This is a genomic window from Mesotoga sp. B105.6.4 (assembly GCF_002896535.1).
Classification (GTDB): Bacteria; Thermotogota; Thermotogae; order Petrotogales; family Kosmotogaceae; genus Mesotoga.
Genome location: NZ_JWIM01000036.1, coordinates 1 through 57,671 on the forward strand (window position 1 = coordinate 1; position 57,671 = coordinate 57,671).

The 57,671-nt window shown below is 45.1% G+C and carries 46 protein-coding genes and 4 tRNA genes (1 of these 50 running past the window's edge); 30 read left to right on the plus strand and 20 right to left on the minus strand.

All coding sequences use genetic code 11. The features are described 5' to 3' along the window. Positions 1-92: 92 nt before the first annotated feature. From RJ60_RS08315 to RJ60_RS08325, 3 genes are read right to left on the minus strand one after another with little or no spacing between them, the layout of a single operon-like run. Positions 93-1,100 carry a M48 family metallopeptidase gene (locus RJ60_RS08315; RefSeq protein ID WP_103134451.1) on the minus strand — a complete coding sequence of 336 codons (1,008 nt, stop codon included), beginning with the start codon at positions 1,098-1,100 and terminating at the stop codon, positions 93-95. A gap of 5 nt (positions 1,101-1,105) precedes the next feature. Beyond that, on the minus strand, positions 1,106-1,669 hold the full coding sequence (locus RJ60_RS08320; RefSeq protein WP_180979928.1) for a LemA family protein: 564 nt from the start codon (positions 1,667-1,669) through the stop codon (positions 1,106-1,108). A gap of 24 nt (positions 1,670-1,693) precedes the next feature. Then, positions 1,694-2,482: an HAD-IIA family hydrolase gene (locus tag RJ60_RS08325; RefSeq protein WP_103134452.1), complete on the minus strand. Its 789-nt coding sequence runs from the start codon at positions 2,480-2,482 to the stop codon at positions 1,694-1,696. A gap of 61 nt (positions 2,483-2,543) precedes the next feature. Here RJ60_RS08325 and RJ60_RS08330 point away from each other — a divergent pair, with 61 nt between their 5' ends. The 6 genes from RJ60_RS08330 to RJ60_RS08355 all read left to right on the plus strand — a co-directional run bounded on the left by RJ60_RS08330 (position 2,544) and on the right by RJ60_RS08355 (position 9,919). Further along, entirely contained in the window at positions 2,544-4,145 is a 1,602-nt protein-coding gene (locus RJ60_RS08330) for a DUF2207 domain-containing protein (RefSeq protein WP_103134453.1), read from the plus strand. A 116-nt stretch (positions 4,146-4,261) separates the two neighbouring features. After that, the gene (locus RJ60_RS08335) at positions 4,262-4,501 is read left to right on the plus strand and encodes a glutaredoxin family protein (RefSeq protein WP_103134454.1); all 240 of its coding nucleotides are present in this window, start codon (positions 4,262-4,264) and stop codon (positions 4,499-4,501) included. Positions 4,502-4,614: 113 nt separating this feature from the next. Beyond that, positions 4,615-5,715 carry a galactokinase gene (gene galK, locus RJ60_RS08340; RefSeq protein WP_103134455.1) on the plus strand — a complete coding sequence of 367 codons (1,101 nt, stop codon included), beginning with the start codon at positions 4,615-4,617 and terminating at the stop codon, positions 5,713-5,715. A gap of 71 nt (positions 5,716-5,786) precedes the next feature. Further along, complete coding sequence (locus tag RJ60_RS08345; RefSeq protein WP_103134456.1) at positions 5,787-6,788, plus strand: Gfo/Idh/MocA family protein; 1,002 nt, start codon at positions 5,787-5,789, stop codon at positions 6,786-6,788. 7 nt (positions 6,789-6,795) lie between these two features. Continuing rightward, positions 6,796-7,938, plus strand: coding sequence for a PLP-dependent aspartate aminotransferase family protein (locus RJ60_RS08350; RefSeq protein ID WP_103134457.1), 1,143 nt, complete (start codon positions 6,796-6,798; stop codon positions 7,936-7,938). 202 nt (positions 7,939-8,140) lie between these two features. After that, positions 8,141-9,919: a glycoside hydrolase family 36 protein gene (locus RJ60_RS08355; RefSeq protein WP_103134458.1), complete on the plus strand. Its 1,779-nt coding sequence runs from the start codon at positions 8,141-8,143 to the stop codon at positions 9,917-9,919. A gap of 70 nt (positions 9,920-9,989) precedes the next feature. Here RJ60_RS08355 and RJ60_RS08360 read toward each other — a convergent pair whose 3' ends face one another. Together RJ60_RS08360 and RJ60_RS08365 are read right to left on the minus strand one after the other, a co-directional pair. Further along, positions 9,990-12,035 (minus strand): glycoside hydrolase family 13 protein, encoded by a 2,046-nt coding sequence (locus RJ60_RS08360; protein WP_099830915.1) that lies wholly within the window; start codon positions 12,033-12,035, stop codon positions 9,990-9,992. Beyond that, entirely contained in the window at positions 12,032-12,961 is a 930-nt protein-coding gene (locus RJ60_RS08365; RefSeq protein ID WP_099830916.1) for a DMT family transporter, read from the minus strand. The genes RJ60_RS08360 and RJ60_RS08365 overlap by 4 nt, the downstream gene beginning before the upstream one ends. A gap of 115 nt (positions 12,962-13,076) precedes the next feature. Between RJ60_RS08365 and RJ60_RS08370 the strand changes: the two genes are divergently transcribed. Then, positions 13,077-15,545, plus strand: a complete 2,469-nt coding sequence (locus tag RJ60_RS08370; protein WP_099830917.1) for a hypothetical protein — start codon at positions 13,077-13,079, stop codon at positions 15,543-15,545. Here RJ60_RS08370 and RJ60_RS08375 read toward each other — a convergent pair. Beyond that, positions 15,534-17,783 carry a TIM-barrel domain-containing protein gene (locus RJ60_RS08375; RefSeq protein WP_099830918.1) on the minus strand — a complete coding sequence of 750 codons (2,250 nt, stop codon included), beginning with the start codon at positions 17,781-17,783 and terminating at the stop codon, positions 15,534-15,536. The two genes, RJ60_RS08370 and RJ60_RS08375, sit on opposite strands and share 12 nt — an antisense overlap. Positions 17,784-17,873: 90 nt before the next feature. Between RJ60_RS08375 and RJ60_RS08380 the strand changes: the two genes are divergently transcribed. The 4 genes from RJ60_RS08380 to RJ60_RS08395 all read left to right on the plus strand — a co-directional run bounded on the left by RJ60_RS08380 (position 17,874) and on the right by RJ60_RS08395 (position 19,517). Continuing rightward, entirely contained in the window at positions 17,874-18,188 is a 315-nt protein-coding gene (locus tag RJ60_RS08380) for an SCP2 sterol-binding domain-containing protein (RefSeq protein WP_099830919.1), read from the plus strand. Next, on the plus strand, positions 18,189-18,539 hold the full coding sequence (locus RJ60_RS08385) for a hypothetical protein (protein ID WP_099830920.1): 351 nt from the start codon (positions 18,189-18,191) through the stop codon (positions 18,537-18,539). A gap of 68 nt (positions 18,540-18,607) precedes the next feature. Then, complete coding sequence (locus RJ60_RS08390; RefSeq protein WP_099830921.1) at positions 18,608-19,249, plus strand: lactate utilization protein; 642 nt, start codon at positions 18,608-18,610, stop codon at positions 19,247-19,249. Next, a complete protein-coding gene (locus RJ60_RS08395; protein ID WP_099830922.1) occupies positions 19,239-19,517 on the plus strand; it encodes an acylphosphatase in 279 nt (92 codons plus the stop codon). The genes RJ60_RS08390 and RJ60_RS08395 overlap by 11 nt, the downstream gene beginning before the upstream one ends. A gap of 3 nt (positions 19,518-19,520) precedes the next feature. Here the strand turns inward: RJ60_RS08395 and RJ60_RS08400 are convergent, their stop codons facing one another. Further along, the gene (locus RJ60_RS08400; protein WP_099830923.1) at positions 19,521-20,180 is read right to left on the minus strand and encodes an HD domain-containing protein; all 660 of its coding nucleotides are present in this window, start codon (positions 20,178-20,180) and stop codon (positions 19,521-19,523) included. A gap of 96 nt (positions 20,181-20,276) precedes the next feature. On the opposite strand from RJ60_RS08400, the gene surE reads away from it, so the two are divergent. The 7 genes from surE (at position 20,277) to RJ60_RS08435 (ending at position 26,062) form a co-directional block, all read left to right on the plus strand. Beyond that, entirely contained in the window at positions 20,277-21,041 is a 765-nt protein-coding gene (gene surE / locus RJ60_RS08405; RefSeq protein WP_099830924.1) for a 5'/3'-nucleotidase SurE, read from the plus strand. Then, complete coding sequence (gene def, locus RJ60_RS08410; protein WP_099830925.1) at positions 21,038-21,529, plus strand: peptide deformylase; 492 nt, start codon at positions 21,038-21,040, stop codon at positions 21,527-21,529. The genes surE and def overlap by 4 nt, the downstream gene beginning before the upstream one ends. A gap of 1 nt (position 21,530) precedes the next feature. Further along, the gene (gene fmt, locus RJ60_RS08415) at positions 21,531-22,463 is read left to right on the plus strand and encodes a methionyl-tRNA formyltransferase (RefSeq protein WP_099830926.1); all 933 of its coding nucleotides are present in this window, start codon (positions 21,531-21,533) and stop codon (positions 22,461-22,463) included. A 2-nt stretch (positions 22,464-22,465) separates the two neighbouring features. Next, positions 22,466-22,681 carry a heavy-metal-associated domain-containing protein gene (locus RJ60_RS08420; RefSeq protein WP_099830927.1) on the plus strand — a complete coding sequence of 72 codons (216 nt, stop codon included), beginning with the start codon at positions 22,466-22,468 and terminating at the stop codon, positions 22,679-22,681. 67 nt (positions 22,682-22,748) lie between these two features. Next, positions 22,749-22,837 (plus strand) — tRNA-Leu (locus RJ60_RS08425). Positions 22,838-22,880: 43 nt separating this feature from the next. Continuing rightward, positions 22,881-25,433 (plus strand): ATP-dependent DNA helicase, encoded by a 2,553-nt coding sequence (locus RJ60_RS08430; RefSeq protein ID WP_099830928.1) that lies wholly within the window; start codon positions 22,881-22,883, stop codon positions 25,431-25,433. A 116-nt stretch (positions 25,434-25,549) separates the two neighbouring features. Continuing rightward, entirely contained in the window at positions 25,550-26,062 is a 513-nt protein-coding gene (locus tag RJ60_RS08435) for a ComF family protein (protein WP_243392445.1), read from the plus strand. Positions 26,063-26,076: 14 nt separating this feature from the next. On the opposite strand, the gene RJ60_RS08440 is transcribed toward RJ60_RS08435, so the two are convergent. Continuing rightward, positions 26,077-26,151, minus strand: a tRNA-Gln gene (locus RJ60_RS08440). Positions 26,152-26,206: 55 nt separating this feature from the next. Here RJ60_RS08440 and RJ60_RS08445 point away from each other — a divergent pair. Continuing rightward, the gene (locus RJ60_RS08445; protein WP_258006237.1) at positions 26,207-27,367 is read left to right on the plus strand and encodes a glycosyltransferase family 4 protein; all 1,161 of its coding nucleotides are present in this window, start codon (positions 26,207-26,209) and stop codon (positions 27,365-27,367) included. Here RJ60_RS08445 and RJ60_RS08450 read toward each other — a convergent pair. Beyond that, positions 27,351-28,361: a lysylphosphatidylglycerol synthase transmembrane domain-containing protein gene (locus RJ60_RS08450; RefSeq protein WP_099830930.1), complete on the minus strand. Its 1,011-nt coding sequence runs from the start codon at positions 28,359-28,361 to the stop codon at positions 27,351-27,353. The two genes, RJ60_RS08445 and RJ60_RS08450, sit on opposite strands and share 17 nt — an antisense overlap. After that, positions 28,358-29,365, minus strand: coding sequence for a glycosyltransferase (locus RJ60_RS08455; protein WP_099830974.1), 1,008 nt, complete (start codon positions 29,363-29,365; stop codon positions 28,358-28,360). Before RJ60_RS08455 ends, RJ60_RS08450 begins: the two co-directional genes overlap by 4 nt. A 493-nt stretch (positions 29,366-29,858) precedes the next feature. On the opposite strand from RJ60_RS08455, the gene RJ60_RS08460 reads away from it, so the two are divergent. Then, positions 29,859-30,377 (plus strand): nucleoside-triphosphatase, encoded by a 519-nt coding sequence (locus tag RJ60_RS08460; protein ID WP_099830931.1) that lies wholly within the window; start codon positions 29,859-29,861, stop codon positions 30,375-30,377. Here RJ60_RS08460 and RJ60_RS08465 read toward each other — a convergent pair. From RJ60_RS08465 to RJ60_RS16155, 3 genes are all read right to left on the minus strand, one after another. Then, positions 30,356-30,432, minus strand: a tRNA-Cys gene (locus RJ60_RS08465). The genes RJ60_RS08460 and RJ60_RS08465 overlap by 22 nt on opposite strands. Positions 30,433-30,791: 359 nt before the next feature. Further along, positions 30,792-32,078 carry a peroxiredoxin gene (locus RJ60_RS08470; RefSeq protein WP_099830932.1) on the minus strand — a complete coding sequence of 429 codons (1,287 nt, stop codon included), beginning with the start codon at positions 32,076-32,078 and terminating at the stop codon, positions 30,792-30,794. 25 nt (positions 32,079-32,103) lie between these two features. Continuing rightward, positions 32,104-32,277 carry a hypothetical protein gene (locus RJ60_RS16155; protein ID WP_258001752.1) on the minus strand — a complete coding sequence of 58 codons (174 nt, stop codon included), beginning with the start codon at positions 32,275-32,277 and terminating at the stop codon, positions 32,104-32,106. Positions 32,278-32,990: 713 nt separating this feature from the next. On the opposite strand from RJ60_RS16155, the gene RJ60_RS08480 reads away from it, so the two are divergent. The 6 genes from RJ60_RS08480 to RJ60_RS08505 all read left to right on the plus strand — a co-directional run bounded on the left by RJ60_RS08480 (position 32,991) and on the right by RJ60_RS08505 (position 41,629). Beyond that, positions 32,991-33,068: transfer RNA gene (locus tag RJ60_RS08480), tRNA-Asp, on the plus strand. A gap of 338 nt (positions 33,069-33,406) precedes the next feature. Further along, positions 33,407-33,901 (plus strand): crossover junction endodeoxyribonuclease RuvC, encoded by a 495-nt coding sequence (gene ruvC, locus RJ60_RS08485; protein ID WP_180977914.1) that lies wholly within the window; start codon positions 33,407-33,409, stop codon positions 33,899-33,901. Beyond that, positions 33,898-38,136: a PolC-type DNA polymerase III gene (locus tag RJ60_RS08490; protein WP_099830934.1), complete on the plus strand. Its 4,239-nt coding sequence runs from the start codon at positions 33,898-33,900 to the stop codon at positions 38,134-38,136. Before ruvC ends, RJ60_RS08490 begins: the two co-directional genes overlap by 4 nt. An 8-nt stretch (positions 38,137-38,144) precedes the next feature. Further along, a complete protein-coding gene (locus RJ60_RS08495) occupies positions 38,145-39,191 on the plus strand; it encodes a hypothetical protein (RefSeq protein WP_099830935.1) in 1,047 nt (348 codons plus the stop codon). A gap of 99 nt (positions 39,192-39,290) precedes the next feature. Next, positions 39,291-40,637 (plus strand): ATP-binding cassette domain-containing protein, encoded by a 1,347-nt coding sequence (locus RJ60_RS08500; protein WP_099830936.1) that lies wholly within the window; start codon positions 39,291-39,293, stop codon positions 40,635-40,637. Next, a complete protein-coding gene (locus tag RJ60_RS08505) occupies positions 40,628-41,629 on the plus strand; it encodes an alpha/beta hydrolase (RefSeq protein ID WP_099830937.1) in 1,002 nt (333 codons plus the stop codon). The genes RJ60_RS08500 and RJ60_RS08505 overlap by 10 nt, the downstream gene beginning before the upstream one ends. Positions 41,630-41,919: 290 nt before the next feature. On the opposite strand, the gene RJ60_RS08510 is transcribed toward RJ60_RS08505, so the two are convergent. Beyond that, on the minus strand, positions 41,920-44,691 hold the full coding sequence (locus tag RJ60_RS08510) for an HD domain-containing phosphohydrolase (RefSeq protein WP_099830938.1): 2,772 nt from the start codon (positions 44,689-44,691) through the stop codon (positions 41,920-41,922). Between the two features lie 158 nt (positions 44,692-44,849). On the opposite strand from RJ60_RS08510, the gene RJ60_RS08515 reads away from it, so the two are divergent. Beyond that, on the plus strand, positions 44,850-46,046 hold the full coding sequence (locus RJ60_RS08515; protein ID WP_099830939.1) for a hypothetical protein: 1,197 nt from the start codon (positions 44,850-44,852) through the stop codon (positions 46,044-46,046). A gap of 166 nt (positions 46,047-46,212) precedes the next feature. Here RJ60_RS08515 and RJ60_RS08520 read toward each other — a convergent pair whose 3' ends face one another. From RJ60_RS08520 to RJ60_RS08545, 6 genes are all read right to left on the minus strand, one after another. After that, complete coding sequence (locus RJ60_RS08520) at positions 46,213-47,049, minus strand: MBL fold metallo-hydrolase (protein WP_099830940.1); 837 nt, start codon at positions 47,047-47,049, stop codon at positions 46,213-46,215. Positions 47,050-47,435: 386 nt separating this feature from the next. After that, on the minus strand, positions 47,436-49,001 hold the full coding sequence (locus RJ60_RS08525; RefSeq protein ID WP_099830975.1) for a GGDEF domain-containing protein: 1,566 nt from the start codon (positions 48,999-49,001) through the stop codon (positions 47,436-47,438). Between the two features lie 14 nt (positions 49,002-49,015). Then, positions 49,016-50,587, minus strand: a complete 1,572-nt coding sequence (locus tag RJ60_RS08530) for a tetratricopeptide repeat-containing diguanylate cyclase (RefSeq protein ID WP_099830941.1) — start codon at positions 50,585-50,587, stop codon at positions 49,016-49,018. Positions 50,588-50,681: 94 nt separating this feature from the next. After that, positions 50,682-51,023 (minus strand): DUF4258 domain-containing protein, encoded by a 342-nt coding sequence (locus RJ60_RS08535; protein ID WP_099830942.1) that lies wholly within the window; start codon positions 51,021-51,023, stop codon positions 50,682-50,684. Between the two features lie 41 nt (positions 51,024-51,064). Next, the gene (locus RJ60_RS08540) at positions 51,065-53,566 is read right to left on the minus strand and encodes an alpha-amylase family glycosyl hydrolase (protein ID WP_103134459.1); all 2,502 of its coding nucleotides are present in this window, start codon (positions 53,564-53,566) and stop codon (positions 51,065-51,067) included. 22 nt (positions 53,567-53,588) lie between these two features. Beyond that, on the minus strand, positions 53,589-54,149 hold the full coding sequence (locus RJ60_RS08545) for a hypothetical protein (RefSeq protein ID WP_258006238.1): 561 nt from the start codon (positions 54,147-54,149) through the stop codon (positions 53,589-53,591). 223 nt (positions 54,150-54,372) lie between these two features. Here RJ60_RS08545 and RJ60_RS08550 point away from each other — a divergent pair, with 223 nt between their 5' ends. The 3 genes in view from RJ60_RS08550 to RJ60_RS08560 are tightly spaced (at most 8 nt apart) and all read left to right on the plus strand, a layout consistent with a single transcriptional unit that may run on beyond the window. Continuing rightward, positions 54,373-55,041, plus strand: a complete 669-nt coding sequence (locus RJ60_RS08550; RefSeq protein WP_099830945.1) for an ABC transporter ATP-binding protein — start codon at positions 54,373-54,375, stop codon at positions 55,039-55,041. Continuing rightward, on the plus strand, positions 55,034-57,208 hold the full coding sequence (locus RJ60_RS08555) for an ABC transporter permease (protein WP_103134461.1): 2,175 nt from the start codon (positions 55,034-55,036) through the stop codon (positions 57,206-57,208). Before RJ60_RS08550 ends, RJ60_RS08555 begins: the two co-directional genes overlap by 8 nt. Before the next feature lie 8 nt (positions 57,209-57,216). Beyond that, positions 57,217-57,671: the start of a P1 family peptidase gene (locus RJ60_RS08560; RefSeq protein WP_099830947.1), read on the plus strand. 541 nt of this gene lie beyond the right edge of the window; only the first 455 of its 996 coding nucleotides appear in the window; the start codon lies at positions 57,217-57,219; its stop codon lies off the right edge, out of view.

Below are 57,671 nucleotides of genomic sequence, written 5' to 3' on the forward strand. Positions count from 1 at the left end.
CTATATTACCAGTACCCCTACCCACTGTCAAGTTACAGGTTCGTTTCCTTAGCCACTTCTTTGCGTGAATACATTGGGAGGAGTGCTGAAGATCAGATATAGTCGGAAAGCTCCGCTTCAATTTCCGTCAGTGTCTTGTTTTCAAGTATTGAAATTCTCATCGCGATCGGAGGATGTGTGCTCCACAAGGATGCGAAGAAGGAGGTCCTATTGTTTATCCTCCTCTTCAAAGGATCTGATATGAATAGATGAGCGGTCGCCACATTTGCTGTCTGGAGTTTCGCAGAACTCGTTGCGATCTTTCGGAGAGCTCTCGATAGTCCTGCGGGATTTCTAGTCAATTCGACGGCTCTCGCATCAGCAAAGTATTCTCTTGTTCTCGAGACAGCAAGCAACGAGAGTCTTCCAGTAAAGGAGAAGAGTGCGCCAAGCCCTGCAACTGCCGCAAGAAAAGCGATTATAGGCAGAGCAGAGTTGTCGTTCTTCTTTGAGGAGCGTTTTGACCTTGTAGCCGCTCCAATAGCGCCAAACCGCAGGTAAGTGATCAGTGCCCTAAAGGCAAGCAATTGAACAATCACAACCGCACCAAGAAGCGCAGAGATCAGCGTCATAAGGAGAACGTCCTTATTTAGTATGTGACTAAGTTCGTGGCCGATTACGCCGGAGGTCTCCTCACGATCGAGATTCTTCAAAAGTCCGCTAGTTACGCAAACGACGGAATCATCTTGTCTCCTTCCGGTAGCGAATGCATTGATAACCGAGTCATCATCAATCACAAATACATCCGGAGGTTTCCCCATTCCAGCTGCAATTGAGAGTTCATCTACGATGTTCTTGAGCTGTCGTTCCTCTGGATCGTTCATTTTGAGAGGGCGCGCTTTTACTGATTTCAAGACGATCTCTTTTCCTGAGGAGAGAGAAATAAGAATCTGTATTAGGGCAACGGAGAGGAAAATAAGAGTGAATATAGGTAGAATACCGAAGATCAAGTCTATTATCAGGCCGAATACAACCATCATGGCAAGAAAGACCATCACGAGAATGATGGTCTTTCTGACATTCTTCCTGCCTTCTTCGTAGAAATCTACTGTAAAAGACATAGCTCTCAGAAGGAAAGATCTACTTTGGGAGCTTCTTTTTCGGCCTCTGTCACTTCAAAGAGAGGAAACAATTCAAATTTACCCCCAAAGAAGCCAACAATGGCGTTATTCGGGAAGATCTCGATCTTTGTATTGAACTTGGTAGCAGAATCATTGTAGAACTGTCTTGCGTAAGAGATCTTGTTCTCGGTACTGGTCAATTCTTCCATCAGCTGTGATACATTTGTGTTTGCTTTCAGATCAGGGTAATTCTCGACTACTGCAAGCAGTCTACCGAGCGCGCCGCCAAGTTCTTGTTCTGCCTTGATCTTGTCTCCCACACCTTGAGCTGAAACAGCTTTTGCTCTCGCTTGCATTACTTTTTCCAGAGTTTCCTGTTCAAATTTCATGTAACCTTTCACAGAGCTAACAAGGTTCGGGATTAGATCATGTCTTCTCTTGAGCTGAACATCGATCTGCGACCATGCATTTTCGACCCTCTTTTTTAGGGTGACTAAATTGTTATATACCCCGATGAGCCATAGAGCTAAGACAACAATAATTCCAATTACAACGAAAAGGATGACCATTCAATCACCTCCAACTTATGGTAATTATACAGTATTATCTTTGTCAATCATCGCTGCTAGTGATCCGGTGTTCTGCACAACTCTGTAACTATGTGTAACGGGTATCATATCTTTGGTCGTTTCTCCCGATAGAACAAGGTAGGTGTCAACTCCCGCTCTCAGTCCGCACTCAATATCTGTGTAGAGCCTATCTCCAACCATAACCGTCTCTTCAGGTGAGCAACCGAAGTCTTTCATGACCATATTTAGTATCGTTGGATCCGGCTTTCCGACTATTTGATCAGGTTTACGACCCGTAGATGTCTCGAAGAGGCTAATAAGACTTCCAACATCCGGTACAGGGCCTTCTTCGGTAGGGCAGTTAATATCAGGATGACTTGCAATGTATGGAACACCTCTTCTTATGAAGAGAGCGGCCTTCCTGATCTTTTCGTAAGTAATCTCTGTGTCGTATGTCAGAACGAGAACATCAGGATTACTTTCATCGAGGACTATCCCCTTATCTAAAAACATCTTCCGGACTGAATGCGTTGACAACAGATACACCTTCTTGCCAGGAAAGCAGTTCTTGAGGAGACTTACAGTAGCCTCCCCGGATGTGTAGACCTCGAATAGTCTCCTTTCGATGCCCATTTTCACCAATTTTCTGATATATTCTTCAGGAGTACGTGATGAATTGTTGGTTAGAAACACGAGTCTTGAATTGTGTCTGTAGATGGCCCTGGCGAAATCCAGACTGCCTGGTAAAAGATGCTCGCCCAGGTAGAACGTTCCATCCATATCTGAAACGAAGAGTCTTTTGTGTCTGAGCATCTCTTCCTCCATTTTTCCAGCTGTTTTCATATGCAGAGTATAATACAAAGGGTGAGATGAAATGAAAAGGAAATTCGAAAGAAAGTACTTCTTTATCATATTCATGATAGTCAGCGGATTTTTTATGTTCATTGCCTTAGGAAATGGCTTCTGGAGGGAATCAGCTCCCTACAAGATCGATTCGGTTGAAATCAACGCCAGACTGAATGATCAGGGGGAGCTTCTCGTTGAAGAGCTTTCAGTTTACACGCTATCTCGCAACAACAGGACAGCGACTAAGAAACTCCATTTATCATATCCCTCGGTTCTCAACTCGTATTCTATTGAGGTTTCCCAGGGAACCGGTGTTGTCAGAGAGATATCGTCATCTCCCGGCGGCTTCGATGCAAGGATCTTTCTTGAACAAGAAGTCACCCAGTTTCTGATGACAACTGAATACAGTTTATCCGGTGTTGTCGAGATAGGAACGGATATCGCCGTGTTAAGCTATAGATTCTGGGAACCAAACTCAGATGCCATGACCAGAGACATCTCTCTTTCCATAGAGTTACCCGAGGCCATAATCTCTAGGATAACAAAGGACGATATCTCTGTCAGGCCCTATAAAGAAGCCAGGGTGGAGATAGAAGGAAACTCCGTGAAGCTTCGAATGAAATCTGTTCTTTCAAATGCATCGGGCGAAATCAAGATCTCGTTTCCAAAAAACATTGCCAGTACTATGCCAAACGCGGTGAGTACAACCGTAAGCAAAAGTTCGATTCGCAAGGAACACGAGATAGCCATGTTCCAGCAGGCTTTTCTTTCGGGTTTGATCGGGTTTCAGATAGCAGTGCCTTTTTTCGTCTTATTCTTCACGTTTATCCTTTTTGGAGTCGAGCCTCAGGTTAAGTCGGAAATTGGTTATAGAATCTACGATGTACCGGGCTATATTCTTAATGCAGTAATAAGGAATCCATTCCAGGAAGTGGATCACAACGGCTTCCTTGCAACGATTCTTGAGATGCACAACAGCGGAGAGATATTCATCGGTGAGAATTCTATATCCGTGAAGGCAACTCATAATGGAATCCCAACGCAGCAGCAATGGGCGCTTCAGACCATCAAGTCTCTAAAGAGAAATGAAGACGGTTCAATAGAGATTCCTGATGCTGAAAACAACAGCGTTTCGCTCAACGAATTCAGGGAACATTATAGTCTTTGGCAGAAGAATGCGATGCGCAGCGTGAAGTCAGGAAGATTCTATGAGTACCTCGGTTCTACGGTCATGTCGGTTTTTTCGATCTTCTACTTAATCATCTGGTCCATGATACTGAAGTTTGTCTTTGGAAACTGGCAGATATACCTCTCCTTTCCAGATGAATCTCTCGTGCTGTCAATAGTTCTCTATGCAGACTGGTGCCTGGGATGGCTTCTTCTAGTTGTCCCGAAGAGGATTTTCGCAAGATGGACGCCTTCAGGGAGACTGTTCTATATGGAATGGAAGAAGTCAGAGAAGGATCTTCTTTCAAAGCCCTCGCTTAACAACGATGATTTGTCAAAGCTTGTAGCTATGGGGCATCTGCAGAATCTGATTGCCAACAGACAGAAGGTTAACGAACAACAGCTTTCAGTACTCCGCCAACTGCAGAAACTCGAACTGCTTCTTGATAAAGCGAAATCCTGATAACTTCTCCCGAATGAATACATGTCTCCCTAAATCGAGCAGTTGACAATTGTAGCAGAAATATTCTATAATTTACTTACTAATACCCCTAGGGGGTAAATGGAGGTGTGGATTTCATGAGCGCAAAGGTAGTTGTATATTCTACTCCCGGATGTCCCTGGTGCAAGAGAGCAAAGGACTATTTCAGGGCAAACGGAATTGCTTTTAAAGACTATGATGTAAGCAAGGATAAAGCCAAAGCGGAAGAAATGGTCAAGAAGAGTGGGCAGATGGGTGTTCCGGTGATAACAATAGGAAGCCAGGTTATTGTAGGATTTGACAAGGGAAAGATAGACGGCCTTCTGGGTATCCATTAACTGAAGAAGCGATTTCATGGCGGGCATTAGCCCGCTTTGTTTTTTTGTCAACGGGGTGCTATTCTCTCAATATAGAGCAAAAAGCATATATGTACATTGCTGGAGGTGTTGAGTTGAAGAGGTACTTTGTTGCGCCTGGTAGGATTAATATCATTGGAGAGCATACTGATTACAACGAAGGGTTCGTAATGCCAGCCGCGATTGACAAATATGTTCTTCTGTCAATTGAGAAGAATGGTAACGGTCGGATTCACCTGAGCTCCATGGGAAGAGAACCGGTGTCATTCGAAGAAAGTGTTATTGAAAAGACAGGTGACTGGAGCGATTATCTAAAAGGAATAATCTGGATCTTGAAGAATAAGCTTGACGCCAAGTTCGGGGGAATGGATATTGATATTCGCTCCAGCCTTCCTGAAGGAGCAGGTCTCTCGAGCTCTGCCGCTTTAGAGGTTGCCTTGATAGTAGCACTGAACTCGGTTTTTGATCTGAAGCTCAGCGAAACTCAGTTGTACAATTATGCTCAGGAAGCAGAGAACGATTTTGTCGGAGTCAAGTGTGGAATTATGGATCAATTCACGGCGGTAATGGGACGTAGGAACAAGGCGATATTCCTTGATACTCTCAAGATGCAATATGAGTATGTCCCCCTGGAACTGGGCGACTATACGCTTCTTGTGTTCGATTCAAAGGTACATCATTCTCTTTCAAGAGGCGCGTATAATTCAAGAAGAGAGGAAGCACGAAAGGCTCTTGAGATTCTTGGCAGGAGTAGCTATCGCGAAGTTTCAATGGTTGATCTGTTTCCGAACAAAGGAAAAATGGGTGATCTCTATTATAGACGAGCTTTGCATGTTGTTTCAGAGAACATGAGGGTTCTGGAGTCAATGAAGATTCTATCAAACTCGAATTTTGAAAACCTTGGCAGGCTTCTCATACAATCTCATGAATCTCTGGCTCTTGACTATGAGGTTACTTGTGAAGAAACTGACTTCATTGTTGATACGCTTAGAGAGATGAAGGGCGTATCGGGTGCAAGAATGATTGGAGCCGGGTTCGGTGGATCGGTACTCGCCCTTTGTGAGAAAACCGAGGAGAAGAAGATAGTTGAAGTGGTGAAAACGAGATACAAAGAGAAGTTTGCGATAGATATCGATTGTTACGAAGTAAGGCCCTCGGATGGTGCAAGGGAAGTTGAAGCTTCTTTCTCTTTGTGAGAAAGAAAGTCTGACTTAAATGGACTTATCCCAGTTCTGTTGCTTTGAACGGTTTTGCGAAGGAGGATGATATGAACATTAGACTAGGCGTTGTAGGAGCGGGAATCGCCTCAAGGGAACTTCATCTTCCCGCTTTAATGGAGCTGAAAGATCTATTCACAATTACTGCTGTAAACAGCAGAACAAGAAAGAAGGCTGAGGAGTTCGCCGATCTCGTTGGAGGTAAAATCAAAGTCTTCGATTCTTATGAAGAGATTCTTTATTCCGATGATGTCGATGCGATTGTCCTTGCAGTGCCAATTGCCCTCAATCCCGAAATGATCGTAGCTGCGAGAACGGCGGAGAAACCAGTTATTTGTGAGAAACCTATTGCCGCGTCGGTGAAAGAAGGACTTTCTCTGTTGAATCTTCCGGGGAATTCACCTGTCTACATCGCAGAGAATTACAGACACATAGAAGTTTACACTAAGGCTTCCGAATTTGTGAGGGAAGGAAGGATCGGCAAACCAATCATATTCAGTTGGCTCAAATGGGTAGATTTCGGACTGGATAACAAGTATGTTCAGACTAAGTGGAGGCAAGCCCCGAAACATGTGGGGGGATTCATTTCTGACGGTGGCGTTCATGACATTGCGGCCTTGCGAAAAATCCTTGGGAATGTGAGAGAAGTTAGCGGATTTTCAGAGAAGAATCTCGATTATCTTGGTGCGGAGAACTCAGTGGTCTTCAATATGACACTGGGAGACGGAGTGATTGGGAACTACTCGGTTGTATATGGTGCTCCGGCCACTCTTAACAGACTCGAGATCGTTGGAACAGAAGGCCTGTTGCGTGTTGACAAGGATGAAGCGACAATCGAAATCGAGGCTCACGGTCGAGAGAAATTCTACGCAAATAACAGTGATGGATTCGTTGAGGAATTTACTGATTTCTACAGAGTCATTAAAGGTCAGAAGAATTCTCTCGGCTCTATTCGGGAGGCAATCCTTGATCTGGCGACCGTTGAGGCCGGATTGATTTCTGCAAATGAGAAACGAGTAGTGATTGTGGACTCATTGATAGTGGAGAGTTGATGGAAAGATGAGTGGCTTCAATACTAGAGCTATTCATAGTGGCGAAGAGCAAAAAGTTTGCGACGCCGTAACAACTCCTATTTTCCAGACTTCGAACTTCCTGGCAAATGACGACAAGTATCTCAGCGAAACCTCAGAGACCTTATATACAAGGGTCGGAAATCCGTCGATAGGAGTTTTAGAAAGGAAGCTGTCCGATCTTTTCGGAGGAAAAGGCGGAGTGTTCTTTTCATCGGGAATGGGCGCTATCACTACGGTATTTCTCACTTTTCTCAAGTCAGGGATGAACTTGGTGATTTCGAAAAACGTTTACGGAGGGACTCAGAGTCTTATCGCGGAACTACCCGGCATGGGAGTAGAGGTCAGGAGATTTGACCAGTCAAAGTTAGAAGACCTTGAGAATCTTGTCGACTACAATACCGCTATCGTGTATGTTGAGTCAATGGCAAATCCGAACCTGGTCTTATCGGAAATCGAAAACATATCAAAGATAACAAAGAAGAGCGGAGCGCTTTTGATAGTCGACAATACATTTCTGTCTCCCTACAATTTTAGGCCGCTTGAACATGGTGCCGACGTAGATATCCAGAGTCTGTCTAAGTATGTGAATGGCCATTCCGATGTCATTGCGGGCTTTGCCGCCTTCAGCGAAGGCGATTCTGAGAAGCTTGTTAGACAGAAAATGATTAAGTCGGGCACGAATGGAGCTCCATTTGATGCTTTTCTGGTCAGTCGTGGAGTGAAGACTCTTGGTCCCAGAATGGAACTGCATAATAAGAACGGGGAAAAAGTAGCGGTTTTTCTCTCGAAAAGTCCAAAAGTGCGTAGAGTCTCTTATCCTTCTTTGATGAACAGTAAACCTAGCTGCTTTGCAGATTGCAAAGGCTTTGGGGGAGTCGTGTATCTTGAGCTGGAGAATCTGGAAAAAGCGAAAAGATTCATAAGAAGCTGCAAGCTCTTTCTAGAAGCAACAAGTCTGGCCGGAGTCGAATCACTTGTCACGATACCTGTTCTCACCAGTCACTCTTCATTTACAGATGAACAGCTTAGTGAAGTGGGTCTATCCAAAGGAGGGGTAAGGCTTTCGGTGGGGATCGAGGATGTTGAAGATCTTCTGGAAGATCTAGGTGCAGCTCTTGAAGCAATCTAGGAGCAACCAAGAAAATGAATGATTCTGTTCTTTGTACCTGCCCCGAGAAAGAAAGGAACCCGGCGTCTGAAAGAGCAAGAAAAACCGACAACCAGAATTGGAGTCATAAACGTCTTTCCTCTCAGCATCAGTAGTGAAACCGCGATTCAACTTGTTTTCTTGTTGGCCTATAATAGACAACAAGGTTGTGAGGTGATTTGAAGTGTTGAAGATAAGAATCGCGGGAATAGAGGAGCTGTTCCTTAGCAGCGAGAGAGAGTTCAAGATAGAGAGAGAAAACCTTGTCCTTATCTATAGCTTTTCAAACCTTCCAGACTCATCGGGAGTTTTGCTCAGAGTCTCAATTCGCAACGAAGATCCCTCTCCTAAGAAAGTTGGCAAGATCGATCTAATCGAAATCCAGGATGTTAGTGAGCCCGTTTACTACAACAACTGGCAGTCATGGTTCCCATTCAAGGCTTACTGGGAGCGACCATTAGTGGATTCGTTTGTTCAGTACGCAGATTCTCAAGGAATAAGTCTCTTTGCCGCCTCCCCAATACCTGAGCTCCTCAGGAAAGGGCAAAGACCTAGCGATTACTTCATTGCCACCGACGAGCTCCTTGTAGGTTTTGTCTCGAATCAATTCACTCACCAGTATTTCCTATGGGACGATGAGACCTTGAGCATCATTGGTTCAGTGGATCTCTTCGGTACTGAACTTGCATCGGGCGAATCAATAGAACTCGAAGAGATGGTTATTCTTGGTAATAAAAGCCTCTGGACTATGCTTGAAAAGTATGCTGATCTCATAAAGCAGAGTAATGAGGTTGAGTTTAATGAGTTTGAAGGGATAGGTTGGTGTAGTTGGTACCATTACTTCACCGACATAACTTTCGATGAGTTGTCGAAGAATGTGAAGCTTCTTGCCGAAATTCGAGATCGCGAGAAAATCGATTACAGACTGGTTCAGCTTGACGATGGTTACGAAAAGGAAATAGGCGACTGGCTGACGACCAACTCCAAATTTCCGGACTTGAAAGAAATCGCTTCTGAAATTAGGGGAAAAGGCTTCAAAGCAGGACTGTGGATAGCCCCGTTTTCTGCTTCCGAATCCTCAAGGCTGTTCAACGAGCACAAAGAATGGTTTGTAAAGAACAGTGATGGCAATCCCAGAGTAGCATACAGAAATTGGAATAAGCAGATTTTCGCTCTTGACACGACTAATCCAGAAGTTCTACTTCACCTCGAAAGGCTTATAAAGACAATAAGGAGTTATGGCTTTGACTATTTGAAAATAGATTTTCTCTTCGCTGGTGCGATTCCTGGAGGGCGCTTCAACGAATTCTTAACACCGGTTGAGGCGTATAGAAGTGGAATGCAGACAATTAGAGCTGCTGCCGGAGATGATTGCTTCATTCTTGGCTGTGGAGCTCCTCTGCTTCCCTCAGTAGGTTATGTTGATGGTATGAGAATCGGGTCCGATACTGCGCCTGAGTGGAATGGGGAAACGATGGATATAGGAGTTCCGAGCGCAAGGTACAGCTTGAGAAATGCCTACACAAGGTCCTTCATGCACCGCAGGCTGTGGCTGAATGATCCCGATACGATTGTTTTGAGGAACTGCGGACTTACCGAAGAAGAGAAGCGAGTATTTGCATTATCTGTGGGTCTACTTGATGGAATGATGCTTACCAGTGATGACATGTCTCAGGTTGGCCGCGACGGGATTTCTTTGCTCATGGAAGCGATGCAGCTTAGGGGAGGAGAACCCAGGGTCTTCCTTGACGGCATGAACGGAGTCTTCGCAACCTGTACGAGAAATGCACCCGTCTATGACGTCACCTCTTTCGTGAATCTTAACGATACACCTCGGCACTCAATTAAGCTCAAGAAGATGTATCAGGATTGGTCAGGCGTAATTCCTTCCGTTATGGAAGTTGAACTACCTCCCCGAAGCATATGGATAGAAAAGCGAGAAGCACGAGAAGGTTTAGAATGAGCCGCCTGAATCAACTACCGACAATAAACTCGGTTATGGATGAATAGTTGACGGGACTTAGAACTCGATATCAAGAGTTGTCGGCAGAAGCCAGTTCACCGCTCTCGTTCCTAACAAGAATCCAAACTGTTATAGCAGGGATCTCTACTGTGTGCTGATCAATTACCAGTATTCTTCCGGAAAGATACTCAAAGAATTCGCCACTTGTCGAAGGACTGAAGGAGACGCTTTCTCTTGATGGATTAACTACCACAATTACTTCATCCTGATCGTTCCATCTTCTGTAAGAGAGAACGGGGCCACTGGTTGTCATGACTTCATATTCTCCGGTACGAAGAGATTCGTGAGATTCTCTAAGCACTGTTAGCTTCTTGTAGAATTCGTAGATTTCCCAGTTCCATCTCTCTTCGTCCCAGATCATGGGAGCTCTGTTCTCCGGATCCTTTCCCCCCTTCATTCCGATTTCGTCTCCGTAGTAAATTACAGGGCTGCCGATGAAAGTCATCTGAATTGCCACTGCTATCTTCAGAAGATCAACCTGATTGAAGGCAAGGGTAAGAATTCTCTCGGTGTCGTGGCTGTCCAGAATGTTCCAGAGAGAATGCAGAGTCTGAGGCGGATAAGCGTTGAGATACAGATTAGTCATAGCTGCGAACTTTGCAGCAGAGTTTCCCGCTCTGAAAACATACTCCACAACCGCATCCTTAAAGGGGTAGTTCATAACCGAATCAAAAGACTTGCCTCTAAGCAGTGCTCTGGCGTCTCCCCAAAATTCCGCGACAAGCAATTTTTCTTTGTCTAACCCCTTCACAAGTGGTCTGAAGAAATCACTCCAGAAAAGAGGGTCAACTTCCGTTGCAACATCGAGACGCCAGCCACCGATTCCTTCAAGATCGTACTTGCGTACAAGTTGTTCCACGTAAGCCTGCCAGCCTTCGTTGAGGCTGTTTATCTTAGGCATATATGCGTAGCCGTTCCATCCCACATATGTCATTGCCCTATCCTGGATCTTCCTTATTGGAAAGCGTTTGACAAAATACCAGTCCTTGTAGGGGGAAGTCTCCTCTCTTTCACGGAGATCTTTGAAGGCGAAGAAGTCGTAGCCGGTATGATTGAAGACTCCATCCAGAATCAATTTGATGCCAGAATCTTCTGCCAGTGAAATGAGCTCCTCGAAAACATAGTCGTCGCCGAAATTGTCATCTATCTTCAGGTAGTCTTCAGTATCGTACTTGTGACTCGAAGGGCTTTCAAAGATCGGGTTCAGGTATATCGCATTTACTCCCAGCTCAAGAATGTGATCGAAACGATCGATGATCCCTTTGAGGTCTCCTCCGAAAAAGCCATCGCCGCCGAGGTTGGCGAAAACAGGATCAGAATTCCACGGCTGAACTCCAACAGGATCGTTTCTGGGATCTCCATTTGCGAATCTCTCAGGAAAAATCTGATAATAAACGGCTCCCTTTGACCATTCCGGAAGATCAAAATACGTTATGGGAAGCCTATCTTTCTCGAAAATGAATGGAAGACGTAACTCCTGGCACAGTCCGAGAGAATCGAGGACCACTGAGTTGTCTCCATCCTCTATCTCGAAGTAATACTCCAAGTTTTCAACTTTTATCCTGTCTGTACGATAAAAGCTATCTTTGCCGAAGTCGCGTAGATACTCTAGATTGTAGCGAGTCCCATCGACAATGAGGCTGAGCTGATAAGTAGTTCCAATAGGAAGTGAAACGGCAAAGTAGAATTCATTTTCGTTTACCGGGTTGAAGTAATCTCTGTCGCCAACACTGTGTCTGGCAAAGTCTTGCAGGTCTCCAAGGTTTTCTACTCTTAACACTGATAGTTCTGCTCCATCTTTGTACGACTTGTCAGGATTCCTTTGGTCAAGAAAAGTCGCATCTTCTGTGGAATAGTAGTAATGATAGAGACCTGGCTCAATATTAACTTCTGCTGACCACCAATTGTTATCGAGTCGAGACATATTCAGTTCCAGTGAACTCTCAATGATCACTACTGAGGGTGTTGAATCTGCAGTAGTAAGAAAGGATACTCCTCTGGCAATTGTCATTGCCAAGATGAAAACCGTAGTAACGACGCTCTTCATTTTCATCATTTCGACCCCTCCTTGATTTTCCTCTTCGACAGAGCGTTGGCCCCCCATACTCCGAAGAGAATAAGAGCTACTCCAAACATCTGAATTGGTCCGAATCTTTCTCCCCTGAAAATCACGCCGGCGAGAAGAGATACAACTGTTGAAAGGTAGACAAAGACGGTTGAGCGCGATGCTTCAAGCTTGGAAAGCATGAAGTTGATCAGGAAGAATGCTCCGACCGACGATAATGTACCGAGGTAAAGCGCAGCAATGGCGACACCAGGCTGAGCAATTCCGCCGATATAGAACAAAAACTCTCCTCTTGACAAAGACAGTATAACTGCAATTACGGTGAAAGAGATGAAGCCCATCGTCATCATATGATATGTGATCTCCCATGAACTAAACCTGACAGAGGCTTTTCGCGAGAGAATGTTATAGAAGGCTGCCGAGATTGTGCTACCTATCAAAATGATCGGCCCCAGTGGACTGCTTCCTGAGGAAATCCCCTTTCCGGCGGTTATCAAAGTTATGCCAAATAGCGCAGTCACAACTGAGATTATCTGAGGAGCGGCAAGTCTCTCCTTAAGAAATATCCTGGCGAAAATCAGTACGAATATTGGAATTGTCGAAAGGAGTATTCCAGCTTCGGATGAAGTGGACAAAGAGACCCCAACATTTTCTAAGATGAAGTACATGACCGGTTGAACAAGGCTGAGAAGAAGAAGGTCTTTAAAAACTGCTCTGTAGGGTCTGATTCTGACGATACCAAACAATCTAAACAATGAAATAGTCAGAAAGGCAACAGAAAATCTGTACGAAAGAAAGTACATGGGATTTGTATATTCAAGTGCGTTCTTCGTAAATAGAAAGGAAAGACCAAAGATAACTGAAGAACCGATTCCTGCAAAATATGCCAAGAGCCTGTCTCTTTCTATCTCTGCCATAAAGCACCTCAACCAATAATAGCACTGCGACGAAGTAACCGGCAACCTTAGGGCCTTGTCGCCTTTGCATAGTCTATAATAGTAGTGATCTCCTTTTCAAGAAGGCGGTGTTGTTTTGTTCAGAAGATATATTCCGTTTTTTGTTCTGCTGATTTCGGTCATCGTAAGCGGATATTCATTCAGAGATCTGGACTGGTTGAAGCATGAATCAGAGCACTTTGTTTATATATACCATAACGAAGTGGCCGGTTCGGTTTCCCAAATTGAAGAGATTGCAGAAAATACCTTCCTTGGCTTGAGTGAATTATTCGGGAACCCTTTCAGAGACAAGATCTCCATATTGATTGGAGGCTATGAGGATCGGTCAAACGGTCTGGCAAATCCAGTCATGGAATCAATCTACATAATGACGATCGGTCTCGACTATCCCTACAGAAATGACGGCTTCTGGTTGGAAGAAGTGATCACTCACGAACTTAGTCATCTTTTTCAGATTACCGCAACAACTCAAGTTGGAAACTTTCTGAGAAACTATTTCTCAAGACTTTACCTTCCTAACGCCCTTCAGCCCATGTGGTTCACCGAAGGCTTTGCGCAGTTAGGGAGCGAACTTATTGGAGACCTTTATGAGTACGATTACAGACGCTTACCTTTTCTTTGGGATCAACTTGACAGAGAGGACCCCTTTCTCGAGGAGACCGTAGTATCCGGTCACAGCGGCATCGGGGGAGAGGCCTATTACAATTACGGCTATGCGTTCCTGACATTTCTATATGAGACCTATGGCTTTGAAAGCATTCAGGAATTGGTCAGGATAAAGTCGGGGATTCTTGGATTTGCAGGAATTGATTTTTCTTTTGAGAGAGTATATGGTAAAAGCTATCAGGAGCTAAAGGCGGAGTTTATCGATTTTGAATCGGAAAAGTGGAAAGGAGTAGAGACTCCATCGATCCATAGACTCTCTTCGGATATCGGGGAATTTGTCAGTCACTACAGATCAAAGACCTACGCGAATAGACTGTATTATATTGGGTTTGATAGAGAGCAAAGATACTACACGCTATATAGGGAAGACACCGAAATTCTCAGAACCAGCATGGAGATCATTGATTTCGCTGTTTTTGAGAATGAAATTGCATTGTTGCTTTTTGAGAAGGAAGTCTCCGAAACAAGGCTTTACTTCTTCAGGGAAGGAAGGCTTGAGCGAACGAAATACTCCCACCTTGTCGGAATCGATTTCGCCGGAAAAGATCGTCTAGCAATTCTGAGGAATAGTTTGGGGACTATGTCTGTGGAAATCCTCTCACTTCGAAATGAAAGGGTGACGACGATTTTCGCGGCAATAGACCCGGAAATGCAGATCACTAGCGTCAGAGCATCTCAAGATGGTGCGCTCGTAGCGTTCAGAGTCAATATGCGCGGAAACAAGTATATTGCATTCTACTCATCGGGTTTCGATGCCCCTTTAATGTACAAAATCGATAAGGACTTCTCACTTGGAAGCTGGACTTCAGGCGGATTTCTTATTTCGGTAGAGAACGGATTTGGCAGCAGTGTTTATCTTGTCACATCTGAAGGCGAGATGACAAGTCTTGCCACCTTTCCCAGGTACGTCAGAGATCCTGCCAGAACAAGAGAAGGAATTGTGGCTGTCGGTCAGGTCAAGGGAAACAAGTTGTTGTACTCAGTTGAATCAAAGACCACTGAGTTCAAGCTCAAAGAAACGACTGTTGAGATGCGAGTTCCTGAGCCATTAGAAGGCGAGAAATACGAAGGTTTCACAAGTTGGAGATTTGTGTCTCCCATTCCTTACAAGGGTCTGTCTTTGCTTTTTTCCGATCTTACATTTCACAACCATCTGATTGCCGGTGGATCTTTCGACTTTGGAACAATGCTTCCGAGCCTCCACCTCGAACTGTGTAGTATTGACTACACGCCCGTTGATTTCACCCTTTCGTTCGAGTTTTCGGATCTCAATGTCGAAGCTTCTTTGGAGGCTTATCGTCAGTATGTCATTAATCCCAAACTTGCTTTCGGCTGGAAGGCCGAGCTCAATTATCCCCTGCAAGTCTCGGGATCAATTAACGTTGTTCTTCAGGATTCATCTGTGCTTTACGGGGGTCAGGCATCACTGAAGACGAATATCGCCGTTAGGGATACGCAGACGGCAACTTCAAATCTTGTGGACGTGGGGATAAGAGTCGATTTTGACTGGAAGAAAAACGGATTTGCATTAGATTCAGCTATCTTTTCTAGGGTAACTTTCGGAGAAGATCCATCTCTAGTACCGGTTGAGCTATGGGATTTCAGGGACGATTCCAACATAGTCGTTGGCCTTTCAATCTCGTCTGACTACACTATTTCGAGGAGAGGGTTCAATCTTATTAATCTTGTTCACCTTTCTGAGGAAGGAATTGGAGCGAAGATCGATACGTTGATAGGAAGGAGCTTTTCCTGGAGACTGGCTATATATAAGTTTGAGACGGTCTACCTTTACGCAGCTTACCCAATTGAAATAAAAGCAGGAATCATGCTTGAAAGCATGAGACTCCTGCCCTACATAGATTTCGCACTACTTTACTAAAACTTCACAACCCTCAGGAGAATCCTGCACGCTCACAGCGTACAGCCTTTCTCCGTTGTGAACTTCGAATGTCAATGATCTCTCTCTGCATTTGAAGCTACCTGTTTTGGGTAGAACTTCAATTCTAATTCCATCTGTACAACTGCGCACAACTATTTTCTTCAAAGAATATTCGCCGGTTTCGTGAGCGTTGCTAATTCCGTCGTCTTCATACAGTTCAAACTCCGCATAATTCTTAACAAAACCTATGATTCGAAGATCTCCCCAGGATCCGCTCTCAACAAATTGAGAGCTGCAGGTGGTAACGACCATGGAGTCCTCCTTCAAGAAATAGGGAATGGTATCTAAAGGAGCCTCTGTCCAGACATGGCCTGAAGCGAATGCTCTCTTCGTGTTAAGATCTAGCCATTCTCCTTCTGGAAGATAAACGTGCCTACCCTTTGAATTCCTCTGGTAAATGGGAGCAACCATGATAGACGGACCTATCATGAACTGATCGTCGGCGTTATAAGTTTCCCTGTCTTTGGGCCAGACAATCGGGAGGGGTCTAATCATTGTCATTTTTCCGTCGGCTGACTGCTTATGAATTGTGTAGAAATAGGGAAGCAATGAGTAACGAAGCTCTATTGCCTTCTTAATAAGCCTCTCCACCTCGCTGTCGAAGGCCCAAGGTTCCTGTCTCCTCGTTCCAATGGCACTGTGATTCCTGAAGAAGGGAAGAAAGGCCCCCAGTTGAGTCCATCGTACAAGCAGCTCTCCGCTACAATCGCCGCCAAAGCCGCCCACATCGCAACCAACAAAGCTTACTCCTGCAAGCGAAATGGATTGGATTAGCCTGATTTCGCTTAGCAGCTGTTCCCAACTACTCTCGTTATCGCCCGTCCAAAGGATCGCGTATCTTTGAATGCCGGGATATGACGATCTAGTGATAATGAAGGGTCTTGAATCGGGCCTGCTTTTCCTTATTCCCTCGAATGCTGCTCGAGCCATATTGAACCCATAGATGTTTCGGACCTTTCTATGCAAGTGAGCGATCCCATTATCATCAGTCTGAACAAAATCCTTCCCGTAGTCGTAGTACTTCTTCTTTGAGGCAATCCTCGCAAAAAGGAATTCCGTTTCAATTCCATTGTCATCTATTTCGGTTGCAAGCTGTTGTAGCTCTTTGAGCAATTCAGGTGTGTAGAAAATCGAGGGCTCATTCATGTCGTTCCAGAAGCCAGAGACTCCGTCCTTCAAGAGCCTGTCATAATGTTCTCCCCACCAATTTCTCGTAGCAGAGTTCAGGAAGTCCGGGAGTCTGGATTCTCCAGGCCAGACTGCAGGTCTAAAGGGAGTACCATCTTCCTTCTTGCAGAAGAAGTCACCCTTGAGGCCATCCTCATAGATGTCGTAGTTTTCAACTGCCTTAACACCCGGATCTACTATTGAAATGATCTTAATGCCCATATTAGATAGTCGTTCTATCATTGACGACGGATTGGGGAAGCTATTCTCATCCCAAGTGAATACCTTATAACTGTCCATGTAGTCAATATCCAGATGTATTGCGTCGCATGGTATCTTTTTGTTCCTGAGATTTTCCGCGATTTCAATAACGGATTTCTCATCTCCATACGACCATCTTGACTGATGATAACCCAAAGCCCAGGCGGGTAAGAACAAAGGGTTCCCGGTTAGTCTGAATAAGTCTCTTATAGTCTCATGTGGGCTCTCAAAGAACATGAAAAGACTAAAACCATCACCTTCTATATCGATTTTCAGCCTGTCTCGCGTTTCGAAGCCTACGTCGAATCTGGAGTATCCCGGGTGATCTAGAAAGAAGCCGATCTGTCTCCTGGCTGAAGCTATATAGAATACTGGAAGCGTTGAGTAAAGCCTTTTCTTTGAGGGAGAATGATCAGGTTCATCGGTATTGTACATCTCATAAACTGCGCCCCTTTTGTTGAGAGGGCCGATCGATTGTCCGAGTCCAAGAACTGCCTGGTCGTCATGTAGTTCGATTTTAATACTGAATCCATCTGTCGTTTCTACAATCTCCATCTCGTTGAAGTCCTGCGATGAGGATCCTTCTAGCCCGTGCAGCCTCAACCCTTGGAAGAGATGATTTGCCACGTCGCTGTCCAGTTCTTCTGCAGGCGCCGTCAACACCGAATCAGTTTCGAACTTCGTCTTTCCCTCTCTTTCAACTTCCATTTTGATTACTGAATCGAAATAGCGAAAGAATCGTTTTCTCAAAGCAGCGCCTCCATTTATAGGAAATTTCGATCTCATTGTACAACAAAATGTTAGACTTTGTATGTAAAGCAGAAGCGAGGAGGTAGATTGATGACAGTCAGGAAAGCTATTGAGAAGATCAAGGGATTGGAAGCTGAGATGCTTTCGGAGATTACTGGAAAATTCTCGTTCTTTATCGAAGGAGGTGATCCACAGAGATTCACTGTCGAGATCTGCGATGGCAGGCTAGAGGTTTTTGAAGAAGAACGACCTTCGGATTGCTCAATACGCACAGATTTCGCGACCTTTGAAGGACTGATTGAAGGAGTTGTGAATCCTCTGACAGCTTTCATGACTGGAAGTTTAAGGGTATCGGGCGATCTGGCCTTTGCGATGAAGCTTAACAAACTGCTTGGAGGTGGATGAATGGCACATGAAGTACTGATATTGGCTTTTGAAGGGAAGAAATCTTGTTTTCTTCATGCTTTGCTGAATGCACTTGACATGTCGGAAAAGGGATTTGCCGTATCTGTCGTAATGGAGGGAGAATCTCCCCGTCTCATGAAAGAGATTACACATGAAAAGGATCCTGTTCATGAGATTTACATTGAAGCGAAGAAAAGGGGCCTTATAAAGGCCGTATGTTATGGTTGTTCGAAAATGATGGGCGTCCTTGACATAGTAGAGAAAGAGGGTCTCCCCCTGAATGGGGACATGAGGAACCACGTTCCGCTGGCACCATATGTGGAGCGTGGAGCCGAGATCATTACATTCTAGAGGAAATTCGAATTATTACTGCGGAGAGCTGACTAAAGGCAGATTTCTCTCAAAGAAAGGAGTTCGTGATGAGGAACAGTCTTAGACGATGGAAGAATGAAAAACTGGCGCAGAAACTCATAGAAGTCTTTGAAAGCAAATCCGTGAGGGTGATTTACCTCCCAGATATAGAAATGGTGGTCGAAGAAGTTCATAAGCTGATTCCCGATGGAGCTACCGTTAGTTCAGGCGGATCGGTGACACTTCAGGAGTCTGGAGTAATGGATTTGTTGAGGTCGGGGAAATATGAATTTCTTGACAGAGACTCGGTTTCCGAAGATAGAGAGAAAAGGGAGATCATGATCAAGGCATTTGAGTCCGACTATTATCTATGTAGCGCGAATGCCATAACAGAGAATGGAGAGATTCTACTGCTGGATGGGAGCGGCAACAGGGCCGCTGCAGTAACGTTCGGCCCCGAGAAGGTGATTTTTGTCGCCGGAATTAATAAAGTCGTGAACGATCTGGATGCAGGCATCAAGAGGATCAAGTCGATAGCACCGATGAATGCAAAGAGGCTGAACTTGCATACTCCCTGCGTGACAACCGGATTTTGCTCCGACTGCAGCAGCGAAGAAAGAATATGTGAAACGTACTCGATAATAATCGATTCGAGAAGAAGACCATGGCGCTACACGATCGTTCTTGTAGGTGAAGAGCTTGGCCTGTAAGAAAACTCTCAGGATAAGAGTCTTTGGGCGTGTGCAGGGCGTTGGTTTCAGGTACTTTGCCCTTCACACCGCCACGTCTCTTGGGGTGACGGGTTTTGTGAGGAACGAGCCCGATGGAAGTGTGGAGATCGTTTGTTCCGGATGTGATGAGGAAATCGATGCTTTCGTTGAAAGAATAGATAGGGGTCCATCCTATGCCAGCATTACAAAGACAGAAATTGAAGAGCTCCCATTCAAGCCGTTCAATAACTTCGAAATTAGGTACTGAGGTTTAGATTTGTCCCCATTCTGCTAGGAACCTCTTCACAAACTCCACAACGAAACTGTAGCGGTCCTCAGCCATTTTTCTTGCAGTTCCCGTCCAGAAAGTTTCCGGTCTTATCTTAAGTATCTTCTCGTGAAAATGATTGATAGAACTACGCGAATTGCCGCTATAAGAGTTGCACGGACCGAATTGGAGAGAGTGAAGAGGAGTTCCGACCTTTCCGGAATAGGCAAAGACCCTTGCTATGGCCACTGCACCTATAGCGTCTAGTCTGTCCGCATCCTGGAGGATCTTTCCCGTCACACTGGTAGGTGTTAAACCGCCGGAGTATCTGTGCGATCTAATCGCCTGCGAGACTTCCGAGATAAACGAAAAGTTGAATTCCATGGTCGGTAGAAGTCCTAAAGCATATTCCGCGCCGGATTCTGCATGATCGATGCCGGTTAGAGCTTCTTGAGGCCGCTTAATGTCATGAAGGAGTGCGGCGATGACTGCCTTTTGAAGGTCACACCTCTCCCGAGAAGCAATTTCGCTCGCATTCTCCGTTACCCTGAAAGTGTGGGAAATATCATGAGCAGGGTCATCGTAGTCTTCAAAGGCTTCCCTAACGATGTGGAGGATTTCTCGCAAGTGTGGAATGCAGTCCATCAGCTCTGTAAGATTCATATTTCTCTCCTTGAGTAAAAAAGAAAAGTCTAGATGCATAATGTAAAATAAGTATACAAGATGATTTGTATGAATAGGTGAAAGGAGGCACGAATATTGAATATCCTCGTTACAAACGATGATGGAATCATGTCGCCCGGGATTATTTTGCTTGCCGAAACGCTTTCTGAAGAGCATGAAGTCCTTGTAGTTGCACCCGATGTCGAAAGAAGCGCGACTGGACACGCAATAACAATCAGAACTCCGCTGTGGGCCAAGGAAGTCAAAGTCGGTAATAAGAACATCGGCTATGCAATTAATGGTACTCCGGCTGATTGCGTTAAGCTCGGATTACTTGCGATTTCGGATAGGAAGATAGATCTTGTGATAAGCGGGGTGAACAAAGGGCAGAATATGGGAATAGATGTTCTTTATTCTGGAACAGTCTCAGGTGCTCTAGAGGGCGCAGTGACTGATACCCCATCGATTGCGGTCTCAAGCAGTGACTGGAGTAATCCCGAGTATGAAACCGCAGCCAGATTCATGGTCAATTTTCTCAAAATCTACGATGTCAGTAAGATGCCGGACTTCACGGCTCTAAATATAAATGTTCCTTCAGTCAAGTACGAGGAACTGAAGGGTTGGAAAGTGACCAGACAGAGCAGAAGAAGATACAAGGATTATTTCGAAAAGAGAAAGGATCCTTATGGGAACAACTACTACTGGATATTCGGAGAGGTAGTCGAAGATGAATGTTCTACTGATTGTGATTTCAACGCAGTTAAATCCAACTTCGTATCGATAACCCCTCTCCATGCCATTATGACCGATAAAGAGTATTTTGAGGAACTGAAGGAGATTTCGGAAGGGTGGTCGGAATGAAAGTGATTTATATAGGAAACCCCATACTTCGAAATGTTTCCGAGAGTGTCGAAGTTTTCGACGATGATCTCAAAGCGTTCGTGAAAGAGTTGAGCAAGACGATGTACGTTGAGGACGGCGTGGGCCTCGCAGCACCGCAAGTGGCTGTGTCCCGGAGGATTTTTGTTTACGACCCCGGAGACGGGTTGAGGGTAGTAATTAATCCAGAGATTATTTCCAAGAGTGATGAGACAGTAAGGATGGAAGAGGGTTGCCTCAGCATACCCGGAATTTACGCCGATATCATCAGGCCGTCTGCAGTTCGAATACATTATCAGGATGAATATGGCCGGCACCACGAAGAGGATTTGACGGACTATCCTGCGAGAATAGTGCAGCACGAGAGCGATCATCTTGAAGGAGTGCTATTCGTCGATTATCTTTCCTCATCAAAAAGAGCGGTGCTGAAACCAAAATTGAATCAGATAATTAAGGAAAGCATAAGATAAAATGAAGATCGTATTCATGGGAACTCCCGAATTTGCGGCTGCTCATCTCAAGGCGATTGTAGAATCGGGGAACAACGTGGCAGGAGTCTTTTCACAGCCTGACAGGCCTAAGGGGAGAGGGCGGAGAGTAGAACCCACCCCGGTGAAGACAGTCGCCACTAGCTACGGAATACCAGTTTTTCAGCCTGAAAAGATCAATTCTGATGAAGGGTTCGAAAAACTTTTGGAGCTATCTCCAGATATTATCGTTGTTGTGGCATTTGGAAAACTTCTTAAGTCGGGTGTTATAAACCTTCCAACCATCGGTTGTTTCAACGTTCATGCTTCTCTTCTGCCCAAATATAGAGGTGCAGCCCCGATTCAGCGAGCAATAGAAAGTGGAGAGACAAAGACGGGAATAACGATATTCAAGATTGATGAAGGAATGGATACTGGTGAGATTGCTCTCAAAAGAGAAATCGAAATAGAATCGTCGGACACTTTAGGAACGCTTTACACGAAGCTTGAAAAGCTTGGTACAGAAACATTGCTGGACTTTTTGAGAATCGTAAACGAGGGAAAGCTGAAGCTTTCTCCACAGCAAGGAGAGTTTTCGAACGCACCTAAAATCCAATCTTCGGATCTCGTCATCACAGATTTCTCTGATCCTGTGAGGGTAGTGAATAAGATAAGAGCTTACGACCCCCGTCCGGGAGCAAGAGCAGAGCTTGAAGGTAAACCGATAAAGTTGTATGGGGCTTCAGTAATTGACTTCTATGGGAAAGGCCGTAGAATCGGCGAAATTGTGGAAATTGATGACCGCGGAATGGTTATTAGCTGTGGCACTGGAAATGTTATTATATCGTTAGTGCAGTTACCCGGGAAGAAACCGATGAGACCCAAGGATGCTGTAAGTGGTCGGTTAATTCACGAAGGGATGATTTTGGGGGGATAAAAATGCCCAGGGTAATGAGGTTATTTCAGATCAGAAACGAGATCACTGAAGATGGTGCTGCTAGAATAGTTGCGAGACTAAGGTCGCTCGACGGCATAGTTAAGGCTCAGGCAGATGTTGCCAGCGGAGTGGTAGAAGTTGAATACGAGAATGCAATCGTTGACAGATATATAATTCAGGAAGAACTGTCCAAACTCGGTTTTGATATGCTTATATAAACCATTCTCGCACTTTGCTTCTTGACAAAGGAATCCGGTCAAGTTATAATTTCTGACGTGTGACGTTGCCGAGGTGGTGGAATTGGCAGACACGCATGGTTGAGGTCCATGTGGGCAGTTTAGCCTATGCGGGTTCAAGTCCCGCCCTCGGCACCACTGAACCGGGTTCATAGCCCGGTTTTTTCTTTTGAGGTGCTTCTTGGGAGAGATTCTGCTAGGTAATATTTTCAAACGGAACGCAAAAACAAGAATTAGCTTGAGACGGATTTCTCAGAACTCTCCATTCGTCTCAATGAATATCGAAGATCTTCCTTCGTTCTTTTCGGAGAGAGGTGAAGACTGTCTTTTTGTGGATGGGTCGTTGGACAGTGAGTATCTCCAGAAGATAGCTATCGATGAAGGATATCTGAGAAGCTTTCTTTTTCAGTCGGAGTCTAAGGATCTCGGGACTCGGATTCTTCAGTACAGAAAGACTCTTGAGAAAATGCCAGCAGGGCTCTCATCGATAGTTGAGAAGACCGTAGAGAACGGTGGGCTGAGGAACTTCCTTCTTCTTGCACTTAGGGAAAGCGAGTTTCTAGATCCGTGGGAGGATTATGTGCTTTCCGCTCTCAAGAGGAATGAAAGAAGAGAAAGGGGCAATCCCAGGATCAATCTTCAGAAGACCGTAAAACTGGTTTTCAGTGAGGGTGGGCTCCTACAGGATTCAATGAAGGGATACGAATTCAGACAAGAGCAGTTCATGACGGCTCTTGAAATCGCAGAGTCAATTGAAAGAGACGGCAATCTTATGATCGAGGTCGGTACTGGAACCGGAAAGAGTATAGCATACCTGGCACCGATTGCATACGCCTGTATCTCGACTATGAATCAGGCAGTTGTCTCTACAAGAACAAGAATCCTTCAAGATCAGCTCTTTAAGAAAGATGTGGAGGTGCTGAGGACCTTTCCTAACCTTGATGATCTGCGTGTTTCGGTAATGAAGGGGAGAGAAAGATATCTTTGTGTCAGAAAGCTTTTTGAGGTCGTGACCCTCGCTCTCAACAAGATGTTGGATGAAGAGATGTCAAAGGAACTTTCAGGAATACTCATCTGGTCTATGATAACTTGCGAGGGAGATCTCGACACGCTTCCGTTGAAAGAAGAGATGAGAAGAATGATTTCTGGAAACAGATTCGACTGCACGAGACGACTCTGCCCTTTCTTCGAGATCTGTCCTTATTACGTCCAGAGAGAAAACGCGAAATGCTCCGACATAGTTATCACGAATCACTCCTTCCTCTTTAGCGAAGCAAACATAAGACTTTCCGACGGAGACGCCGAAGAGCGAGAAGATATCGGAACTCTTCTCCCGGGATTCAAATATCTCGTTGTGGATGAGGCACATGAGCTCGAGGCTTCATTGACACAGGCCATGAGCTACCGCTTTCAGCCGTACGAGCTGGCCGGTACTGTGAGAAGACTCATAAAGGCAGTTAGGAATTCCTTTGGATTTCTGAAGAGGCACTTTGACGAGGATTTTTTGAGAAGACTGTGGACAAAGCTCAAAGAGGCAACCGCTAGTCTGGACAAACAGATCACAGAGCTTGTCAAGGTTACAGGCAGTTCTGAATCCGAAAACCGAACTACATTCACAGGAAGAGAACTCGAAGCGATAATATCTATGCTCGCAGCAATTTCCGATACTCTTCAGACACACGTATATATTGGTACCCAGACGATGCAGATGCTGGATGATGTAGAGGAAAGAAATGAAAAGATAGATGGTTTAGAAGCTGAAGTAAGCAGGATTCTCACTGAAACAAGGGAATGGATGAAACAGATAGCGGGAATCACTTCTTCTCAGGAGTCGAGGGTTGTTTATGTAAGCCGATTTGAAAGGCGCCTCGATAGCCTCAGCATAATTTCCTCACCTGTGGAAAACGATACCTTGATGGCATCGATCTTCCCCGATGTAAGCGTCAAGATTTTCATCTCTGCGACTCTGTGGGTTTACAGCAGGGGTAGCGATGGCTTCAATTACGCCAGGAGAATACTTGGAACAAGCAGTAACAATGAAGCGGTTAGGCTCGGAACTTCATTTGATTATACGCAGCAGCTGAAGTTCTTCGTCCCGGCCGATCTGCCCGACTATCTTCCGAATTCGCTAATCTATCTCGAAAGTGCGGCGGATATAACGCTCAAAGCCTTGAAGATAGTAGGTGGTGGTTCAATGGTGCTTTTCACTTCTTACGAAGACATGAAAGGGACTCTTTCCAGAATCTCCGGCGGACTTGGAGATATGGTGATTCACATTCAAGATAGGGAGGACAGTCCGACAACCATTCTTGCAGACCACGTAAATTCAGAGAAGTCCGTGATATTCGGAGCCAGAGCATTCTGGGAGGGTGTAGATCTTCCTGGTGAACAGCTCAAACTCCTGATTGTATACAAGCTCCCCTTTGAAAGACCGGATGAACCGCTAATTGAGGCTAGAATAAAACATTACGGGAAGAGGAGTTTCGTAGAAGGTATGAACAAGTATTATTATCCAAAGATGATAACGGCCTTCCGACAGGGACTCGGCAGACTTATAAGAACCAGGGGTGACCATGGGGTTGTGATTGTGCTGGACAAAAGGATAATCGATTCTAGAAGAGCTTACTCTAGGAAATTGCAGGCTTCTCTTCCTCCCGGAGTAGACATTCAGGCTGAAAGCAGCAGCAAGATCTTAAGAGAACTAAGAAAGCTTAAGAGGGAGAGATGGATCTAATGATCAGGTCTATCATCTCTCACTTCTTTCCCAACTCTTGTCTCGCCTGCGAGAAGGAAATAGATCCAGGTCATTACCTTTGCTTCGAGTGCTTAAACTCGATGGATGGTCCGATTATGGCCCCACTTGAACTTCCATACATTGATTCAGCCTTCTCTTACTGGAAGTACGAAAGCCCGATGAGGGAGCTGATTCACGCTTACAAGTTCGAAGACAGACCGGGTATAGCCCATCTCTTTTCAAATATGACCTTCGAGATGATGAATACGTTTCTCCCGGCAACGAACGTTGTTGTTCCGGTACCAACATCGCTTCAAGCTTTCGTAAAGAGAGGTTATGACACAAACTTGGGAATACTGCGATTTCTCTCCCGAAAGGTGGAAATAAGGATTGAGAACATACTCTCAATATCGGGAAAGACTGTACCTCAATCTACTCTCAAAATGAAGGATAGAATTGATAATGTGAAGGACAAGTTCCGTCTCAAGAAGAAGCCGTCATGCGATTCGGTGATTCTTTTCGATGACGTTGTTACTTCTGGCGCAACTGCCAGCCAATGTGCTAGAGTTCTTAGAGAAGGGGGAGTAAAAGATATTGTTTTCTTTGCAGTTGCCAGTGCAAAAAAATAGGGCCTCACGGCCCCTGGCTGGGAGAGGAGGACTCGAACCTCCATCGGCGGATCCAGAGTCCGCTGTCCTACCAATTGGACGATCTCCCAAGACAGTAAAGATTATAAAGCAGAAGGCAACTGGTGTCAAGACGTTTGGAGGCATATGATGAACATAGCGATGTTCAGTGATACTTATTCTCCTCAGGTTAACGGAGTGGTAACCATGATCAGAATGCTTGAGGAAAATCTTCAGAAAAGAGGACACAATGTCTACATTTTCACAGTGGATCACCCCGAGGCCGGCATTCAGGAGAACGTTTACCGTGTCCCTTCACTGAGATTTCCATGGGAGAAGCAACATAGAATTGGCCTTCCAACTAACTTCAAAGAACTCATTCAGATTGTGAAGAGCCTCGACATAGACATCGTCCACTCTCATACGTCTCTCATAGTAGGATATCTGTCTGGTATGGTGATTTCCAATCTTCACATTCCTGCTGTCACGACCTATCACACGATGATGGAAGAGTATGTCCACTATATCCCTTTTATGGAGCCTATTCTGAGAGTATATATAAGAGGTCAGGATAGAAGGTTTTGCGACAAGAACAGAGCCGTCATCGCACCTTCGATCAAGATAAAGAAGCTGCTGCTCTCTTACGGCGTTTCGTCTCATATAGAGGTAATTCCAAATGGCGTTGACCTGGCTCCTTTCATGAAAGAAGTCGATATTGATGAAATCAGATCGTTTAGGAACAAGTACAAGATCGGCGAGAACGAGAAGGTTCTGATCTTCGTCGGCAGACTGGGAGAAGAAAAGAGTATAGACAAACTCATCGAGAACTTCACCAGGATCAACACAGCTCTGCCGGATTCCCATCTACTGCTAGTTGGAGACGGACCTCTAAAGGGCAAACTGAAGGAACTTGCAGGAAACTTGGGTGTTGGCAAGAGGGTTCACTTCACAGGTTTCTTGAAGTGGCCGGATGAGATTACGTTAGCCTACAAGAGCAGTGATGCGTTCATGATTGCCTCTCACACGGAGACCTTTGGCTTGGTTACGCTTGAAGCAATGGCATCCGGCCTGCCGGTAGTGGCCTTCAAGGATGACAGCATTGCAAATATGGTTCTAGATGGAGAGAACGGGTTTATGTGCCCCTCAAAAGAAGAGTTGTCTACTGCGGCGATTGAGCTGCTTACAGATAGAGACCTCATGGAGAGAATGTCGAAGCGCTCTGTTGAGATTTCTAAAGACTTCTCAGCGGAAGCGAATGTCGAGAGAACGCTGAATCTTTACCAGAGAGTGATTAGAAACGAGATTTAGATTTGAACCCAATTTCGTGTGCCGAAAGCATTCCACCGAAAATGATGTTGGCGTAGTAGCTGAAGAATCTCCAAATAAGCAGTGCGGCTCCTATCCCATCGCCAAAGAAGGATTTGAAGAAGAGAACATAACCGCCTTCAGAAACACCGCTTGCTCCCGGGGTAGGAATAAGCGAGACAACAAGAAAGAGTATCAGTTGGACGGAAGTGATCTCAAGGTAGTTGACGGGAGTACCGATCGAAAGTGAAACAAAAAACGGAATTGATATCATGCAGATCAGCTGAGCCAGCGTACTCAATGATGCCATGACAAGTGTAACAGGTCTTTCTATAAGACACTTCATTGAAGAGTGGAAGAAACGCAGTTCTCTAAGAGCCTTCTCTATCATCGAATCTCTATCCTTTATGATCCTTATTCTGCTCAGCAAGTTGATCATCAAGCGAATTAGCTTTTCCGTGAACCCTGGGTTTAAGGAGAATAGAATCAAGAATGCAAAAACAAAGCTGTTGAGTACGAAACCGAAAATCGACAGAACGGCCAAGTTGGAAATCCTTCCCACAACTATGGGATAAGCCTTAATGATTGCAGCAGCTCCAAGAACAGTAATTACTGACTGGTAAATCAGAAACCTTGAGACCAACATTGCTGTTGACTCGCCAACAGATATTCCCTTTCTTTGCATAAAAACTATCTGTGCGGGCTGTCCTCCCGAGGAGAAGGGCGTGATCCCATTGAAGAAGGTTCCAATAACCGTGATCTTGAAAAGATAAGTCAAAGGGATTGTCAGGCTCCTCATCAAAGCAAAAGTCTTAAGGGTTACTGCTTCAAAGAACCAAGTGCCAACTGTCAGACAAAAAGTAAGAAAGAGCCATCCGGGATTGGCACTTGCAAGATAAGAGATCGATTTGTTGAAGTCGGTAGCAAGTAGGACAATTACTATAATCAGAACGCTCAACGAGATAGCGATCAAAAAGTTCCTTGTGGTTCTCTTCATGGTCTCTTGTCAAGTACCTCAAGATAGATACTCTTCAGTTTCTGGCCGATAATCGAAAGATCCCTCTCAAGAGCGGTCTCCTTCCCACAAGATGTAATCTTCTTCCTAACACTATTGCTCTCAAGCAATATATCGATCTGCCGCATGAATTCTTCATTGCTCTTGGCTTTCAGACAGTTCTCACTGTGCTTCATCCAGTCGCTGTAGACCGGGATGTCTCTAAGTACTATCGGTGCTTCAGTTGAGAGCGCTTCGAGGACTACGATGCCTTCAGTTTCCTCGTAGCTTGGAAATAGAAACACGTCACAGGCCGAGTAAGGGCCAATAATCATCTCTTGAGGAACAAAACCAGGGAACTTCACATTGTCCGGGGGATTTCTCAGAAGCCGTCTTATCTTTGCGGGTAATAGACTGCTGATCTTAGCTCCAAACCAGAAGAAGGTAAGGTCTTTCCTTGCCTCCGCGATCTGACAGAAATCTATGACGCCCTTTCTCTCGAAGGGAAGGCCCACCGACACAACCAATGGTTTTCGAATTTCATTGTCTGACAGGAATTTCTCGGCCAAAGCCTTGTTTCTGCTGAACTTCTTGTTGTCAACACCGTTGGACACGGCTTTAATCGGCAGATTTATGCCGTAGTTCATTATGAGTTTCTTAGCATACTCAGTTGGGGAAATAAGAAAATCCGCCGATGAGTAAAGCTTTATCAACCTCTTTTTAAGCCAGGGAGCAATGACATTTGAAAGAGTGAACGAGTTTCTGAAATCCTCATAAGTCGTGTGAGTATGATAAATGACGGGAATATGAGCTTTCTTTGCTTTCTTGAGAACTCTCTCTGCTCCCGGTCCGATCGTGTTGATGTGAACGACATCAAAACGGTCTTCCTCATTCGTTGTGTACTCAACGCCAACCTTGTCAAGAGCAGACATCTGGTGTTTGAGAGCCATTCCCACGCCCGACTTGCTGAATAGCTTTTTGCCTTCGGAATAAAGCAGAACCTTCATCTCTACCTCCAGGAGAACTCCATGTTGATCGTTAGTGTAGCTTCGCCAAAGATGCTCATCTGCTAGAAGTGATTCTGTTACAGAAAGTAGTTTCGAAACCTGAATCGAAGAGATTTCTTTCCTATTCTCAGCCACTAAGAACCGCACATTGAGAAACTACTTCCAGAACGGCGAGACGCTCTTCAACGACTATTTTACCCCATCTTGATGCATTTAGCATATCCTTTGCATTCAGTACGGATAGGGTTTCCCTAACAGAACTGGCGTGTCTCCTCATTCGTCTTAACTATCCATATTTGTTTCTCGATTGAAGAAGCGAACCACACTTCACAAATAAGACACAGAAGATCTTCTGAAGCTTATTAGGCATGGAGTTTATGAACCTAGTCATTAAGGTATACTAATGCGTGTTGGAGACAGAGTATTATGGAGGCATAAGTTGTAGCAGTTGATGCCTTCGTAAGTCTTCGTTGATAATGTTGGGGGAATTCCTATGAAGTTTTTCATAACAGGAGAGAGAAATTCAGGAAAGAGTTATCTTGTAGAAAGAGTTAAGGCCTTGGCCAAGTTCACAGGGTTTGAGACACGCTTTGACGAGGATCTTGTTGACCTTTCCATTAGTTTTTTCAATGGCAATTCATTTCTCATAGGTTCTCGAGATAACGGGCGATTAAAGATGGTGGACGAAGGGTTCTCATCTGCTGTAAAACTTCTTGGAGCTATTGAGATTCCATCCGATCATCTCCTGATAATGGATGAGATAGGTTTTCTTGAGGAAGACTCCCCCGAGTTTCAGCAAGCGGTTGTCTCTGCCCTCAGAAGAGCGAGGCATTGCTTGTGTGTTCTTAGAAAGGGCGACTTCTCATTTATCGGTCACCTTAAGTCATCTATGGGAATAAGAAGTATAGAGCTAACTCCTGAGAATAGAGAGCAAGTATTCGGGAGAATCGCTAGAGAAATAGAAAGAGAGAGGGCGTTGCTGCCCTCTCCTGGAGGCGACGAAGGGATTTGAACCCTTGAGTAGAGATTTTGCAGACCTCCGCCTTTGACCCCTTGGCTACGTCGCCCAACGAGAATTATTCTAGCATGTAAATAGGATCATTTCAACAAAAGGGCCGCTATCGGCGGCCCTCGGGGTGGAAAATTCTTCAGGAGGGAGGTTGGCTCCCTGTTACTCGGGTCTGGAACCAACTTGCAACAGGACGCGGGGACATCCTTTGCAAATCAATGATATATCGTTGCTTACCCAAAACCAAATGCGAATTCATCCGACCTGAAACGAGCAAAGTGATTTAGCACTCTTTATCTACACTATGAACACCAATTTGAAAGTATGCTCTTTGCTCTTGCATCCGTAACATCCAAAAAAACTAGTAAGGGAGACAGAGTTCTTTCGAACATTCTCTGCTGAATGAACAGGCATGAATCACTTGCCGAAAACGAATTCTCTGAACCAAACGTAACTGGAAATACCGAAAGTGGGAATTCTGAACACCGGATATATGGGAATCGAACCATCGCCCGCCTGAAGGACATAATCGTCAAGATACTCGATCGTACCGTCCTTCGAGATCAGGTACATGCCGTTCGACAACGGGGTGCTGTAAAGCTCCACCGCCGATTTATCGGCTATCAGGTGCAACCAGGAGTATTCGTCAGGAGAGTCTGCAGAAGTGATTTCGTCGCCGGAATAAAGCCATATGAGCTCAACTTCCGGTTTTGCGGAGTATTCGTTCCATGCGACAAGTTCACTCAAAAGGCTTCTAAGTCTCTTCTCTTCTCTGCCGGTATCTTCGCAATCACCTGTAGCGCATGGAAATCCGCCGGTGAAGACTTCAAGCGGTGTCTTCGAAGTCACGACTACAATGATGGGATTTCCGAGATAATCGCTCATAGAGAAGGTCTCTCCAAATACGTCTCTGGCTTCGAACAGAGGTGCGATCGAACCCTTTTTCAACAGAGGCCTGTTCTGGGCATCTTCATCGACCTGCTCGAATGTGACTTTTCTGCCATCCCTGCTGATCTCGCTTACTCTGTAGTTCTTGTCGTTGATTCTTATGACGCTGGTCGCTTCGAAAAGCTCGTGATTCTTATGAACCATGTCTATGGTTCCATCTCTGTTCAGATCTATTCCGATGAAGACTTCGTCTATCTTATCGGCCAGGCCATCGGGCGCGGTAGGAAACAGGGCGATTTCGATCAGCTCTCCGTCGACTTCCAGCAAACCTTCTCTTCTACTCATGAGCAAGTAGTCGACTTCGACGCCTTCCTTTTTTGGAAGGATCGCGTGAATTTCAAGATCCTGGGTCATGTAAGATGAATTCCCGTTGGAAAGATATTCTACCCTTAACTGTTGACTGAATTTATAGGCGCGGCTTTCATTTATAACGGTCCCTCTATATTGTCCCTTTATAGGAATGTTGTTTAGGAAACAGCCGTCGTAATCGCTGTCGATCCAGAGGATCGGAGGCTCGACGTTCATGATTGCTATGTTGACAGTTGAATCCCCGATTCTGATCTGTCCATAGAAAATACGCTCATCTGCGAGTGCGCTGACTCCTTCCGGTGGATAAATACTCATTTCGACATCGCTTCCGCTCGCGATGTATGTCCAGCCCATCCGTTCCGTGAGGTAACCGGACAGAGTCCCGGCAAGAAGCATCGCCGACGAAATCAACGAAACGACAAGCAATATCGCTACCTTTTTAGCCATACGAATCACCTCCTCAATTCATATGTCAAAGATCGGAGCAAAAACAACTTTCACTCACAGCTTCGGCTTCAAAGTCATCTTCGATTTGGAAGAAATAGAACATTATTGTGCATTTGTTGCAGCTGGCTACGCCAAATCCTTCGCAGTCAACATCCACGTACTCCCAGCTCCACGGACTTGCGTCAATCGAGTATCTCATTCTCCGTAAGCGCTTGCATATACACTCAAAGGGTTGTTGTTTGCGTCGTAATGACGTGCTTCTGTAGAAATACAGCAATATACTGCGTAGGGTACAAGTCTCGTATTAATTATCAACTCTTTGCTGTAGGAAAACTCTGAATACCAGAAACAATCGCATTCATACAAATAGCAACCTGGGTCCTCTACTCCTGTAATCGCACGCCAGTTAGTCCAAATGTCAAAACCGACAGGAATACGAAAGAAGAATCAAAAAACACCACTTCAACATCGGAGTTCCCTACTTTCTATGTAGTTACGATACTGAAATAATATCATTATATATGTCATATAGAAAAATAGTAATTAAGTAAATTAGATATGATAAGCACTAAGTATTCGCGAATAGCCCTCCTGTGTTACCTAAATCGCAGATTGTCACAGTAATATGCAAAATTATTACGATAATTACGCGATAGAATGTATCTTACGTGGTATGTGTACGAATGGAGTCATAAAAAACATATTAAACGATTCGTAGTCTTTCCAGGATTTGGTGAACAATTCCCGACGATAATTTTCTCTTCCATATCCCGATTTGCTTGCGGGTGTTTCATATCGAATCGCTTCATTTCCCCGTAGTTATTGCTTGGCCTTCTCAATTAACAGCAATATCATCACGGCATATCGGGCTATTGACAGAAAGATGCGAGTAATGTAAAATCTTATCTGTTCGGGGACGTGGTGAAGTTTGGTTATCATGCCGGTCTGTCACACCGGTGGCCGCGAGTTCAAGTCTCGTCGTCCCCGCCAGTGAGAGTCCTTAGGGGCTCTCTTCTTTTTTAGGGTGTATCTCTCAAGATGCATGTTTCATAATAGTCCAGCAACCCGCAAGATCTTCCAATCAATATCTGCTTAACTTCTTTCAGGCTGCGTGCGGTTAGAATATATTCAGGGCAGTAACTTCAAGACTATCACCGGATTTTTGGTCAAACTGATCTTAGCACGCGATGCCGGTTTCGCATTTGAAATTTCGGGAAGCCGATGAGAGAATGAACTTGCGATTCTAATCTGAGGGGACTTGTACTCAATTCTGTTTTTCTATAATGATGGTTTGATTTTTTTGGAGGTGCTGGTAATTGCCGGCTTGTGTGAGGGTTCTGGGAATTGATCCGGGTTTTGGTACTGTTGGATACGGTATTGTCGAGATGAGATCTTCAAGGATCGAGCTTGTATCTTATGGGGCGATCAGGACCGAGCCTAATGAACCTATCCCTGACAGACTACTGAAGATCCACGATCAACTGGAAGTCCTGCTTCAGGAATACGGACCCGATGAATCTGCAGTCGAGGAGCTATTCTTCTTCAGGAATGTCACGACTGCAATACAGGTTAGTGAAGCGAGAGGCGTTATTCTCCTCGCTATGAGAAGACATGAAGTTCCCATATTCGAATACACTCCTCACCAGGTGAAACTTGCTGTCACAGGTTATGGCAGAGCGGAAAAGGGACAGGTACAAAGAACTCTGAAGGCCTTTTTGCGGATGAAGGAAAACCCAAAGCCCGACGACGCCGCTGACGCCTTAGCTGTTGCATGGTGCCACCTTGCGGCGAGGAAGTTTCCCGGAGGTGTTCGAAAGGCATGAAACTTTGTATGAAGAATCTTAAGCTCCCTATTTCGAGACTTCTTTCAAGAGTGTTGAAGTCCGATCCAGCCTTTGACTGTGGGGGTATTGAAATATCTGGAATAACTATTGACTGTGCATCAAGAGAGGTCTCGATCGATTTCTCTTGCGAGGTAAACGAAGACGTGAGACATTATCTAGAATCTACCTTTCGTGAAGAAGCGATGCGACTTCTCGGTTCTTCTGTTAGGCTTTCATTTGAACCTGGAGATTTTGAGACCGCAGGTGCAGAGAAAGAAGTTTCGAGGATAACTGAAGAGCAGTTCAGAGAGATACTCAAACTCACCAACGGCGCATCTTCATACCTTGCTTCTTCCGAAATGGTGTTCGAGAAGAATAGAATTCTGATCACTGTTCACGATCAGTTTTCATTTCAGAGAATCAGTTCAAAAAAGCACGATTTAAGAAAAGCGATCGAAAAGGTATGCGAGAGAACCATACCATTTGATATAGTTCTAGATATCCGTGAGGACGAGGAGCTGACCGTTGACGAAGATTCCTCATATCCCGAAGTTGAAAGAGAGAGCAAGGTCTCTTCCGGTGAGGCTGATTTGGTTCTGATAGGAAGAGAAATAAGAGCTGTCTCAAAGAAAATGAAAGAGGTTCTTGGAAACGAGACCGATGTAGTGGTCAGTGGTAAGACCTTTGGACTGGAGTCGAGAAACGGAAAGCTCTTCATTCTTACGTTCAACATAACTGATTACACGGATTCTCTTACTGTAAAACTTATCGGTGAAAATGCTCGTTCCCTCTCCGAAAAGCTCCGCGAAGGCGATGAGCTTACCATAAGAGGGAAGATGGAAACCGATACGTGGATTAAAGACGAGGTTCTGATTCCCAGAGATATCAACAGAACGACTCTTTCAAGGCGTGTTGACAATGCTCCCGAAAAGCGTGTGGAATTGCATCTGCATACCAAGATGAGTGCTTTGGACTCAGTTGTTGACGTCAAAGAGCTAGTGAACACTTTCAGAGAGTGGGGACATGACGCGGCTGCCGTGACTGATCATGGGGTAGTTCAGTCAGTGCCGGAGTTCTACTTTGCAGCTAAGAAGAATGGAATCAAGCCTATTTTCGGTATGGAAGGTTACATGATAAACGATTCAGAGCAAATAACGATGAACATAGACGAAGACACCTCATCTCTAGATGAAGCTTTGTTCGTTGTCTTTGATCTCGAGACGACGGGTCTCAACCCAAAGGAAGATGAGATAATTGAGATCGGTGCGGTAAAGATGAGAGGCGGCGAAGTCATTGAGACATACTCATCTTTTATTAAGCCTGAAAGAGAACTCTCGTCTCTGATCTCTAGTTTGACGGGAATAACTGAAGACATGCTTTCCGATGCTCGTTCGATCAAAGAAGTGCTCCCCGAATTTGTAAAGTTCACTGAGGGAAGCATACTTGTTGCTCACAACTCCTCCTTTGACTACGGCTTCGTCCGCAACTCTGTTAAGAAACATTTCGGAGGAGATTGGGAGATGCCATGCGTCGATACGCTTGCCCTTGCAAAAAGCTTATTCAAATCCAAGAGCTATTCACTAGATAACGTTGTGAAGCGCCTCAAACTTGGACATTTTGATCATCACAGGGCTTACGAGGACGCAAAGGTTACCGCCGAAGTCCTGAAGAAGTTCATTCAGCTGGCGGAAAAGAGAGGGATTCAGAGCGTTGGCGAGCTTGAAAAACTGAGAAAGAACCAAAATCTCGACTCTCTTAAGCCGGTTCATGTAAGTATGTTGGCCAAGAACAAGAAGGGTCTCGAAAATCTATACAGGTTGGTAACAGCCTCTCACACGAAGTACTTCTATATGAAGCCGAGGATTCCCAAGAGCCTATTAACTGATTTCAGAGATGGGCTTCTGATAGGTAGCGCTTGTGTCTCGGGTGAACTATCCAAAGCATTTATCGGTGGCGCTAGTACCGAAGAGCTGGAGGAAATTGCGAAATTCTACGACTATATTGAGGTTATGCCACTAGACAATATTGACACTAGCGAGGGCGAGACCAATATGTCGAGAGACACATTGACCAAGATGTACCGTGAGTTCTACAGAGTTGGCAAGAGACTGAACATTCCTGTAGTTATGACTGGGGATGTGCACTTTATAAATCCACATGATGACATTTATAGAGCCGCAATAAATGCTGCTCAGGATTACGATAACTTTCAGAACCAACCATCGTTGTATCTCCATACAACGGAGGAGATGATGAACAAAGCAGTCGATATTTTCGAAGACAAGGCTATTGCAAAGGAAGTGGTTATCGATAATTCAAGGTATATTTCCTCAATGATCGAGGAGGTGACTCCGATTGAGGGGAAGCTACACCCTCCAGTAATAGAAGGCGCAGAAGAAGAAGTAAGGAGAATGGCTCTTGAGAATGCCGAACGGTTGTATGGAAATCCTCTGCCGGAAATCGTCGAAAAGAGGCTCAGTCGTGAGCTTGACGCAATAATCGGTCATGGCTACGCGGTCTTGTATCTCATCGCTCAGAAAATGGTCGCAAAGTCCAATGAGGAAGGTTACGTGGTCGGTTCAAGGGGTTCAGTAGGAAGCTCCCTGGTGGCCAATGTAATCGGAATAACTGAGGTAAATCCGCTTCCACCACATTATCTCTGTTCCGAATGTGGCAAGTCGATCTTTCCTGAAACCGATCTCGAATCCGGTTATGATCTTCCTAGAATGGAATGCCCGGGTTGCGGGAATGAGATGGCAAAGAATGGCCAGAGCATTCCTTTTGAGACCTTCCTGGGATTTGAGGGGGACAAAGTGCCAGATATAGACCTGAACTTCTCTGGAGAGTACCAGGAACGGGCCCACGCCTTTATAGAAGAACTGTTTGGCAGAGACCATGTATTCAGAGCAGGAACGATCTCTACTCTAGCTGAAAGAACGGCCTTTGGGTTCGTAAGGGCCTATTCTGAAAAGAGCGGTAGAACGCTTAGAAGGGCTGAACAGGAGCGAATTGCGCGTGGCATCGTAGGAGTAAAAAGAACAACTGGTCAGCATCCCGGTGGTCTTATGATCGTGCCGAAAGACATGGACGTTCATACTTTCACACCGGTTCAGCACCCCGCAAACGATACAAAGAGTTCAACGCTGACAACTCACTTCGCATATGAGGTAATTCATGATGATCTGGTTAAGATAGACGCTCTAGGCCATGACGATCCTACGTTTATCAGGATGCTGAAGGACATAACTGGAGTTGATCCAGAAAGCATTCCAATGGATGATACTGAGACTCTGGCGATCTTCTCTTCACTAAAACCTCTGGGAGTGAAATACCACGAGCTTGGAACCGACATGGGCACCCTGGGAATCCCCGAGTTCGGCACGACTTTTGTTCGGAGCATGCTTGCAGATACAAGACCCTCAAGTTTCGGCGAACTGGTAAGAATATCGGGTCTTTCCCATGGAACTGATGTGTGGTTGAATAACGCTAAGGACATCATTACTTCGAAACAAGCCTCACTTTCTCATGTTATAGCCTGTCGCGACGATATAATGAACTACCTGATTGCTAAGGGAATGGATCCAAAGGAGGCCTTCAAGATCATGGAAAAGGTCAGAAAGGGAAAGGGTCTCAACAGGGACGATGAAGATAAAGTGAGATCAAGTGGCGCTCCCGAATGGTTCATCAACTCATGCAAGAAGATCAAGTATCTCTTTCCAAGAGCCCATGCCGCTGCATATGTTAGCATGGGATACAGAGTGGCGTATTTCAAAGTACACTATCCCCTCGCCTTCTACAGCACCTATTTTTCAATTAAGGGTGGAGAGTTCGACATAGATATTTGTACATCGGACGTCAATACGATCAAGAAAGAGATTATCAGACTTAGAGGTGATCAAGAAAGGAACGTCAAAGACAGGGCAAAAGAGACTCTCCTGGAGGTAGTGATGGAAATGTTACTCAGGGGATTTGGCTTCTTGAACGTCGACTTGATGAAATCGCATCCAACGAGATTCTTGATTGAAGGGAGATCGCTCAGAATACCTTTCAATAGGCTCCAAAACATGGGAGACAAGGCGGCGAGGTCTATTGAGCAGGAGAGAGAAAAAAGAGTATTCTCTTCAGTGGAGGATCTGATAAGAAGAACTGCTCTGAACAAGACCAGCGTTGAAATGCTCAGAAAGCACGGCGCTCTGAAGGGTCTTGCCGAGAAAGAACAGATCAGGCTGTTCTGAGGGAAGAAATGAATTTCCAGTTGGCTTCTTCCGATTTTGCAAAGTTGATCGATCTCTTTGGAAGAGTTTCGGGGTCCGTTGAGCCTTCTTTCCGCTATTTCCAGATCTATTACAGGAGGGGATTGAAGTTCTTCGCGACCGATGGTTGTATGAAGCTTGAGTTTTCTTCCGGGCTTCCAATCACGCCTTTCACCGGAGTATTCTCGATACCGATTGACTACGCCAGGGTTCTCAAGAGCTCTGACGAGGAGTCAAACATAATCTTCTCCTCAGACGGAGACAACATTGAAATCAGAACAGATTCAGAAGTGCTCACATTGCAGAAGGCTCGAGGCGAGAACATTCCTTCGATGGAGAGGAAGTTCGAGTACTCCTCTCGCTTTCTTTTGAAGGAATTCAACGAATCTCTGGATTTCATATCTGCAGCTTCACAGGAAGGAGATACTATCGAGATTTTTTCCAAAGGAAGTGAAACTGTACTCGCTGCTTCTGCAGGTAGAGCAATCCTTCTCTCAATGCTTAGAAACGAACCAAGAACAGACTTTCATTTTTCTTTACAGTACGTGACCACAAGGCATCTTGTTAAGTCTTTGGAGTTGTTGTCGACGAAAGAGCTCGATGCGGGTACAGGTATTTCCGAGCTCGGATTAAAGGCGGGACCTCTGCTTTTCTCCATATGCACCGACGAGACTGGTTTTCCCGTACCGCCTGCGTTTCTTTTCAAAGAAGTCGAAGGAGGAGTCGGGGTACAGAAGAGGGCTCTTCTGTCGGCTTTGAGAAAGATTGTCAGACTTTCCAAACAAGGCTTCTCCATTCTGATGATCTCAGATAAGAAAAGGATCAGATTCTTTCTGAAAGCAGGAAGTCTTCGATATGAGTGTGAGATCGGGAAATTTGACGGTGAGGAGTTTGCCGTTCAAGTCGACCCCAGGAAGCTCCAGTCTGTTCTTTCGAGAATGAGTAACTCTACGATTTACCTTTTGATAAGAGACGATTACCTTCTAATGGTTGACAAGAAGAGCAGGATGCATCTGTTTGTTCCCGTCATAAAGTGATGAGCAGAGTTCTCATCTGGTAGTATATAACTGTGCAATAATCTTCGAGGGTCTTGGAAGAAGTGGGCGGAGAAGATTTCTAGTTGGAGCTGAAGTCCTATGAGAGTTATCGAGGCGAGAGGGATAGAAAAGTCATACGGAGGAAAGAAAGTTCTTAAAGCCGTCGATTTAGATCTAGATAGTGGTCAGCTTACAGTTTTAGGCGGACTGAACGGTTCTGGGAAGTCGACGATCATTAAGATTCTTAGTGGTGACATAAGCCCGGATAATGGTGAGATTGTTTTCGATGGGAAGCGGGTTGAGCTGCGGTCTATAGTCGATGCCAGACACATCGGTATTAGTGCAGTATATCAGGAATACATGCTTGTTCCAGACCTCACGATTGCAGAGAACATCTTCCTCGGAAGTGGAAAGTTTTCAATCAGCAGAAAGAAAATGAATCAAGAGAGTTCTAGACTACTTAAGGAAGTCGGCCTGGAGTATGAACCTTCTGCAAAAGTCTCATCACTTTCAGCAGATGACCAATCCTTGCTTGAGTTTGCGATTGCAGCTTTCTCAGAACCAAGGGTCTTATTGATTGACGATCTCTTCTCCGTGCTGAACAGCCCGTACAAGGAAAGACTGCTCAAAATGATAAACGATGTCAAGAATAGGGGAGCATCGGTCCTTGTTGCAACCCCAGATCCCGAAATAATGCAGAAGGCGGATAGACTGTTTTTCATAGAGAATTCGACAGTTGTAGATCTCCCGGTTCCGCTCGACAGAGGGGAGATACTTCGGAGAATCGGGGCTTCAAACGATCGCTCGATTCCTCCTTTTGAAGGAGAACCCCTGATCGAAATCGGGAATGTCGCTGGTACTGGTAAGGATCTGGAAATCAGTAGGGGCGAGCTCATCCATGTTTTTTGTGGTAGCTCTGAGATTATTAGGGAACTCACCCGGGCAATTACGCGGCAGGATCCGTTTTCTGAAAATGCGGTTCCGATATTCAGGGAGGCCAAGAGCTTCTTTGAAAGATTTGGTTCCAGAGGACCTTCTTCAGATGCAGAGAAGTATTTCTCAGCAACCTTGAAGAACAGCGGACTCGTTTCTCAAGTAATGCTGAAGAAAGCACGCAGCTTCATATCGACCAAAAAGCTTAGAAGAAGCTACATTCTAAACAAAGAGAGTGTAGTGTCCGTGAAGAGCTTTCTTGCAGGTCTTGAAGAGATAGACGGCTTTGCCGGAATCGTAAGTGATGAGGACGTTAAGCTCTCCCATTTGAGGTTTGAGGCCTGTGATCTCTACGTATTTGTCAGACCTCTGCTTGGCCTGGATCCGGTTTCAATTGATGCTCTTGTCAGAGTTCTGCGGGACATTTCCGTGAATTCTAAAGCGGCGCTTGTGCTAACCGATGAGATGGAAAGCCTGAGTTTCTGTACTAGGGGTATGATAGTATGCAGATGAACCCCGATTTCTCATACGAGAAGAAGAAGATAGAGTTTTCCAGTGGTTATATATTCAAAGGCAAACACTATCGTTGTTCTATCATAAAGTATCCTTCTCTGTACAAGAACTGCACGAAGGGAACCGAAAACGTCGAGGTATATCATTTTTCCCCAAGAGAACGTGCCGTTGGCTCGATACTGATACTTCACGGCTTGGGCACTGTCAATATCCCATTCCTCTTCTGGATGGGAAGCCATTTGGCAAGTGCCGGTCTGCAAGCCTCCGTGATGATACTTCCGGGAAATTATACGAGAACGGCAAGTGGTTCTACCAGCGGAAAGGACTTCTTTTCGCCAGATCTAAGAAGGTTGACGCTATTCTGGGAACAGGCCGTCGTGGATACTATGACAACCATCGACTTGCTCCAGCAAGAAAATATCTGGTGGGACAACAACTGTCTATTTGGATATTGTCTTGGAGGTATGGTCTCCACAATAGTAAGTGCAATTGACAAAAGAATTAACAACTTGATTCTAATGACTGTCGGCGGCAACATCGCCAGGATTATGTGGCAGTCCCCCGTGCTGAAATCTGTTCGCCGGTCGCTGAGAAGCGGTTCGGGTGAAGAAGGGTATTTGAACGATGAGAAGAGACTGAACGCGAGATTCGAAGAAGACTCTCTGGCAGTCAAGAAAATGAAGAGTGCCTCCGAGCTGCTAGAATCCGACCTCCACCCCCTGTTCAAGATAGATCCTATTGCATATGCTCGGTTCAACGACAGCAATAAGGTGACCATGATCGAGGCGCTTTTTGACAAGACTCTTCCGATACAGACGAGAAAACAGTTGTGGGAGGCCTTCGACCGACCGAAAAGATATATAGTGCCTACTGGGCATGTTTCCTGGTTCCCTCTTGAGTACGCTTTGGGTAAGTACATTCTTAAGAAACTGGGGATAAAAGAGGCAAGAAGAAAGCTGAGACTTCTGGAGAGCACAAAACCTACTGAATGATCGCGAGCCGCAGAAAGTGCTTTCAACTGTTTTATAGCCGATCCATATACAGAGTAGAAAGCCGACGTAGTGGTTAGGGCGGAGGAGACAAGAAGATCCTTTAGCGCTGGGCCCGCTTCAGATGAAAGCTCTTGGTTGTTCAGAAAATTGAATGATCTGTCACCTTGTCTAGGAACGAAGAAAAGATTCTCGCTCCAAAACGAAGAATCTCTTTTCTTACTGCACACCCGTACCCGCGACCTCGAGCCTACGAGGCTTATCGAGAACTAACCTCGCTCAAATGAACGACGTTATACGTTCAAGAAACTGACGAAGGAATCAACCAGCCCTGGATCGAACTGCTTCCCAGCACATCTGCGCAGCTCTTCTATTGCCTCTTCAGAGGATACCGGGTGCTTGTACGGCCTTCCGCTTGTCATAACGTCGTAAGCGTCTATTATTGACATCATTCTTGCCAGAAGCGGAATTGATTCGCCAACCAGTCCTCGGGGATACCCTGAGCCGTCCCACCATTCATGATGACTTAAGATCTCATCCGCGATTCCCACCAGCTCTGGCGAAGAGAGGGCTATTCTAAATCCGGCTTCGGGATGGGACTTGATTTTCTTCCATTCTTCAGAGGTCAGACTGCCCGCTTTAGTTAGTATCTCCTCAGGAACTGCTATCTTTCCAATATCGTGCAGAGCACCAAGGAGCAGAAGATTATCGAGTTCGGCTTCAGACAATCCGATGAACTTCCCGAAATCCCTGCTGAGAGTCTTGACCCTTTCCGTATGTTCTTCCGTCTCATAACTCTTGTTAAGCAAACTCTTCTCTAGCACCTGGACCGTTCTGCTTCTCATGGATATGTTGTTCAGGAGTTTGTCTCTATACATTCTTTCTTCAGCGGAGATAAGAGCTTCGCGAAAATCCTGATCAGCATCGAATTTCGTTCCGATTCCAAAGGAGACGCTTATAGGAAGACTGAAGCCCGTTATCCGATTCAAGGCTTTCCTGATTCTGCCAACAAGAGATTCTGCAGACTGCGTATCTGTTTGAGGAAGCAGCATTATAAACTCATCTCCTCCCCATCTGGCGATTATGTCGTCGGATCTCATGGAGGATTTCAGGCAGTCTGCAACAGTCTTCAGTAGTCTATCACCTTCTAGATGACCGAAGGCATCGTTTACGATTTTCAGTCCGTTCACATCTCCCATCACGATGCTTATAGGCATTTGCCGTTGTACATTGAGTCTCTCGACCTCCTCTTCGAAGAATGATCTGTTGTATAAGGAGGTAAGTGGGTCATGGAAGGTGACATAGTGAATCTCCTTATCTGAACGAATTCTATAGATCGCTTCAACTGCATGAGCCATAAGAATCTCGACTAGCTTTACCTCTTCCTGTTTCATTGGAGAGTCATGGTACGAGACGAGAACTCCTATACTCTTCATCGGGACCGCCAAGATCGATTGCTCGCAGTCGGTTATGACTTTGCAGAGTGAACTGTTACTTATAAAGGTAGTATTCCCGTTTTCTATAGAGTCTCTCAAAATGCCGCTCCTGAATAGGTAGCCCTGCATCGATGCCACCTCGCCCTTCGTCTCAAGGGTGACGATTTCCTGATTGTAGAGGAGATAGAGACCGAACATTTCCATCCCGAGGATATTGGCCGACGCATCAATGATCGAGTGGAAGATCGTGTCCTCTTCGTTTGATTTCTCCATCTTCAAAGCGATATCGTGAAGCTTAGAGACCTTCTCCTTTGTTCTTTCCAGCTCGTCTTTCACAAGTTTTTCATCGGTGATATCTCTTACCGCTCCTCGGATGCCTCTTACTCTGGAGGAATCTTTCGAGTAACTTGGCTTCGAGTACTCGCTCACCCATCTAAGCGCGCCGTCTTTCCTTACAATACGATATTCAATTCTCTCTTCATTTCCAGATCTCACGCTTTCAAAATGCCCTTTGTAGCAATCAAGGTCCTCAGGATGAATAACTGATTCCCAGTCCAGTTCTTGAAGGTCGGGTGAATCAAGACTGTGCCCGCTTATCCTTTCAAAGGCTTCGCTTCTCCAGACTTCGTGGTCTTCCCCGTCATTTGAGAAGTCAATTTCGTAGTAGTAATCTGAGATAGTCTCTGACATTGATTTATATCTCTGTACAGATAGGGAGAGCTGAGTCTCAACTGATTTTTCTTCCGCGAGTTTCGCGCTCAAAAATGCCGTCTTCTCTCTTACCTCTTTCCTCAAAGTCCTGTTCCACAGATACTTTCCGCCCAACACCAAGAGCATGATCAGAGCAGCGGGAAGGGCGAATAAAAGGAAACTCTGCCACGGACTGTTACTTGCATTTGCATCAATGGCTCCAAACCATTTGTTGTAAATCTGTCGGTATTCTCCTGTCGAAGAAATTATCGCCAAACCTTCGTTAAGTAAAGACAATAACTCTACATCTCCTTCTTTCACTGCGAAGCAGTATTCTAGCCTTACAAAAGGATCCTCTGACACCAAGATATTCTTTAGAGAAAGTTCCTTAATCAAATACAAACCCTGTATCTTACCGAGTAGTACTGCATCGACCTGTCCCTCATTGAGCATCCGGAGTGCAATTTCGGGATACTCGACTCTCACGATCTCACTTCCAGCTACCTCACTAGAGACAAGCTCGTCCATTAAGTCGCCCTTCTGAACGGCAACTCTCAGTTCTCTAAGATCATTGAGAGAAGAATATCTGCCAGTCTTCCTATTAGAGAAAATAGAGCCATGAAGTATTATGTGCGGATTAGAGAAATCGACAAGTATATCTCTCTCTTCCGAGTAGCACATTCCAAGCAGACCGTCAATTTTGCCGTCCTCCAGAGCGGCTCTTGCGCTCGTCCAGACTCTTAGCTCTATCTCAACGTCAAAATCGAGAGCACTAGATATTGCCCTAAGGACATCGATGTTGAATCCCACCGGAGCTCCGCGGTCATTAGCATATTCAAAAGGTGGATAATCGGTGTCTCCACCAAATTTGTACCTTACTTCAGCAAAGAGGGTAAGAAACAAAAGAATGAAAAAGACGGTTGACAATGATCTTCTCATAGTACTCCCCCGGAAGAAAATAGCCTTCCTCAAGACCAACTATAACATTGCAAAACTGAAAACAAACTCAGATTACAGATAGTTTCTTGAAGGTAGTCGATCATTCGAGCGCACGATATTCCGATCAATTTTGTATATAATTGGGTAGAGGTGATATCATGAGTAGAACTCGTGGAACCATAGATATAGCGCTGATTATTGGAGCAATCGCTATTACTGCAATCGGAATTCTCGCTTATTTATTTCCTACAACCAAAGTACCCGACCCTGGTGGAAAGTACGAAGTCGGACTTAAGATAATTGAGTTGAGCGATGAAACAAGACTCGATCCATTCTCGGATGCAAAAATGTCCAGAAGATTGATAATAGACATCTGGTATCCCTCCGACGATACCTCGGGAAGCAGAAGAAGCCCGTGGTTCAGGAATCACTCGGTTTTTGTGAACAGCCTTGCTGAAAATTACGATCTTCCTCCCATATTGTTTCAACACTTGCGTGCCGTTAAGACCAATTCCTTCTTAGATGCCGTACCTTCTGCTGATGCCAGGAATCTACCAGCGGTGATTCTCTCGCCGGGAACTCCGGCTATCGTACCGCTGTATTTTGCTTTTGCTGAGTATTTGGCGAGCAGAGGTATAGTCGTGATTGGGATTGAGCATCCATACGGAGCATCCGTTGTTGAATTTTCCGATGGTACCCAGTTCCATTTCAATAGAGACAGAGTCATGGAACTCCCCGGAGCCGAGACATTTGAGGAGGGAGTAAGACTTTCGATGAAACTTATGGCAGAGGACTTATCGTTTGTTATCGATAAGCTCGTCGAACTGAACAAAAGCAACCATGTTCTGGCCGGCGTCTTTGATACCGAAAGAGTGATTGCTTTTGGTCATTCAGGTGGGGGAGGAGTTGTTCATTTTGCTTCTCTTTACGATGAAAGAATAAAAGCTCTGTTGACTTTTGATCCCGCACTTTTTGTTATGAACGAGCGGGAGATAAGCAAAGGTATAAAAATACCAGCGTTGATCATGGAGACCGATAAGTGGAAGGAACGCGAGGAATCAGGAAGAATAGCCGATTTGATTAACTCAAGCAGCGTTCCGCCTTATCATATAATAATCCCTGATGCTAAGCATCCCGATTTTGCGATGCTTGATCAAATCTCACCCCTTGCTAACTTCTTGGATTTTACGGGTGTCTTCATGAAGGATGGCGGAGAGTACTATCTATACAGTGTGATACATGGCTTCATTGATTATGTGTTTGGAAATAGAAGTAAAGAGGAGTTCTATTCTGATCTTCTGCAAAGGGAAGATGTTGAATTGTTCGAGGGTGTAGATGAAATCCTCAAGCGCTAGACTTGTCTTAGGCATTTAGAAATCGACGTATGAAATCATACAGAGTCGGTGAGCACTAACGGCGACGGTAATTTGCTCAAGCCCAAAAATAACTGACGGGTGCTAAGACTTCTTCTGACAGGATTTGGTTAGGCGACGATAATTCTGCAATAAATGAACTGTCGCATTATATGTCTAGCAGTAGTCCGTCGTGTGCTACTACAACCTTATAGCGGTTGTAGAACTCTTCAAGTTCCTTCTTGGGCGGGTTTGGATAGTGTGAAAAGTGATGGGCGACTACCAGAGTGTTGTCATCTATAATTCTAAACTCCCTCATTCTGTTCTTTGTGGAGATTACTTGCTCAGCAGTATGGTGATATGGAAAGAGCACTTCTTTCATGAATCCCAAAGTCGAATCAACAACTGCAATATCTATCGGACTATCAATTAGGTCTTTAAGACGGCCGAATGAAGAGTCTTCGATTGGGCCGGTATCGGTCGCATAAAGGAATGATTTCCCACCTTTCTTGAGCAGAAATATAAACGGTTGCTCGTCTTCTTTAACTTTGTGTACTGCAGGCACAGGGATTACGGTACAATCGTTAACCTCGATTTCTTCATAAGGTTCCGCCTGGAGAAGGACGGTTTTCTCCGGGTCAAAGTAGACTGAATTGGAAATGAGAGAGAGGACGGTAGAATTGGCGAGAACGCTCATTCGAGGAAGTCTGTCATAAGAGGCATTGTATCTGTTCATTCTATAGCCGAAGTTTGGAAGGTACAGATGATCTGAGTGGGAGTGGGTTATTAAGAGAGTTTTTACATCAAAAAGAGAAACCTCTGCCTTCTGAGCCCCAGACATGATATTCGGCCCGAAATCGATGAGCAGATCGTCGTCAACATATACGGAAGCCGTAAGCCTGAAGCTTTCATTTCCTGCCAGCCTCGCCTTTCTGCAGTTTTCACAGTCGCAGAAGACATTTGGATGGCCCTCGTAAGCTGCGGTGCCAAGAAACAGGACTCTCATTTCTCCTCCTCTACAGCGGTACTTTGTGTCCTAAGATGGGATTGCTTTACTACGACAGATAATGAAGCTCAATCTATTCACTTTCTTCCCGAGTCTGTTGAGGATTATCCCCCAATTCTTCATTAATATGGATGCAGATAACTAGTTTTCCTTTGCCAGTGAGTATTGGATAGCTCTGTCAGTGTATTCTATTCTCTTATCGAGCTCATCCACGTAGATGCGGTCGCTTCACTGTTTCCAATCACATCGTTAGCATCGTCAGGATAGGCCCAGTTCCGTGTAGAGGTTCATCGCCTTCAAAGAGCATTCCATAGAAACTCTGTACTCTCTAAGAATCCCATCGACCGATCTTTCGTCTTTCATTGTGCATCTCCCGGATGCAAGCCTTACTGATATTGGATTTTGTTCTTGCCCATTCTCTTTGCCTCGTACATCAATCTGTCTGTCTTCAGCAATAACTCACGAGAGCGTTCCTGGTTCCACTCGGCAACACCGGCACTAAAGGTTATCTTCAATTCTTCTGATGTGTTCACTGACTCAAGTATTCTGGTTGCCGTAGATAAGGCCCCTTCGAGACCGGTTGAAGGCAGCAAGATGACAAATTCCTCTCCGCCGTATCTGAAAACATAGTCGACACTCCTTGTTTTGGAAGCGATAAGTGAAGAAAAGGCCTCAAGTATCTCGTCTCCCTTCTGATGCCCGAAAGTGTCATTGAATTGCTTGAAATCGTCAATGTCAATCATTATTACGGAGAGACTCCCGCCGTACATTTTTGCTCTATTGATTTCGTATTCAAGTACTTCAAACATCTTCTTCTGGTTCATAAGACCGGTCAACGGATCTGTCTCGGTTCTCTCCTTCAAAAGTCGATTTGCCAATTCCGGTTGGTTTTGCACCTCTACTAGTTCTTTGTTCTTCGCAATCATTAACCTGTTAGCTTCGTCAATTTCATGGTTCTTCTCCGTCATCTCCTCTATTTCCTTGAGCTTCTGTACGGTAGCAAAGGTCGCTCCCAGCTTTGCAATCACTCTGGCTTCTTCTTCCCTGAATACCTCGGAATTTAGTCTTGCTATCTCCCTGTATTTTTCCAAAGCTCCATCAACATCTCCCTTTGCCTCCTGGATTTTGGAGATGGCCTTTAGCCTGTGAAGGATGTCCGATTTGTTTCCCTTCGATCTGTGATATTCGAGTGAATGTTCAAGGGCTTCCAGAGCAGAGTCTAGATCTCCCGTCGCCTCGTAATACTCTGCTTCGTAGCGGCATATATCTGCAAGAGAGTAATCATCGCAGTTTTCACTTGCTATCTTACGGGCCTTCCTTAGGAGATCAATTGCTTCGCTCTTTCTTCCGGTATAAAGGAAGATGTCGGCAAGATTCATATAGCTGGAGGGGAGATCTCCCTTAAGAGAGTTCTTCTCCTTGATTTCAATTGCCTTTTGGATAAACGGCACACCTGAACCGTCCTCCGTGATGTTTTCAATAGCAATTCCCTTGTTATTTAGATACTTGGCAAGTGATAGCTCGTCGTTATTCTTTTTGGCAAGGCAAACCGCCTTCTCAGAATATTCTACTGATGTCTCGAAATCTCCCATTTTCAAGTAGACACCGGAGATGTTGTTGTAGACCATCGACAGTAACTTTTCTTCTCCCAATTCATTGAAGATAGCAATTGCATCGGAAGCATATTCAAGAGCCTTTGAAAACTCACCTGATTGACAACTGATTCTAATCATACCATTGTATGCAAGACCCATCTCGCGACTGGTTACTCCTCTAAATTTCTCCAGTTCCCTGCTTACGGTCTCAAAGGCGATGAGAGTCTCTCCCGAGCTTGTCAAAGCTTGCTGGAACTTCCTGAGAAGCGCCAGTCTTTCCTCAACGGCTAACTCATTTCTCGAAAGATACTCCTCGTAATAATCAGTGTAGCTCTTCTCGTGATCTTTCTGACTCATTTCATCCACCTTTCTCAAATAGCTGCTTCACTTATCTCAAGCCTGTCTTTTCCTTTTGCTTTTGCCTCATAGAGCAATTTGTCCACAATGGAAATGAATTCGTCCGAGGACTCCCCTTTCCACTGCCTTGCACCCGCACTGAAATAGACCTCAATATCAAGCTTCTCCTGAAGGGATCTCTTCATTCTCGAGTAGAATTCCGATGCCTTTTCCACATCTGCGCAAGGTAGGAGGATTAGGAACTCTTCGCCTCCGTATCTGAAGGCAAAGTCGTTCTTTCTGATAGATGACCTTATAGATTCTCCGATGTCGGCAAGAAGTTCATCGCCTTTCAAATGGCCGAAAGAATCATTAACGGACTTGAAATCATCTAGATCAAGCATTATCATAGTCAGGGGAGTTTCGTATCTCTCTGCTCTCGAAATCTCACTGTCCAGCACTGATTTCATCTTCCTGTGATTCAACAGCCCGGTCAATGGGTCGGTTTCCGCCTGCTTTTCCAGAAGCTTATTAATTTCCTCCAGCTTGGCTTTCATTTCCTGGAGTTCGTTGTTTTTCTCCGATATCTCTTCATTGACCGTTCTAAGTCTCTTGTTTTGCTCTGCCAGGTCGTTGATTTCCCTGAGTTTTTCCCTCGCCTCGAATGATGATTCCAGCTGGGCTATCGACCTTGCCTGTTCTTCCTTGAAAATACTCCGGCTCAATTCCGTTATCTGTTTGAACATGTTCAAGGCCTCTTTTGAGTTTCCCATCAACTCATACACTGAAGAGATATCGTTCAATACTCCAAGCAATTCAGTCTTGTTTCCATTTTCTTGATGGTATTCCCTGACTTCCTCAAGCAGGCTCATTGCCGAGGTGAAATCTCCCTCGCCTTTCAAGAAACGGGCTTCGTATTTCATCGTCTCTGCAATAACGTGTTGGTCTTCGTTTTCTTCACCCAATGATTTCGCTCTGGACAAAAGCTCTCTGGCATCGGTCTTTCTCCCCGATTCGTAGTACAGCTCGGCAAGATTGAGATAACTATTCAGTAGCTCAGTCTTCATATTGAGCCTTTCCTTTATCTCTATTGCCTCTTCAAAGTTTGGAATCCCCGATTCTTCATACTCTCCATTTTCCGTGATAAATGCGATATTGTCTAAACAGCATGCAACGTTAATCTCGTCCCCATTCTCTCTTGCTATCTCCAAAGCTCTGTTCACATTGGCCAGAGCTTTGCCAAAATCATTCATCTTCAAGTAAAGTCCGGACGTGTTTATGAGAACTCTCGCATACAATTCCTTTTCGCCTTTTTCAGCACAGATAGCCTGTGCTCTACGCGAATATTCAACTGCCTGTGAAAATTTACCGACAAGCGCGCTCAGTTTCACCATTGTGTTCAGCAAACCTGCCATTTCCAGAGAATCGAAGTGATCGAACTTCTTGATTTCTCTATCGATTATTTCGTGGGCAGCAAGGGTCTTCCCCTGATCACTGAGGATCGAAACTGCTTCCTTCAAGAAGACCAGCCTCTTGGGGACTTCCTCCTCGGGCAAAGACATGTATTCTCTTAACAATTCAACAACTCTATCTTTCTTTTCTTCCATCTTATCCCCGCTTTCTGAGAGGGTCTTAGGCTATAAGATATCTTCATAAGAAACCTGAACATATGGCTCGGTTAATGAATCACGAATCTCTTTGTCAATCATCTAGTAGCGATTCCTCACGCTCGCCACTATTCCAATATACCGTGACAACTTCGAAGTTAGCGAGTCTCTTTTCGAGTATCACGGTGATTTCGTCGTCCGTTACTTTCAGTCTGTTGTAATTGGCAATTTCCACCCTGCGACCCTCTTCGAGAATGCGCTTTATTCTCTCCGGTTCAATTCCTCTTTCATCCATTCTTGAAACGGCATGCTGACTAAATGATATCTCGGTGCTCTCTTGTATGTCCTCTCCATTATCTTCATCTTCCTGACTCATCGACCTTATTAGAGAAGCAGCGACTATCACGGCCAGAATCACAATCAGCAAAAAAAGCATAATCTCCTCCCGAAGCTGTATCTAGGCCTCTCTCTATCCTCCTATTCTATCCTTATAAGGATGTCATCCATAATATAAGGGTCTTCTTTGCTTCCGCCTCCAAAATGGTAGCTCTTTGGTTCAGGATAGATGTCTCGATATACCGCTTCGATTCCATCGAAGTCCCAAGTAGTTACGTAGATGTTGAACCCTTCAAAACTCTCTGGTCTTCCGACCGTCTCGCCGGGAATCCTGAGAATTACTTCGTTATTCATTCTATTCGTTTGTACCAGTGGAGTGAGGGATATGGGAGTTCCAAACGACTTCGGGCCACTACCTTCAGAAGAATACGCAACTATTGACCAGCCATTTGCGAAGATAAAGTAATCCCAGTCCAGTCCGTCAGGCATAGTCGCGTTTAGGAACGGCAGGTCGGTTGATCCCTTTCTGTTGGGATCATCTACGAATATTTGGAAGGTAACATGGTCAAATCCGTTCTGTGGTCCCCATGAGTCGGTTAGATCTTTGATTCTAATCCCCAGAACCATCGAAGCTCCTATCTGCTTGACTTCAACCTCTAGCAGGTCCATCTGGTTCTTGAAAGTGATGTCTGTAGGATATTTGTACCTGCATTCCGGACCGCAGTCATCTCCTTCGGGATCTGGAATCGAAGCTAGAAGCAATTCCGGAATATCGAGAATCACTCGGTAATCTTCGCTGTAGATCGATTCTCTTCTTGTATCACCGTAGACTTTGAATAGAATTGAATGGATTCCCGGGTCAAACTTCGAAATGTCCCATTCGTAAGACCACTCTCCGCTGACTATTTCGATGTCTTCTGCCTCTTCAATTCTCATGTCGAATATTATCCGCGCGGAGGAGGCTCCCGAAGCTGTTCCTGTCACAGTATAAGTTGAGTCGATCCTCTGAAAATCCTCGAGGTTCGCGTTAAACTTGATTTCAGGTGTCTCAACTTCACGAGTTTCTTCGGAAGCGATTCCCACGTAGACGGAGCGTGGGTTCATGGTCATCACGAGTTTCCCGCCTTGTTCGACAGGATAGCTTTTGGAGAGCGAATTGAAAGTGTAAATCGGCTTGATTAACTGACCCACTCCAAGGCCGGTATCCAAATTAGCTAGAATCCTACGTTCTCCCGAAGTATTCATTAAAACAAAGATCTTCTCTTCGTTATGTTCAATGCTGTAGACAAAGATCCCAGGCCCATTGGGGTCGGTTTTTAGCACTTTGACCTCCCCATACCTCAGCGCAGGGTATTCCTGTCGCAGCATTGCGAGTTCGCTTATATATCTGTAGAGCTCAGATTGAGAATCGAAGTGGTCGATTTCACCAGACTCAAAACCTCCGGCGAACATCGCTGCCCTAGTTTCTACAAAGCCTTGCTCAGTGCCGTAATAGATCACCGGGATGCCGGGAATCGTGAAAATGAAGGCCAGAGCCTGTTTAAGATTTGCCAATCCTGACCCTTTCAAGAATCGTTCCATGTCGTGATTATCGATGAAAGTCAGTAGCCTGGTTTGATCGAAGTGGCTCTGCCGCGCCTCAAGTCTGTATCCGATATTCGCTGTTGGTTTCCCTTCTTTGAATACACTTCTCAATTCAATGTTCAGCGGAAAATCCAGCATGGAATTCATTCCTGCTTCGAAAAACTCTTTTATAACCATTTCCCCAGCATCGTCGAAGGGGTCGCTTCTAACCCAGGCCTCGCCAAATGTTATGAATTCAGGTTTGCCGTTCTTCGCGGCAGCTTCATAGATACCTTCTTCACCATTCAGAAACTCGTCCCAGAATTCTAGAGGAACGTAGATTACTGTATCGATCCTCAATCCATCAATATCGGCCTCTTCGATCCAGAAAGCGAAAGAATCCTTAAGTGCTGAGATTACCACAGGATTTTCCGTGTTGAGATCGTCCAGACCGGACATCTGGTAGTTCAGCTTCTGATAAGGGTCATTGAAGTCATAGATATCGGGAGTCCAGTGATAAATACTCTCATCCTTATGATTATTGAAATCGTTTAGTGAGAAGGGGTGCTGTTCGGGAGAAGAGGTCGGGACGCTTTCGGAGTTGAGTTCGAACTGTCCATCTACGAAACGAAAATAGTCACCCACATGATTGGGAACGATATCCTGTATTACCAGCAAGCCCTTATCGTGGGCGGCTTCAACGAGTCTCTTGTAGAGTGCAACGTCACCGAAATGCTCATCAATCATCCTGAAATCTCTGGCCCAGTATCCATGATAACCACCGTAATTCACCCATGGATTCCACCATTGATTGGCCACCGGTGGGGTTATCCAAATTGCCGTTGCGCCCAATCCCTTTATGTAGTCTAGCCTCTCGATTATCCCGGTGAGATCTCCGCCGTTGTATCGCGAGTTGTCGGTACCGGCTTCTCCATATCCCATGTTGTCATTGGATAGATCTCCGTTTGAAAAACGGTCGATCATGATGAAGTAAATTACTTGATCTTCCCATGTTGTTGCTGTAAAGATGCTTCCAGTTAAGAAGACTGAAAGAAGAAGAGCAAGAAGTATCTTTTTCAAACCTCTCACCTCCGGTTTTCTACTAGATCAAAACACTGTCCAGAAACTCTCCCAGGTTCTTCACCCTGAGTCTGTGATCGATGTGTCTGTTGTAAGGCCAATCCATTATGTATGTATTGATTCCGTGATCGAGCAGATTCTCTACGTGATGAGGTGCATCGTCTACTGCATAATCGATGCCAAGAACCTTGCAAAGCTCGCCCTTTCGGGAGCTGACGATAACCGATACCGGTTCGCCGATTTTCTTCTGAATCCATCTCTGAGACTGCAGCTGAACACTTCTTCCTTTTGTAGGAAAACGCGAAGTTATGAAGTAGAATTCGTGGCAGCCCTGGGCGACAAGACTACCCAGCCGCTTCAGTTCCTTGGGACTTGCATATGGAGGAAGAAACTCGTAGAAGTTCGGAGTATTTCTAATTCTCTCCCACACCCTTTCTTCCATATCGAGACTGAGATTGGGCACGCTTTTCCAAAAGTCCCATACCTTGACCTCAACATCCATTGGCACTTCTTCAAACATTTCATTCGCGATCTTCAGGAATGCAAGATTGAAGTTCGATAGGATGTCATCAATATCTATCATTATCTTCACGGTTCACCTCCGCATAGAAGAGTATATATCATATTATTATCTCTCAAGGGGAAGTCTCTTAACTGAATTCTTGTAACTGAATTCTTGAGTGGTCACAATTATGATTGAGCCCGATTTGGTCTCGTCAATTTAAAAAAGCCTGATTCGCCAGGTTTTCCACTGCGAAGTGTTTGTGGGATAATCAGAGTAGGTCTTCTCAAAGGGAGGAAGTAGGATGTTCGAATTGAAAGAAGTCGCATTGATATATGAGACGAAGAAGCAGGCTCTGGCGGCGCTCAAATCGACTGACCTCAAGATAGAGAAGGGAGAAGAAGTTGGGATATTCGGCCCTTCGGGTTCTGGGAAGTCATCGCTTCTCTTCATTATGAGCACACTAAAGGAGCCAAGTCGCGGAGAAGTCAAATACGAAGGCAAGGAGCTTACGGCTCTTACTCCTTCCGCAAAAGCCGAACTTCGGCGCAAAGAGTTCGGATTTGTGTTTCAAGAACACTTCTTGATAAACCATCTGACTGTCAGGGAGAATATTCTGCTCCCCCTGAAAGAAAAGCGAGGAGCAAAAAAGAGGCTCGAAGAAATCACTACTGCGCTTGGATTGAACCAACTTCTCAAGCGATTCCCGTATGAGCTCTCACTTGGGCAGAGTCAGAGGGTAGCAGTGGCAAGAGCATTGATAGCCGGTCCGAAGGTTGTTTTCGCCGATGAACCGACCGCTTCCCTGGATAATGAAAATGGTAGCAGGGTAATAGAGCTCTTGAAGTCTTATTGCTCGAAGTCTGGTGCGACTCTGATACTTGTTTCTCATTCGTCTGAGATTATAGGTGATTTCAGAAGAAAACTCAAAGTGGAGAATGGCCAGGTCTATGAGGTTGGTGTGAATGCTTAAATACATGTGGCTATATCTCAGAAGAAGACCGGGCAGAATACTGGTCTTCATATTCGTTGTCGCTCTTGGTGTATCAATGAGCCTTGTGATTAGCTCAATCTTTCTTTCCTTCGGAGAGACGAGAAGCAGGATAGCAAAGATCAATGAGAGCTGGATTACGGTACAGTATCTCTCTGAAAGTGGAAGAGATGAATCGATTGACAATAGTCTTACCGAGATTTTCGAAGACGTATTTGGTCTTTCAGATGTTATCCCGGTAGATATCGCCTATCTCGGCTACAACCTTTTCGGAAGTGCAAGAGCCAATTTCCCTGTTTATGGAATCAAGCAGACGGAGATATCTCGAATGTTGCGGGAGAGCAATGCCTACATCTCAGAAGGGACGGTATTTTCCCCAGGGACAAATGAGATTATTGTCTCCGATTCATTTCTAAGAGCCTCAGGAGTAGATCTGAAAAATGTCTATGAGGAGATCTCCGAAATGTCGAGCGTAGGTCTATATACAGTGGTCGCATCTCTGGAAGGACCATCGGTGTTTGGACTGGGGCCGTCGGGGATTTCGAGGGGCAAGGGATCATTTGGCTTCCTGGTATTCGCTGAGGATGGTTTCCTAATGGCAGTTGAAAACGAGCTGAGATCAAGGATCATCGGAGAAGAGCTTTCAGTTTCGATCAGAGGACCTGTTTCTTCCCGGGAGGCCCTTGAAAGGCAGTACGCAAGCTACTATTTGGGAGTCTTCTTGACAAATCTCTTTGTCTCTCTGGTCTTCATAATAGCTCTTACAATGCTTAATTCGGTAAGCATTCGTGAAAGAAGGAAGGAGTATGCTATCCTTACTGCCATAGGTCATTCTCCCGCGAGTTTGAAGGTAAGACTCTTTCTGGAGTCGCTTTATCAGGGAATCGCTGGTTGGATCCTTGGCCTCCTTGCAGGTGGAGCCGTTCTTTCACTATTCGAAGATCGCTTTTTCACGCCCAATGGACTTTATATAGGCGACAGCGCCGTCTCATCTATTTGCACGTTATTTATACCGTTCACTACGATTGTTCTATCTCAGATACTGATAGGAAGACATCTGAGAAGAGATCTCGTCGGTCTTCTGAAGAGTTCTGAAGAAAGAGTCGGTCTGCTCAAGAACAGATTCAGGAATGTCGGTTTGCCCTGGCTCCAATTTCCTCTGAGAAGCGATGGTTACAGATCTCTTTTTGTTAACATCACCGCGCTTGCCGTGCTAGTGACCGTTTTTGGTTTGCTTCTATCTTCATTGACGGATACTGTTCGAGACAGCGGCTGGTTGTTCGATCAATGTTCTTATATTCAGACCTCGGCATTGGAGGAGATCCGGCTTCCTGAAGAAATCTCATCGAAATCGACGGCTGTTCTTCCTGCCGATCTTCTCGAGCTGGATGTAAAGCTTATGTTCGGCACCTCGAAACTCTTCATTCCTGTTGTATCTACTGAGCATTCGAGACTTCTCTCAATATTCGACGAAGATCCGTCGGCCGGTACGCTGTATGTTAGCAGGAGTCTTTTCGACTTAATTGTCAATGGTTCTGTCAGGGGGTTGGATTACTCTTCGATGGAGGTTCTACCGAATCTAGAAAGTCTCGCTGGTGTCTTAGTGCAAGACAGAATAGAATCTGCCGGTCTCCTGGTATTATACGATGACCGTGATCTTGCAGGTGAAATGAGAAGTTTCGCCTCCGAGGCCGGTCAGGTGGAATTGGTCGACAAGAAGACTTTCGAGTTGAAGATCCGTGCCGAGACGCAGTTCATGGGGTTGATTTCCTCGATTATCATCTATCTTCAGTACATCGTCGTCATAATAATCGGTCTGGTTACTGTTACAAGGGTGACCTTGGCGAGACGGAGCGAGATATCAATCAGGAACATTTTGGGACAGAGTAGAGATGAGATTGGTCTTCTCTTTTTCGGAGAACTGTCATTAGTGCTTTTCCTAGGCGCAGCAATTGGATATCTTCTGACTACGATCTGCTGGCAGATTTTTAGATCGGTCTTTCTTCGGGGACTTTACATTTCCTCGATCGTAGTTCCTGAGACGCTTTTCAGAATCTCTGTAATGACCGTTATTGTTATGTTGGCCGGAGTAATCACGGCAAGATTCTTGATTTCGAAACAAGATCCAATATCAATTATCGAAAGATAGGTGAAGAGATGAGATATAGAGAGCTCGCTTACCCGGGAGACGGTTACGAAACGGGGCCTTTGAACAAGATCACCGATCTTGAGGGAATACGAGTCGGGCATTACACTTTGACTGAGGATTCACCGAGATATCTTCGAACGGGAATAAGCGTCATAAGGATTCCTTACGTATATGAAAGGCCCGTCCCGGCAGCTTCCAGCGTCTTCAACGGTTATGGAAAGTCGATGGGTCTTATTCAGATAGAAGAACTCGGGACGATCGAAAGCGATATCTTTCTGACCAACACACTTTCAATTGGAGCCGTACATCAAGGTGCGGTAAGGCTCGCCCTCCAGAGTAATCCTGAATTGTCGTCGCTTAACGTAGTCGTCATGGAGTGCAACGATGGCTTTCTAAATGAAATTCGAGCTCTGGCGATAAAAGAAGAGATGGTTACCGATGCGGTCGGGGACGCGAAAAAGGA

Bases quoted from the DNA above. Each gene is read 5' to 3' on its own strand.
- RJ60_RS08315 (WP_103134451.1), bottom strand. From the start codon at position 1,100: ATGTCTTTTACAGTAGATTTCTACGAAGAAGGCAGGAAGAATGTCAGA.
- RJ60_RS08320 (WP_180979928.1), bottom strand. From the start codon at position 1,669: ATGGTCATCCTTTTCGTTGTAATTGGAATTATTGTTGTCTTAGCTCTA.
- RJ60_RS08325 (WP_103134452.1), bottom strand. From the start codon at position 2,482: ATGCTCAGACACAAAAGACTCTTCGTTTCAGATATGGATGGAACGTTC.
- RJ60_RS08330 (WP_103134453.1), top strand. From the start codon at position 2,544: ATGAAAAGGAAATTCGAAAGAAAGTACTTCTTTATCATATTCATGATA.
- RJ60_RS08335 (WP_103134454.1), top strand. From the start codon at position 4,262: ATGAGCGCAAAGGTAGTTGTATATTCTACTCCCGGATGTCCCTGGTGC.
- RJ60_RS08345 (WP_103134456.1), top strand. From the start codon at position 5,787: ATGAACATTAGACTAGGCGTTGTAGGAGCGGGAATCGCCTCAAGGGAA.
- RJ60_RS08350 (WP_103134457.1), top strand. From the start codon at position 6,796: ATGAGTGGCTTCAATACTAGAGCTATTCATAGTGGCGAAGAGCAAAAA.
- RJ60_RS08360 (WP_099830915.1), bottom strand. From the start codon at position 12,035: ATGATGAAAATGAAGAGCGTCGTTACTACGGTTTTCATCTTGGCAATG.
- RJ60_RS08365 (WP_099830916.1), bottom strand. From the start codon at position 12,961: ATGGCAGAGATAGAAAGAGACAGGCTCTTGGCATATTTTGCAGGAATC.
- RJ60_RS08380 (WP_099830919.1), top strand. From the start codon at position 17,874: ATGACAGTCAGGAAAGCTATTGAGAAGATCAAGGGATTGGAAGCTGAG.
- RJ60_RS08385 (WP_099830920.1), top strand. From the start codon at position 18,189: ATGGCACATGAAGTACTGATATTGGCTTTTGAAGGGAAGAAATCTTGT.
- RJ60_RS08390 (WP_099830921.1), top strand. From the start codon at position 18,608: ATGAGGAACAGTCTTAGACGATGGAAGAATGAAAAACTGGCGCAGAAA.
- RJ60_RS08400 (WP_099830923.1), bottom strand. From the start codon at position 20,180: ATGAATCTTACAGAGCTGATGGACTGCATTCCACACTTGCGAGAAATC.
- def (WP_099830925.1), top strand. From the start codon at position 21,038: ATGAAAGTGATTTATATAGGAAACCCCATACTTCGAAATGTTTCCGAG.
- fmt (WP_099830926.1), top strand. From the start codon at position 21,531: ATGAAGATCGTATTCATGGGAACTCCCGAATTTGCGGCTGCTCATCTC.
- RJ60_RS08420 (WP_099830927.1), top strand. From the start codon at position 22,466: ATGCCCAGGGTAATGAGGTTATTTCAGATCAGAAACGAGATCACTGAA.
- RJ60_RS08435 (WP_243392445.1), top strand. From the start codon at position 25,550: ATGGCCCCACTTGAACTTCCATACATTGATTCAGCCTTCTCTTACTGG.
- RJ60_RS08445 (WP_258006237.1), top strand. From the start codon at position 26,207: ATGATGAACATAGCGATGTTCAGTGATACTTATTCTCCTCAGGTTAAC.
- RJ60_RS08450 (WP_099830930.1), bottom strand. From the start codon at position 28,361: ATGAAGAGAACCACAAGGAACTTTTTGATCGCTATCTCGTTGAGCGTT.
- RJ60_RS08455 (WP_099830974.1), bottom strand. From the start codon at position 29,365: ATGAAGGTTCTGCTTTATTCCGAAGGCAAAAAGCTATTCAGCAAGTCG.
- RJ60_RS08460 (WP_099830931.1), top strand. From the start codon at position 29,859: ATGAAGTTTTTCATAACAGGAGAGAGAAATTCAGGAAAGAGTTATCTT.
- RJ60_RS08470 (WP_099830932.1), bottom strand. From the start codon at position 32,078: ATGGCTAAAAAGGTAGCGATATTGCTTGTCGTTTCGTTGATTTCGTCG.
- RJ60_RS16155 (WP_258001752.1), bottom strand. From the start codon at position 32,277: ATGAGATACTCGATTGACGCAAGTCCGTGGAGCTGGGAGTACGTGGAT.
- RJ60_RS08490 (WP_099830934.1), top strand. From the start codon at position 33,898: ATGAAACTTTGTATGAAGAATCTTAAGCTCCCTATTTCGAGACTTCTT.
- RJ60_RS08495 (WP_099830935.1), top strand. From the start codon at position 38,145: ATGAATTTCCAGTTGGCTTCTTCCGATTTTGCAAAGTTGATCGATCTC.
- RJ60_RS08500 (WP_099830936.1), top strand. From the start codon at position 39,291: ATGAGAGTTATCGAGGCGAGAGGGATAGAAAAGTCATACGGAGGAAAG.
- RJ60_RS08505 (WP_099830937.1), top strand. From the start codon at position 40,628: ATGCAGATGAACCCCGATTTCTCATACGAGAAGAAGAAGATAGAGTTT.
- RJ60_RS08510 (WP_099830938.1), bottom strand. From the start codon at position 44,691: ATGAGAAGATCATTGTCAACCGTCTTTTTCATTCTTTTGTTTCTTACC.
- RJ60_RS08515 (WP_099830939.1), top strand. From the start codon at position 44,850: ATGAGTAGAACTCGTGGAACCATAGATATAGCGCTGATTATTGGAGCA.
- RJ60_RS08520 (WP_099830940.1), bottom strand. From the start codon at position 47,049: ATGAGAGTCCTGTTTCTTGGCACCGCAGCTTACGAGGGCCATCCAAAT.
- RJ60_RS08525 (WP_099830975.1), bottom strand. From the start codon at position 49,001: ATGAGTCAGAAAGATCACGAGAAGAGCTACACTGATTATTACGAGGAG.
- RJ60_RS08530 (WP_099830941.1), bottom strand. From the start codon at position 50,587: ATGGAAGAAAAGAAAGATAGAGTTGTTGAATTGTTAAGAGAATACATG.
- RJ60_RS08535 (WP_099830942.1), bottom strand. From the start codon at position 51,023: ATGCTTTTTTTGCTGATTGTGATTCTGGCCGTGATAGTCGCTGCTTCT.
- RJ60_RS08545 (WP_258006238.1), bottom strand. From the start codon at position 54,149: ATGATAGATATTGATGACATCCTATCGAACTTCAATCTTGCATTCCTG.
- RJ60_RS08550 (WP_099830945.1), top strand. From the start codon at position 54,373: ATGTTCGAATTGAAAGAAGTCGCATTGATATATGAGACGAAGAAGCAG.
- RJ60_RS08555 (WP_103134461.1), top strand. From the start codon at position 55,034: ATGCTTAAATACATGTGGCTATATCTCAGAAGAAGACCGGGCAGAATA.